Origin of the sequence: Streptomyces sp. NPDC101225 (genome assembly GCF_044767585.1) — a bacterium.
Taxonomy (GTDB): Bacteria; Actinomycetota; Actinomycetes; order Streptomycetales; family Streptomycetaceae; genus Streptomyces.
In genome coordinates this window covers 1-55,036 of the sequence record NZ_JBIWOE010000006.1, presented here as the reverse complement: position 1 = coordinate 55,036, position 55,036 = coordinate 1, and the positions used below count along the sequence as shown (strand labels likewise).

Below are 55,036 nucleotides of genomic sequence, written 5' to 3'. Positions count from 1 at the left end.
GGTGTAGCGGACCGAGTCCTTCCAGGTCCAGTCGCCCTCCTTGAGGCGGTAGACGAAACCGTCGATGTTGCAGGAGTACGTCCGCCTCCAGTAGCCGGAGACGACCGTGATGGCGGTGCCGGCGGTCGGATGCGTGTTCTGCACGGTGAGCGGGCTGATGCCGTAGGAGCTCTTGATCGCCGCGTAGGTGGTGGTCAGGCGGTAGATCGTGACGTCGGTGTCGGTCATGGTCGAGTAGACGACCTGGTTGGCCCGGAGCGTGCCGATCCTGCTGCCGGAAGAACTGAGCAGTCCGAAGGTACGGCGGGAGGACTGTCCGGTGATGACCTCACCCGGCTCCGGGAACCCGGTCTCCAGGCAGTGGCCGTTGGTCATGACGAGCGCCGGGTCGCTGTCCGCGGAGTCGGGGAAGCGGACGACGGAGCCGGAGCAGTTGCTGAGCGAGACGGTGCCGGCGAAGGTGACGGCCCGGACGGCGGGCGGGGCGGCGGCTTCGGTGGGCGCCGGTGCCGCGACCGCCGGTGCTGCGCCGGCCCCGGCCATCACCAGGGCGAACAGCGCGGCGCCGAGAGGCTTCTTCATGTGGGGGTCCTCTCCTGCGACTTGGGCGACCGGAGATCTTCCGGTCGCCCACAAATTGACATGTGCATTGTGAGGGGAAGGGCAGGACGGGGCAAGGAGTCGTTTCGGACCCTCAGGAGCACGGGGAGACACGGACCGCGCGCACCGGGCCGGGCTCCGGGCCGGAGAGGACGGGCCGGAGAGGACGGGCCGGAGAGGACGGGCCGGAGAGGACGGGCCCGGGACCGGACGGGTCGCCCGGGCGTCAGGGCTTCTTGCCGCCCCCGTGCCCGCGGCCGGACCCGCCGGAGTTGCCACGGCCCGGGGCGGTGCTCGTCGCGCTGGGGCTCGGCGCCGGCGCGGCGCTCGCGGAGGACGTGGGGCGGGAGGACGGCGTGCCGGTCGCGTCCGTCGCCGCCGGACCGGCCGCCGACGCGCTCGCCGCCGCCGAACCGGATGCCGCCCCGGAGGGGTCGCCGGCGCCCGCGGACGCCCCGGTGCCCGCGGCCGCCCCGCCGGACGACTTCGCACCCGTCGGCGCGGCGGCCGGGGCCGTGGTCCCCGCGCCCGTGCCGTCGGACCCGCCGGACGACGACCCCGTGAAGGCGAACCCCGCGATCACGGCCACCAGGGCCACCGCCCCCACCGCCGCGGCGAGGACCGCCGCCCGCGGCGAGCGCCGGGCGGCGCGTCCGTGCCGGGAGCGCCGGCGCCGGTCGCCGGGCGGCGCCTCGTCGGGCCGCGCCTCGCCCGCCACCTGCGGCAGCTGGGCCGTCTCGTCGAAGGCGTTGCCCTGCCAGCCGTGCGCCGTCGCCGGATCCGTGAAGCCGTCGTAGCCGGGAGACGGTTCGGGCCGCGGATGGAACACGTTCGGCGGACCCTGGGGGTCACCCTCCGGGAGGTACTCGGCCTGGGCTCCGTACGTCCCCTTCTCGCGCTGGTCCGGTCCTGACATGGGAGGGAATTGTAGAGACGCGCGGGATTCCTGGGACAGCTACCGGCGATAACAGCCCAAACACGGCGTCTCACGTGGCGGATAACACGGCCCAGGATGCGTAACCGGACCGTAAGCTCCCAGACATGCAGGTGATCCAGTCGACCAAGCTCGCCAACGTCTGTTACGAGATCCGGGGCCCGGTGCTCGAGGAGGCGATGCGGCTGGAGGCTGCCGGTCACCGCATCCTCAAGCTGAACACCGGCAATCCGGCGGCGTTCGGCTTCGAGTGCCCGCCCGAGATCCTGGAGGACATCCTCCGCAACGTGTCGTCGGCGCACGGCTACGGCGACGCCAAGGGCCTGCTGGCGGCGCGCCGCGCGGTCGTCATGCACAACCAGACCCTGGGCATCGAGACGGACGTCGAGCACGTCTTCGTCGGCAACGGCGTCTCCGAGCTGATCGTGATGGCCATGCAGGGTCTGCTCGACGACGGCGACGAGGTCCTCGTACCGTCGCCCGACTACCCGCTGTGGACCGCCGCCGTCTCGCTCTCCGGCGGCACGGCCGTGCACTACCGCTGCGACGAGCAGTCCGACTGGATGCCCGACCTCGCGGACGTCGAGCGCAAGGTCACCGACCGCACCAAGGCCATCGTCGTCATCAACCCCAACAACCCGACGGGGGCCGTCTACGACGAGGCGATGCTCAAGGGGCTCACCGACATCGCCCGCCGCCACAACCTGCTGGTCTGCTCGGACGAGATCTACGACAAGATCCTCTACGACGACGCCACCCACACGCCGACCGCGAAGGTGGCCCCGGACCTGCTGACCCTCACCTTCAACGGCATGTCGAAGGCGTACCGGGTGGCGGGCTACCGGGTCGGGTGGATGTCGATCTCCGGACCGCGCGCGCACGCGGACTCCTACATCGAGGGCCTGACGATCCTCGCCAACATGCGCCTGTGCGCCAACATGCCGGGCCAGCACGGTGTGGTCGCCGCGCTCAGCGGCCGCCAGACGATCAACGACCTGGTGCTGCCGGGCGGGCGGCTGAAGGAGCAGCGGGACGTCGCCTACGAACTGCTCACCCAGATCCCGGGCGTGAGCTGCGTGAAGCCGAAGGGCGCGCTGTATCTCTTCCCGCGCCTGGACCCGAAGGTGTTCAAGATCAGAGACGACCGGCAGATGGTGCTGGACCTGCTGCGGCGCGAGAAGATCATGGTCGTGCAGGGCACCGGGTTCAACTGGAGCGAGCCCGACCACTTCCGGGTCGTGACCCTGCCGACGGTCGGGGACCTGCGCGACGCGATCACCCGGATCGGGACCTTCCTGGACGGCTACGGCCAGCCCTGAGGCGCACGCCGTGTGTACAGAGCGGCCTCCTTTGTGAACACCTCAACTTTAGACGGAATCTAAGCTAGGATGGTTTCCTGACAGCACAGGAGGCCATCCATGTACGAGCCGATCCGCACCAAGTCGGTCCACAGCACGATGGCCGGCACCACCTCCGACTTCCCCCACCGCTCCCGCGAGGAGGAGCTGGACATCCAGCTCGCGGGCCATCTCGCGGCACTGCTCGCCGTCACGGACGAGCTGCGCGGTGCCGTCCCGTCCGCGCAGCTGGACGGCGCGGCGGACCGGCTGGCCGCCCAGGTGGCCCGGCTGCGGGGAGGACATCCGCCGGTCCGCGCGGTCTCCGGCCAGGTCCCCGAGGCCGAGCTCGCCCCCCTGCACCGCCGGGCGCACGCGCTCGCCGGGCGGGCGCTGGTCGTCGCGGCGTCCCGCGCCGACACCGCGGCGGCGATCCTCGCCGCCGAGCAGATGGACGTGCACGCGGCGGCCCTGGAGCCCCGCGAACTCGCGTCCCACTGAGCCCCACCGGGCTCCCCGATGCGGCCCCGGTCCGCGCGCACCCGCAGAGACGCGCGGACCGGGCGCCATGGACCTGGCTCGTTCCGTCCGCACGCGCGGGGGCGGGCCGCCGCCGGCCGGCGAGCGATGTGTACGTTGGCCGAAGATCCGCGTCACGCCCCGTGGCGCCGGCCACGGCTGAGGGACACACATGGCACGCGTCGCCGTCATCACCGCGCCCAACATCGGGTACCGCAACACCGGAATGCTGACCGTCGACCTGGCCCTCGAGTCCCTGCTGCGGCGGACGGACCCCGGGATCGACCCCACCTGGTACACCCTGCACGTGCCGGAGACCGTGCCGCTGCGCGCGTCCGCCGAGGGCACCGACTTCCCCTTCCGCTTCCGCTCCCTGCCCGAACACCTGGGCGAGCTCCGCGACCACGACGCGGTCGTCTTCTGGGGCGACTTCCTGCACACGCGGCACTACCTGGCGCAGGACGCCACGAACCGCCTGCTGGACTTCGGCGTCGCCGGCGACCGCGACGCCGCCCGCGCCCTGCTGCAGCGGACCCTGCTGCTGGCGGACCAGCCGGACGAGGTCCTGGCCCGCACCCTCAGCTACGGGGGCACGATCCTGCACAACTCCCAGTCCGACTACGAGGACAAGGAGTTCGGCCCGCTCTTCTCCCGCCTGATGACCCGCAGCCACCGGGTCTGGATGCGCGATCCGCTGTCGGCGGCCAAGATCGCGCTCCTGCGCGGGGACCGTACGAACGAGTACTTCGCCTCGGACGCGGCCCTGCTCTCCCGCCCCGGCGACCTGGACCGGCTCCCGGCGACGCCGTGGTCCGCACAGGTCCCGGACGGCGGCGCGATCGGGGTGTTCCTCGGCGCCCGTACGAAGATCCCCGACTGGCTGCCCGCCTTCTGCGAGAGCCTCGCCGAACGCTTCGGCGCCCCGCTCGAATGGCTGCCGTGGTTCGACCGGGACATCCCCTCGCAGGTCGCGCACCTCGCACCCCGCCCGGGCGGCCACACCGTCGGCGACCTGCTGCGGGTCCTGCCCCGCTACCGGCTGGTCATCACCGACACCTACCACCTGTGCGTCAACGCGTGGGGCGCCGGCACCCCGGTGGTGTGCGTGGGCGCGCCCGAACCCGTGCCGCGGACCCACGACGACTACTGGACGCTGAGCGACGTGAAGAAGCACGTGTTCCATCTCGCCTACGACGCCGAGGACTTCTACCTCTCCACGCTGCCGGACACCGCGCGGGCCCACGAGCGCCGCGCCGACCGGATCGTCCGGCTCGTGGAGGGCGGCGGCGCCGAGACCGTCGCCGGCCGGCTGCGCACGCACGCCGACCACTCGGCCGCCTCCTTCACCGAGACGCTCTCCGCACTGGTCGGCCGCCAGGGCGTGTGAAAGGGCGAAGGCCCGCCGTCGTCCTCCCGTCGGGGCGGACGGGAGAACGACAGCGGGCCCTGGGCCCCGCACGCCGTTGTGCGGGACCTCGCCGGCTGTCACCGCGGCCGGCCGTGACGATCGCTGGTCAGGGCACCCCCACCGTGCCGGCCGCGGAGCTTTCCGTGCGGAGCGGGCTCAGCCCAGGCGCTGCACCAGCGCGCGGTACTGGTCCCACAGCTCCTTCGGGGTGTGGTCGCCGAAGGTGTTGAGGTGCTCGGGGACCAGGGCGGCCTCCTCGCGCCAGACCTCCTTGTCGACCGTGAGCAGGAAGTCCAGGTCGGAGTCGGACAGTTCGAGACCGTTCGTGTCGAGGGCCTCCCGCGTCGGCAGGATGCCGATCGGGCTCTCGACACCCTCCGCCTTGCCGTCGAGGCGGTCGACGATCCACTTCAGCACCCGGCTGTTCTCACCGAAGCCGGGCCAGACGAACGCGCCTTCGTCGTTCTTGCGGAACCAGTTGACGTAGTAGATCTTCGGGAGCTTCGCCTGGTCCCTGCCCTTGGCGACGTCGACCCAGTGACCCATGTAGTCGCCCATGTTGTAGCCGCAGAACGGCAGCATGGCGAAGGGGTCGCGGCGCAGCTCGCCGACCTTGCCCTCGGCGGCGGCGGTCTTCTCGGAGGCGACGTTGGCACCGAGGAAGACGCCGTGGTTCCAGTCGAAGGACTCCGTCACCAGCGGGACGGCGGTGGCGCGGCGGCCGCCGAAGAGGATCGCCGAGATCGGCACGCCCTTCGGGTCCTCCCACTCGGGCGCGATGATCGGGCACTGCGCGGCGGGAGTGGTGAAGCGGGCGTTGGGGTGCGCGGCCGGGGTCTCGGAGGCCGGCGTCCAGTCGTTGCCCTTCCAGTCCGTCAGGTGGGCCGGGGTCTCCTCCGTCATGCCCTCCCACCACACGTCGTTGTCGTCGGTGAGCGCGACGTTGGTGAAGACCGAGTTGCCCCACAGCGTCTTCATCGCGTTGGCGTTGGTGTGCTCACCGGTGCCGGGCGCGACGCCGAAGAAGCCGGCCTCGGGGTTGATGGCGTAGAGGCGGCCGTCCTCGCCGAAGCGCATCCAGGCGATGTCGTCGCCGATCGTCTCGACCGTCCAGCCGGAGACCGTGGGCTCCAGCATGGCGAGGTTGGTCTTGCCGCACGCGGACGGGAAGGCCGCGGCCACGTACTTCGACGCACCCTGCGGCGGGGTGAGTTTGAGGATCAGCATGTGCTCGGCCAGCCAGCCCTCGTCACGGGCCATCACCGAGGCGATGCGCAGGGCGTAGCACTTCTTGCCCAGCAGGGCGTTGCCGCCGTAGCCGGAGCCGTAGGACCAGATCTCGCGGTCCTCGGGGAAGTGCGAGATGTACTTGGTGGAGTTGCACGGCCACGGGACGTCCCGCTCGCCCTCCGCCAGCGGGGCGCCGAGGGTGTGGACGGCCTTGACGAAGAAGCCGTCGGAGCCCAGCTCGTCGAGGACCGGCCGGCCCATGCGCGTCATCGTGCGCATGGACACCGCGACGTAGGCGGAGTCGGTGATCTCGACGCCGATCGCCGAGAGGTCGGAGCCCAGCGGGCCCATGCAGAAGGGGACGACGTACATCGTCCGGCCCTTCATCGAGCCGCGGAAGACGCCCTTCTCCCCCTGGAAGATCTCCCGCATCTCGGCGGGGGCCTTCCAGTGGTTGGTCGGGCCCGCGTCCTCCTCCTTCCCGGAGCAGATGAAGGTCCGGTCCTCGACGCGCGCGACGTCGGTCGGGTCGGAGGCGGCGTAGTAGGAGTTGGGGCGCTTGATCGGGTCGAGCTTCCTGAAGGTGCCCTTCGCGACGAGCTCGTCGCACAGCCGCTCGTACTCGGCCTCGGATCCGTCACACCAGACCACGCTGTCCGGCTGGGTCAGTTCGGCGATCTCGTTGACCCACGAGATCAGTTCCTTGTGGTGGGTGGGAACGACGGAGGGAGCCGCGTTGTCGCGCGCCACGATTGCTCCTAAATGAGGGATTTTTTGATGTGGAGGCCCCGTGGGGGCTGCGGCCCGGATGCTTCGTGGCCGAATCTTCAGCGCTCATCCGGTACCGACCGCACTCATTTGATGATCCGAGGCGAGTGCCCATATGTCCAGAGGAGCTCACAGGTGAGCGGAGTGGGGATCGTCACGTGCCGTTCGTGCACAGCGCGTTTATTTGCGTGCACCTAGGGTTCAGGTGACTGTTTCTTTGCGCGTTACCGGGAGGGCCAACTCCCGTGAGACGATGGCCACTCTTGGCCGGTTCATGGACCGCACTCATCTGCAACTTACGGTTCCGTAGGTACGATGCCGGGCATGACAGCGCCCGTCCCCGACGCGCCCTCGGACTCGCCGGCCGCCGGCCGCGGTTCCGCCGGGCCCTCACTGCCGCACCAGATCAAGCACCACGCCCAGCAGTTCGCCGAGCCGATCAAACCGAAGCTGCGCGGCTGGCTGCACCTCGGCATGTTTCCGGCCGTCCTGGTCGCGGGCCTGGTGCTCACCGCCCTCGCCGACTCCCCCCGCGGGCGCATAGCCTGCGGGATCTACGTCCTGACGGCCTGCCTGCTGTTCGGCGTGAGCGCGCTGTACCACCGGGGCAACTGGAGCCCGCGCATGGACGGCATCCTGCGCCGCCTCGACCACGCCAACATCTTCCTGATCATCGCGGGCACCTACACCCCGCTGACCATGCTGCTCCTGCCGGGCGCGAAGGGGCAGTGGCTGCTGTGGGGCATCTGGGGCGCGGCACTCGCGGGGATCGTCTTCCGGGTCTTCTGGGTCGGCGCCCCGCGCTGGCTCTACACCCCCTGCTACATCGCGATGGGCTGGGCGGCCGTCTTCTTCCTGCCCGACTTCATGCGCAGCGGCGGCATCGCGGTGCTGGTCCTGGTGATCGTCGGCGGCCTCCTCTACAGCGCGGGCGGCGTGATCTACGGCATCAAGCGCCCCAACCCCTCCCCGCGCTGGTTCGGCTTCCACGAGGTCTTCCACTCGTTCACGCTCGCCGCGTTCGTCGTCCACTACGTGGGGATCTCCCTGGTGGCGTACCAGCACGGGTAGCACCCACCGCGCAGCACCCCGAAGGGCCACGGCTTGCGAGCCGTGGCCCTTCTTCGATTCTGCACACCGAACCCGATTGACAGTAACCACATTTTGATAGTTACTCTCACATCATGGCTACTGTCACTCCCCCGGACGAGACGCGGCGGGACCCCCGCCGCTGGTGGGCCCTCGGCGCCCTGGTCGCGAGCATGCTCACGCTCGGCTTCGACATGACGATCCTGAACGTGGCGCTGCCGACGATGGCCGCCGAGCTCGGCGCCACGACCGGCCAGCTGCAGTGGACGGCCGACGCCTACGTCGTCGTCTTCGCCGCGCTGATGCTCCCGGCGGGCCTGCTCGGCGACCGGTTCGGACGCCGGCGGATGCTGATCGCGGGGCTCGGGATCTTCCTGGCCGGCTCGCTCGTCGGCGCCCTGGCCGCGGACGTGGAGTGGGTGGTGGCGGCCCGCGCGGTCATGGGCGTCGGCGGCGCCCTGGTCACCCCGCTCGCCCTGTCCGTGCTGCCCTCGCTGTTCGGCGCCGACGAGCGCACCAAGGCCGTCGGCGTCATCTCCGCCGCCTCCGCGCTCGGACTGCCGCTCGGCCCGATCATCGGCGGCTGGCTGCTGAACCACTTCTGGTGGGGCTCGGTCTTCCTGGTCAACGTCCCGATGGCCGCGATCGGCATCGCCGCCTGCGTCTTCCTGCTCCCCGAGACCCGCGACCCCGCCTCCCCGAAGGTCGACGCCCTGTCGACGGCGCTCACCACGGCCGGCCTCGGCGCCCTCGTCTACGCGATCATCGAGGCGCCCGACCGCGGCTGGGGCGACGGCCTGGTGCTGGCCATGTTCGCCGCGGCCGCGCTGCTGCTCACCACGCTGGTGGTGCGCGAGCGGCGGATGGCGCGCCCCATGCTCGACATGACGCTGCTGGGCCACCGCGGCTTCCTGTTCAACACGCTCGCCGCGACCCTGGTGATGTTCGTGCTGTCGGGCCTGATGTTCGTGCTGCCCCCGTACCTCCAGGCCGTCCTCGGCCACGACGCCCTCGGCACCGGTGTGCGCCTGCTGCCGATGATGGGCGGCCTGCTGATCGCCGCACGGGGCGCTCAGCCGGTCGTCGCCCGGTTCGGCGCGCGTGCCGTGGTGAGCGCCGGGCTGGTGGTGCTGGCCTTCGCGGCCCTGCTCGGCAGCCGCACGACGGCCGCGTCCGGCTACGGCTTCGTCGCGCTGTGGCTGTCGATCACCGGCATCGGCTTCGGCTTCTCCGTCGTGCCCGCGATGGACGGCGCCCTCGGCACCCTGCCCCGCGACCGGGCCGGCAGCGGCTCCGGCCTGCTCATGACGCTGCGCCAGGTCGGCGCCGCGATCGGCATCGCGCTGCTCGGCAGCCTGCTCGCCGGGATCTTCCGCGACCGGCTCGACGTCACCGGACTGCCCGCGCGGGCCGCCGACACCGCCGGCGACTCCGTGGTCGCCGCGCACCTGGTCGCCGGCGGGGCACGCCCCGGCGTCGCCGCGCACCTCGTCGCCTCCGCGGACCGCGCGTACGTCCACGGCATGGGCGTCGTCCTGCTGGTGTGCGGCGTCGCCGCCCTGGTCGCCGCGCTGCTGGCGGCGGCCTTCCTGCCGAGGACGGCCCCCGCGCGGACCCCGCGGGACACCGGACCCGACCTGGTGGCGCCGGCGGCGGATGCCCGACAATGAACCCCATGACGGCCGCACGTTCCCCCCTCTCCCCCGCCGACCGCCCCCGGCTGGGCCTGCGCGAACGCAAGAAGATCAAGACCCGCGAGTCGATCCGTACGGCGACGTACGCACTGATCAAGGAGCAGGGATACGACGCCACGACGATCGAGCAGATCGCCGAGCGGGCGGAGGTGTCGCCGTCGACCGTCTTCCGGTACTTCCCGGCGAAGGAGGACATCGTCCTCACGGACGAGTACGACCAGCTGATGGCCGAGGAGTTGCGGGCCCGGCCGGCCGGCGAGTCGTGGATGGACTCGGTGCGCCACGTGATGCACCTGGCCATCGAGGCGAACGACCGCGAGGACCCCGAAGTGGTCCGCATGCGGGCCCGCCTCGCGGTCGAGGTCCCCGCCGTCCGCTCCCGGATGGTCGAGAGCATGTCGGCGACCGGGCGCCTGCTGCGCGACGCCATCGCCGAGCGCCACGGCCTGGACCCGGACAGCCTCGAGGTCCGCGTCTCCGCGATGTCCTTCATCGGCGGCCTCATGGAGGTCTCCATGTACTGGGCGGAGAACGGCTTCGAGAGCGACCTGAACGACCTCGTGGATCGCGCCCTGGACGTCCTGGACCACGGCCTGCCCACCGAAAACCACTGAGCCCGCCGCCCCCGCCCGTGACATCCTGACCGGGTGAACGGTCCCGAGATCAACGTCGAGTTCGCCCCCGGCCTGGCCCTGTTCGTCCCGAGCGGGCGCCGTGGCGGCGCCCGTCCCGTCCGCACCGACGGCGTCTCGTCCCTCGGCCACGTGGTCGAGTCGGCCGGCGTCCCGCTGACCGAGGTCGGCGCCCTGCGCGTCAACGGCGACGAGGTGCCCACCTCGTACGTGCCCCGGGCCGGCGACGTCGTCGAGGTCCGGCCCGTCGAGCGGCCCCAGCGGGTTCCGGGCGCCCCGCTGCGCTTCCTCCTCGACGTGCATCTCGGCACCCTCGCCCGCCGGCTGCGCCTGCTCGGCGTGGACACGGCGTACGAGTCGACGGACATCGGCGACCCGGCGCTCGCCACCCGCTCCGCCACCGAGCGGCGCGTCATGCTCAGCCGGGACCGGGGCCTGCTGCACCGCCGCGAACTGTGGTCGGGCGCCTACGTCTACAGCACCCGGCCCGAGGACCAGCTCCGCGACATCCTCGACCGCTTCCGGCCCGAACTGCGGCCCTGGACGCGGTGCACCGCCTGCAACGGCCTGCTGAGGTCGGCCACCAAGGACGAGGTGGCGGACCAGTTGCACGGCGGGACGCACCGCTCCTACGACGTCTTCGCGCAGTGCCGCGACTGCGGCCGCGCCTACTGGAAGGGCGCCCACCACGAACAGCTGGAGGCCATCGTGGAACGGGCCCTGGAGGAGTTCGCGAGCTAGGGGGTGTGGGGGCAGGCTCTCCTTGTCCTTCGGCCGGTTCAGCGGCCCAACGCCGCGCGCAGCCGGTCCGGGTCGGTGGTCGGGGCGTCGCAGGTGAAGTCGCGGCAGACGTACGCGGCGGGCGCCCCGTCGACCAGGGGGCGGTCGGCGAGCAGCGGGAACTCGTCGCTGCCCACGGCCCCCGCGGCGACCACCGCACCGGGCGCCGTGCCCAGAAGTGCCGTGCGGTGCAGGGCCTTCGTCGCCTCGTCGCCCTGGGACGGGCCGACGATCGCCACCTCCTTCGGGCCGTCGAGCAGCGCCTCGGCGACCGCGAGGCCCCAGCCGACGAAGCGCGGCACGCGCGGGCCGAGTGCCTTGACGACGCCCAGCGCCCGCTCGGCGGCGGAGCGATGGGCGGCGGAGCCCGTGTGCGCGGCATGGCCGAGCAGGGCGCCGGCGGCGGCGGACCAGCCGGACGGCGTGGCGTTGTCGGTGGGGTCCTGCGGGCGGCGGATCAGCTTCTCGGCGTCGGCGGCGGTGTCGTAGAGGCTGCCGTTGTCCTGGTCGACGAAGCGGGCCAGCACGTGGTCGAGCAGGAACCCCGCGAACTCCAGCCAGACGCCCTCGCCGGTGACGGACGCGAGCGCGTGGAAGCCCTCGGCGACATCGGCGTAGTCCTCCAGCACGCCCGCGTTGGCGCCCGCCTGGCCGTCCTTGCTGGTGCGGGCGAGCCGTGCCTGCTCGTCCAGGTGCAGCCGTACGAGCAGATCGGCGGCGCCGACCGCGGCCTCGACCAGGTCGGGGCGGTCGAAGTAGGCGCCGGTCTCCGCGAGGGCGGCGATCGCGAGGCCGTTCCAGGCGGCCACCACCTTGTCGTCGCGGCCGGGGGCGGGGCGCTCACCGCGGGCCCGGAGCAGGCGGACCTTGATCTCCTCGACCTTCTCCGCGTCGAACACGCCCTCGTGCTGCGGGAGCTGCAGCACGGAGGAGCCGTTCTCGAAGGTGCCGTCCTCGGTGACCTCGAAGTAGTGGGCGGCGAGTTCGGCGTCCTGGCCGCCGAGGACCTCGGCCAGCTGCTGCGGGGTCCACACGTAGTACGCGCCCTCGACGTGCCGGCCCGTGCCGTCGTCGCTGTCGGCGTCGAGCGCGGAGGCGAACCCGCCCTCGTCCGTGCGCAGTTCGCGGACCATGAAGTCGGCGGTCTCCAGCGCGACGCGGCGGGCGAGCTCGGAGCCCGTGGCACGCCACAGGTGCGCGTAGACGCGGCAGAGCAGGGCGTTGTCGTAGAGCATCTTCTCGAAGTGCGGCACGACCCAGTCGCGGTCGACGGAGTAGCGGGCGAAGCCGCCGCCGAGCTGGTCGTAGATACCGCCACGGGCCATGCGTTCGCAGGTGTCGGCGGCCATCTGCAGGGCGCCCTCGGCGCCGGTCCTGGCGTGGTGGCGCAGCAGGAACTCGACCACCATGGACGGCGGGAACTTGGGCGCACCGCCGAACCCGCCGCGCTGCGGGTCGTATTCGCGGGTGAGGCCGAGCAGCGCCTGCGCGAGCTCCTCCTCGCCCGGGACCTGCGCGTCGCCGTAGGAGATCTCCCGCCCGGCGAGGTCCTTGACGATCTTCTCGGCGACCTCGGTGACCTCGCCCCGCCGGTCGGACCACGCGGAGCGCACGCCCTGAAGCACCTGCTGGAAGGACGGCATGCCGTGGCGGGGGGCGGGCGGGAAGTAGGTGCCGAAGTAGAACGGTTCGGCGTCCGGGGTGAGGAAGACGGTCATGGGCCAGCCGCCGTGCCCGGTGGCCGCCTGGACGGCCTCCATGTAGACGGCGTCGACGTCGGGGCGCTCCTCGCGGTCGACCTTGATGCTGACGAAGTGTTCGTTGAGGAAGTCGGCGGTGGCCCGGTCCTCGAACGACTCGTGCGCCATGACGTGGCACCAGTGGCAGCTCGCGTAGCCGACGCTCAGCAGGACCGGCTTGTTCGCCGCGCGGGCCTCGTCGAAGGCCGCGGCCGACCAGGGCCACCAGTCGACGGGGTTGTCGGCGTGCTGGAGGAGGTACGGGGACGTCTCATGGGCCAGTCGGTTCACCGTTCCACTCTCCCACGGGCCCGGGCACCGCGTGGAAACGCATGACGACCGGGCGCGCCTCACGGACCCGGGCGCCGTTGATCGTCGCCCTCTCGCGCTCGGACGCGACTCGAAGGACACTCGTAGCCGAAGGAGTTGCCGCCGGAGGGGGACGTGACATGCGGGACAGCCATCGGGCGGATGCCGAACGGCTGTTGGCCCGGGCCGTGGAGGAAGAAGTACGACGCTCCGGCGGACGAACCGACGGGACGGTGCTGCTGTCCCGCTCGCGCGGCGCGCTCGACGCGATGGCGCAGACGGCGGCCGAGGAGTACGAGGCCTACACACGCGCACTCGACGAGACGGAGGCCGGCCGGCTCACCTTCGCCCAGAGATACGCCCAGGAGGGGGCCGGAAACCCCCTGCTGGTGGCGGCCGTTGCCGCCGTCGCGGCCGCGGTGGCCGACCTGGCGCTCGGCACCGGCACGGGCACGGCGCTCGGTGCCGGCGTCACCGTGGGCGTGGTGGGCGCCGCCACGACCGTGGTCAAGGTGGCCGGCTCGCATCTGCCCGCCGCGCACCACCGGGCCGGTGCCGCGAGCCAGCCGGGCGGGCCGGAGCAGCTTCGGCTGCAGTGGCTGACGGCTCTGGAGGTGCGCGGCATCCGCCCGTTCCTCGACCAGCAGCGTGTGCTCGCCGCCTCCACCGGCCCGAAGAAGACGGGGCCCAAGCTGCGCGGCACGGACAAGAGCGCGGCGGCCCGCGGGCGCAGCGTGCTGGCGCAGTCGTTCGGTCAACTCCCCGAGCCGGCGGGCGCGTTCGCGGGCCGGCGGCAGGAGATGGCACGGATCAGGCAGTGGGTGCAGGCGGCCCGTGCGAGCACGGAGACCCGCCCGACGGTGGTGGTGCTGCACGGACCGCCCGGCAGCGGCCGTACGACCCTGGCGGTGCGCGCCACGCACGACCTGAAGGACCACTTCCGCGGCGCCTGCGTAGTGGACCTGCGCGGCGGCAACCCGGAGGAGCCGCCGCTGTCCACCCGCGACGCCCTGCTGCACCTGCTCAACCGGCTCGGCGCGCCGCGCGAACAGCTGCTGTTCCGTGAGCGCTCCTCGCCCGACCAGCAGGTCAAGCGGCTGAGCGAGCTCTACCACCAGCATCTGACGGGCCTGGCGGTGACGGTCGTCCTGGACGACGCCTCCGACCCCGAACAGGTCCGTACGCTCGTCCCCGAGCGGTCCGACAGCCTGGTCCTGGTCACCGCGCGCGAGCCCCTGGAACTGCCCTCCGACCTCCAGGCCCACCTCCACGACCTCCCGGTCGAGGCGCTGGACCCGGCGGGTGCGGAGGAGCTGCTGGAGGCGGCGGCGCAGGACAGCACCGGTCCCTACGACGGCGACTCGGCCGACCGGATCCGGGAGCTGTGCGGCGGGCTGCCGCTGGCGCTGTCCGTCGCCGGCTCGTCGCTCGGCCCGCGCTCACCGCTCCGGCTCGCCACCGACCTCGGGGTGTACGGCCCGGTGGAGCCGGTCGAGCGCGCGCTGTGGCTGCGCTACACCGACCAGTCGCAGACGGCCCGCCGGCTGCTGCGCCGGCTGGCCCTCGCCGGCCGCGCCTCCCTCGGCGCCGCGGCGGCCGCCTCCCTGCTGGCGACGGACGAGGCGGAGGCGACCCGCCATCTGACGGCCCTTTCCCGGGCGGGCCTGATCGACCACGTGCGCGGCAACCGCTACCGCCTGCACGACCTGGTCCGCGCCTTCGCGCACGCCCGCCTCCTGGACGAGGAGGAGCCCGCCGAGCGCACGGCCGCGCAGGAGCGCCTGATCGTGAACTACGCCGACCTGGCCGACTCGGTGCTGCGTCTGGTCGACGGCAACATGTCGACCCGCTCGGACCGCTTCAGCCCGCACGGCTTCACCTCGCTGGACGAGGCGCTGCGCTGGCTGGACGACGAGTCGAGCTTCATCACCTCCACGCTGCGGCACGCGGAGGGCGTGGACCAGGCGGCGGTGCTGAACCTGCTCGGCGCTCTGTGCGACTACTGCCTGCTGCGCGGCGACCTCTACCGCCTGGGGGAGATCAGCGAGCTGGCGCAGGCCGTCGACCAGGGCCTGCTGGTCCGCTCGGTGCAGTGGCGCACGGGCATCGCGGCCCGCCAGCTGGGCGAGCTCGACAAGGCGCGGACGACGCTGGCCTCGGTGGTCGATCTCTACCGGGAGGCCCACCACGACGCGGGCGCGGCCCGCGCCCTGTGCTCCCTGGGCATCACCCTGCACCACCAGGGCAATCTCACCGAGGCGGCGAGCAGGCTCCGCGAGGCGCTGGACCTGCAGGCCGCCCCCGAGCTGGCGACGGACCGCGCCTGGACGATGCACGCCCTGGCCGCGGTGGAGCGCGATCGCGGCCATGTCTCCGAGGCGCTGCGTCTGCTCACCGAGTCCCTGGTGCTGCACCACGACGGCGAGTCCGTGCACGGCGAGGCCTGGGCCCACTACCAGCTCGGCCAGCTCGCCCTGCGGATGGGCGACATCCCGCGCGCGGAGTCGGAGCTGAGCGCCGCCCTCGACCGCTACGGCCGCACCCGCGACGCCCGCGGCGAGGCCTGGGCCCTGACCCAGCTGGCCCGCGCCCGGCTCGTCGCCGGTGACGCCTCCCCGGCGGTCGACGGCCTGCGCCAGGCGGCGTCCAGGCACCGCGACAACGAGGACGCGCGCGGCGAGGCCTGGACGGTCTACTACCTCGGCCAGGCGCTGGAGGAGACGGGCGACCTCGACCGCGCGGTGCGCGAGCTGGAGCGCTCGCGCACGATGTTCTCCCGGATGCGCGACGTGTACGGCCTGGCCTGCGCCCGGCACCACTCGGCCCGGGTCACCCGCGACCAGCGGGCGGCCCAGACGGGCTCGCTCAGGAACTCCGGCTTCGCCCGCCAGCTCCTGGTCGACGCCCGGGCGGACTTCCAGCGCATCGGCGTGGCCCACGGCGAGGCCTGGACCTGTCTGGAACTGGCGGTGGTGGACGGGGGCAACGCCCGCACGCAGCAGGCTCTGGCCCTGTGCGACGAGGCCGTGGCGCTGTTCCTGGCCTACGGCGACCGGCGCGGCGAGGACTGGGCCCGCTTCCTGCGCTGCACCCTGCTGCCCTACGCGGCCCCGGGCGGCGTGGAGATCGGCACGGCGGTCGCCCAGGAGGAGCTGGCCCAGCTCTCCCGCACGGACCACCCGCTGCGGGACGAGAAGCTCCACGACTACGTGGAGGCGTACCAGCTGCTGCTGGAGCGCGGCGTCAGCCTCGACGACGGCTGGCAGGGCTGGCGCCTGGGCCTGGTGCCCAGCCGGCACGCGCGGGAGGTGATGGGGGTGGCGGTACCGGCGCGTCACTGACCGGGGGCCACCCCCGCCTGCCCCGGCGTCAGCCCCGGCGGGGCCGGGAGTCGGCGGAGGAGTCAGCCGACTCGCCGTCCCGGTCGGCCGGGTCCTTGAAGTCGACCCTGCCCATGTGCCGGTTCATGGACTTCATCAGGGCCCACACCGCCAGGGCCATCGCGGCGAACACGATGAAGCCGAGGACGCCGGGGGTGACCTTGTTCTCGTCCACCTCCTTGGCGAGGGGGACGAGGTGCGTCATTGCCAGGCTCACGCTTGCGCTCATGTCAGGCATTGTCGCGGATGCCCGCGAAGAGGTCGTCCTCGGGGAGGGAGCTGTCCACGAGGGACTTCGCGAGCTCGTACTCCTCCGTCGGCCAGACCTCCTTCTGGATCTCCATCGGCACCTTGAACCAGCCGCCGTCGGGGTCGATCTGCGTGGCGTGCGCGATCAGCGCCTTGTCACGGATCTCGAAGAAGTCGGCACACGGAACGTGCGTGGTCAGCGTGCGCTCGGCGCGCTCGAACTCCTTCCAGCGCTTGAGCCAGTCCCCGTAGGGCGACTCCAGGCCCCGGTCGAGCAGCGCGTGGTGCAGGGCCTCGGTGCGCGGGCGGTTGAAGCCCTGGTTGTAGTAGAGCTTCAGCGGCTGGTAGGCCGGGCCGTACTCGGCCTCCGGGTACTTCTCGGCGTCCGCCGCGCCCTCGAACGCCACCATCGAGATCTTGTGGGTCATGATGTGGTCGGGGTGCGGGTAGCCGCCGTTCTCGTCATAGGTGGTGATCACCTGCGGACGGAACGAACGGATCTGCTTCACCAGCTCACCGGCCGCCTTGTCGACGTCCTCCAGGGCGAAGCAGCCCCCGGGCAGCGGCGGCAGCGGGTCGCCCTCGGGCAGGCCCGAGTCGACGAAGCCGAGCCACTCCTGCCGGACGCCCAGAATCTCCCGGGCCTCGTCCATCTCCTTCTTGCGCACCTCGTGGATGTGCTCCTCGACGTACTTGTCGCCCTGCAGCTTCGGATTGAGGATGGAACCGCGCTCCCCACCGGTGCAGGTCACGACCAGCACGTCCACCCCCTCGGACACGTACTTCGCCATGGTCGCCGCGCCCTTGCTCGACTCGTCGTCTGGGTGGGCGTGGACGGCCATCAGTCGCAGCTGGTCAGTCAAGACTCAATCCTCGTGGGTCGGCGCCCCGGTGTCTTCGGGTGCGGTTCAACAGGTGTCGTCCTGAAGGGACGTCCTTGAGGGGCGGTGGTCGGGTGGCGGGCGGGAGGCTTCTATAGTGACCGAACCGGGGGACGAAAAATTCCGGGACCCGGTTTCCGAGGGGACGATCATGAGCACGGCGAGCACACGGCTGCCCGAGGGCCGCTACGGCCGCTCCTCGGACGAGCGCGCCGACCGCAGGCTCAAGGTCGCCGGTGCCGTCCTCGCGGCCGTGCTCCTCGCCCTGGTCGGCTATTTCGCCTATCACTACGTCGCCCAGAACAAGATCAGCGCCGAGGTGATCACCTTCGACGCGCAGAAGAACGCGGTGAACGTGCATCTGGAGGTCCGCAAGGACGCCGGCGCCAGCGGCTACTGCACCCTGCGCTCGCAGGCCGCGGACGGCTCCGAGGTGGGCCGGGCCGACTTCCGGTTCGGCGGCCACGCCACACGCATCGACAAGGTCGTCACGCTCCGTACGACGGCACAGGGCACCACGGCGGAGCTCCTCGGCTGCCACGCCCGCTGACGCCGGCCTTGCGTGGCCGGAATGCGTACTCGCTGACCTGCGTCGACGTAATTCTGATGGCTTATGTCCTCCCCCTTCGGCCACGGAATTGTTAGGCTCGTGGTTTCGCCCTTCCGTGAAGGAACATTCTTCTGGGTAGGGCGATGCTTTGTATTCCCAGTACCTACGAGGAGCACCTGTGACCCAGACCAGCGAGAACGTCACCTGGCTGACCCAGGAGGCGTACAACCAGCTCAAGGCCGAGCTGGAGCACCTGTCTGGTCCTGCGCGCACGGAGATCGCCGCAAAGATCGCGGCCGCGCGCGAGGAGGGCGACCTGCGGGAGAACGGCGGGTACCACGCGGCCAAGGAAGAGCAGGGCAAGCAGGAGCTCCGTGTGCGCCAGCTGACCCAGCTCCTGGAGAACGCGAAGGTCGGCGAGGCTCCGGCGTCAGCGGACGGCGCGGTCGCGCCCGGCATGGTCGTCACGATCGCCTTCGACGGCGACCAGGACGACACCATGACCTTCCTGCTGGCCTCGCGCGAGTACGCGAGCTCCGACATCGAGACGTACTCGCCGCAGTCGCCGCTGGGATCCGGCGTGATCGGCCACAAGGTCGGCGAGGACGCGGAGTACGAACTGCCCAACGGCAAGACGGCTTCCGTGACGATCCTCAAGGCCGAGCCCTACAACGGCTGATCCCGGCCGCCCGGCCGGACCGGCACCGCCTGTGGTGAGGCCCCCGGTGTCCCGCTGACACCGGGGGCCTCGCCATGTCCCGGGTCAGGCGGTCGCCGAGCGGTACTTGCGGACCGCCAGCGTCCTGAACACGACGATGATCAGGGCCGAGTAGATCAGCGAGGCCCACACCGGGTGCACCATGGGCCAGGCGTCCGACGGCGACTGGCCCGGATTCGCGAACAGCACCCGGCAGGCCTGGACCGTGGCGCTGAAGGGGTTCCACTCGGCGATGTGGCGCAGCCACGGCGTCATGTGGCTGGTGTCCACGAAGGCGTTCGAGATGAACGTCACCGGGAACAGCCAGATCAGCCCGCTGGAGGTGGCCGCCTCGGGCGTGCGGACCGCCATGCCGATCAGTGCGCCGATCCAGGTGAAGGCGTAACCGAGCAGGAGCAGCAGCCCGAAGGCGGCGAGCACCTTCCCGGCGTTCGTCTCGCCGTTCGTCCCCACGCGCCAGCCGACCAGCAGGGCCACCAGGGCGAGGACGACCAGGGTCAGCGCCGTCTGCACCGAGTCGGCGAGCGTGCGGCCGGTGAGGACCGCGCCGCGCGCCATGGGCAGGGAGCGGAAGCGGTCGATGAGGCCCTTGTGCATGTCGTCGGCGATACCCGCGCCGGAGCTGGCGGTGGCGAAGGTGACGGTCTGCGCGAAGATGCCCGCCATCAGGAAGTTCTTGTAGTCGGTGGCGCTGGTGCTGCCGCCGATCTGCATGGAACCGCCGAAGACGTAGGTGAAGAGCACCACGAACATGATCGGCTGGATCAGGCCGTAGATGATCATCTCCGGGAAGACTGTGCGTGGGTGTGGTTCTGGTTGCGCTCCGCCCCGTCACGCTCGACGGTCTCCAGCTCCAGGACCGTGAATCGCGGATCAATGCTGCCCCAGACCTCCATAGGCGGCAGGACCATCAGAGGCGGCACGGGCACACCGCCAGAGCCCTTCAGAGCCTCCATAGCCGTCTCCCACGCTCCGGAGGTGCGCCACACTTCCGCACGCCGTCTCACGGCGCTCCATGAGTTTCCGGAGACCTTCACGTCGGTCCATCGGGCAGCGGTGCGGAGCTTCCAGGTGATCGCGTCGAACACTTCGCGCTTGGGCGTCCATTTCTGGCGACAGTCGGGAAGGAGGCCAGCCACAACTTCCCACTCCTCATCGCTGACCTTGAGAGGTACGAGTGTGCCCGTCTCCCTGTGCCACTCCGTGAGAGGCTCAGCGATCCCCTTGCGGTGTCGTTGTCCTTTACCGGTCACCTGTACGCGGACATCGAGCAGGTCAAGCAGGTCTCGACGCTGCACAGCCGTGAAGGAGTCCATCTCGGTGGCCTGATCTTCCACCAGGGAAATGACCTCGTCCGCGCGCTGCTGCTGTTCCTCGGCCTCCCTGAGCCAGCGAGCCACGCGGTCACGTTCAGCGATCAGTTCCTCTTCCTTGGTTTGGAGGGCTTGCTTCACTTCCCGGATCGTGTCCTCATCAATGCCGTCTCCGGCCCCGTCGCCCAACTCGTCCTCGAAGAGCTGCGTGAGCTTGGCCAGGAGCTGCCCCTTGCGGCTGGCCCGCTTCTTCTCGATCTGCGCGTCCAGCTCGGCGAGACGCTTCCGATACGTCTCAGCACGTGCCGGGATCGCACCCAGCCACTTGCCGGCGAGTACTCTGAACTTGTCCACATCCGAGAGCAGAGCCGCGACCTCAGCCCAGATTGCCTTTTCGACGTCAGGGGCGGGGAGCTCCGCACACTCACACTTCAGCCCCATCCGCTTGCCCATGCACCGGTAGTAGCCGACGGGGGAATTGGTGTTCTTCCCTCCTGTGTAGTAGCCGCCGCACAGCGCGTGCAGGCGACCGGTGAACAGGTAGTGGGTGAGGTTCTTCTTCTTGAACGACCGCCTGTTGAGGGCCTTGCGAAGAGCTTCCACCCGCTTCGGATCGCTGATCGGACGAGGAACCTCGATGCGGAAGACCTCGAAGGTCTCCTCTTCGTCATCTTCGGTGGTGCGCTCAATGCGGAACTCCACGTATCCATCAAGGGCTGTGGAGTCGAGACGCTTGGCGAGGTTCGCACCGGTCCATGGAAGATCCTTACGGGTACGGAGGCCGAGGTGGTTCAGATGCTCGGCAGCCTCATCCCGTGAGTAGCCGAGGTCCACGATCAGATTCGTGGCGACCTCGATCACCCAAACCTCGTCCTCGCAGAGGACCGGAACGGCCTTGCTTCCCTTGCCGTTGAGGATCACGCCGTACGGAGGCTGCCCGAGAGGCCAACCGCCGGCGGCCAGCTTCTGGTCTCGGCCGCCCATGATCCGCTCAAGGATCAGGGTGTGTTCCAGCTCCGCCATGTACGACAGCAGGCTCAGCATGATGCCGAACAGTTCGTCGTCACTGTCCAGACGACCATCAGCCGTTGCAACCCTGATCTTGTGGTGCTTGGTGGCGTTGAACACCCACAGATGGATGTCCTCCATTGTCCGCCCGATGCGGTCCAACTTGCCGAAGACAACGAGGTCGATCAGCCCCTTTTCGATCACCTCAGTCATCTCGTCGAGGTCGGGGCGCGAGTCCTTCTTCCCGGACTCGCCACCATCGACATAGACCTTGTGAATCTTGTACTTGCCAGGTCCGAGCTTGAAATCCAACCAGGCCCTGCATTGATTCTCTTGAGTGTCGAGGCCATATCCCTCGACTTGCTTCGCGGTCGATACGCGAAGGTAGATGGCTATCCGAATCACGCCCCGAGCAGTTCGGCGCCCGCACATGACGGTACCCTTCCCCATGTCAGTCCCTCCGTGACTGGCGGGCCAGTCCTCGACTGGCCTGGTCCCAGGGGGCGGCAACCCCCTGGGACCTCCATGTGGTGATGTCCCATCAGGATAACCGCCTTATCTGCTACTCGGCATGCTGAATCCGACAACTGCCGCTCTTTTTGCCGCTGTTGGGCAGGCGACCGAACAAGAGATCAGCCAGACGCTGTTCTTCGCGATCTCCCCACTCGACCGCTCACCAACGAGAAACGACTTCGCCAGGCTGCGGCGACTTCTTCTTGGAACAGCTCAATCGCCCCACCTCCGTCCGCTCATTTCTCCGCGGACGAACTCACGGTTTTGGGCGAGATCTTCGGCAATTCCAGCGGCGATAAGGGCAGCACCGGGGGTGTATCCGGAACCCGCATAACGCCAAATGGCTTCCGTGACTGTCCCCTCTTCCGGTTCCGCACCGCTACTCAGGTTGAACTCGTAGACCCCGTGAGGGCGTGACGGTTCTTGATCCCTGCGGTATGGCGGGTTCATGCGGTACGCGCAGAGGGGCGGGTACACGCCTGCCGAGCAGGAACGACGTGAGCAACTGCGGCTGAAGGCCGCCGAGTTGTTTGAGCAAGGGGAGAGTGCCGGTGCGGTCGCGGCCGAGTTACGGGTCACCTCGCGCACGGTGCGGCAGTGGCGTCGGCGGTGGCGCGAGGGCGGGGTGCAAGCCCTGCGTTCCAAGGGGCCGGTGTCGCCGGAGCGCCTGTCGGCGCGGCAGTTCGCGCGCCTGGAAGCGGAGCTGCGGCGCGGCCCGCTGGCGCACGGGTTCGCCGACGACCAGCGGTGGACGCTGAAGCGGATCAAGGTATTGATCGGGCGGCTGTTCCACGTGGGCTACACAGTGCAGGGCGTATGGAAGCTGATGCGGCGTCACGGCTGGTCGTGCCAGGTTCCCCTGCGCCGGGCCGTCGAGCGGGACGAGGAGGCCATCGCGGTGTGGAAGCAGGAGGTGTGGCCGCAGGTAAAACCACCGCGGCCCACCTGGGCGCCTACATCTGTTTCGAGGACGAGGCGGGGCAGGGCCTGAGGTCGCCGAAGGGCCGCACGTGGGCCCCGCGCGGGGCGCGGCCCGTGGTCCGGGTGAGCGGCAGAGGCGACGGCCGGGTCAACGTGGCCGGCGCGGTCTGCTTCCGTTCCGGCGAGCGCCCGCACTTCCTCTACCGGCTGCACGTCTGGCACGGGCGCAAGGGCGAGCCCAAGACCTTCGCCTGGCACGAGTATCGCGACCTGATCCTCGCAGCCCACCAGCAGCTGCACGCCCCGCTCGTGTGGTGCTGGGACAACCTGAACGTGCACCTGAGTCCGCAGATGAAGGAATTCGCCGACGAACACAAGGAGTGGCTGCGCGTGTTCCAGATGCCCACGTACGCCGCCGAGTTGAACCCCGCCGAGGGCATCTGGTCGCTTATGAAACGCTCCATCGCCAACTTCGTCGCCGCCGATCTGGGCGGCCTCGTCCGCATCGTCAAGCGCAGGCTCAAGAAGATCCAGTTCCGTCCGGACCTGATCAACGGCTGCCTCGCGGAGACCGGCCTGGTGATCGAGCCGCTGTGATCCACCAGCCGGTGTCTACGAGTTCAACCTGAGTAGTCTCTATCGGAATGAAGAGCTTACGCGCCAGCTTCATCGGACGTACGCAGGGATCGAATCAGCTAGGAGTTCGGCTGTTGAGGCGCTTGACCAAGAACTGCATAGCATAAGAGCCGAGGAGGAGGAAATTGTCTCTCAAAGACTGCGCCCTCTTCAGCAGCCCTGGATAGAAGGAAGACTGCCGTCCTACTTGCTCTCTAGCGGTCATCTGTCCGGGATAACGTCGAAGCACATCTCATCGCTTGCGGCCGTCAATATTCATACTGCGGCCGACATTAGTGGGGTCAAACGTATCAAGGGAGGGTCAGATGCGTTACTCCTGACGCGCGACGGAAAAGCTGTGAAGGTCTCTGGAATTGGCCCTGCAAGGGCAGATTCTCTGTACTCCTGGCGCCAGCAGTGTGAAACAAAGGAGCGAGCTTCTTGCCCTGTCCGTCTACCTGCGTACGATGAAGCAGAGATTGAGAGCATGTTCAAACCGCGATTGGAATCAATTCAGGCTCGAAAGTTGGCCGCTGATCAGAAGGCGGACCAGAAGCGAAGCGAAGCTCGGCGCGAGCTCGCCGTTACTCGCACACACCTCGCGGATCTACACCAAGAGAATTTGCAAGCCCTCCGCGAACGAAGGAAAGAGCTGGATGATCAGATCGCCAATATTCGAGCAAGTGCGACCGAGTTACCCTATCTCACCCAATCGAGAAGCCTGTTGGCGATGGGAACGCGAAAGGTTTCTTACTGGCGATATATTCGGTTCATTTATCTCAGACGGTAGAGTGCCGGAGAGTCTGTGAATCAATCACTCAGGTCTAATCGGCAGCTGCTTCCATTCTGTGGTCACCCGCCGATACGAGCAACCACAGAACCGTTCATCGAACTCCCGAATCTTGTCTGTGCGGCCACCTCCCCTAATCGATAGTGCGCTATGTGGTCAGGGAAAATGGAGTCTCAGCCGCCCGCCCGGCGATACTTCCGGACTGCCAGCGTACGGAAGATCGTGATGATCACGACCGACCAGATCAGCGAGGCCCATACCGGGTGCTGCATGGGCCAAGCCTCGGATGCTTTGAAGCCCGGCGGCAGGTTGCCGAACAGCTCGCGGCACGCCTGCACTGTGGCGCTGAACGGGTTCCACTCCGCGATGTGGCGCAGGAAGGGCGGCATCATATTCGCGTCCACGAAGGCATTCGAGATGAACGTCAGCGGGAACAGCCAGATGAGACCGCCCGAGGTTGCCGCTTCAGGTGTACGCACGGACAGGCCGATGAGTGCGCCGATCCACGAGAACGCGTAGCCGAGCAGCAGGAGTAGGCCGAAGCCCGCGAGCACCTTGCCGAAGTTCTCGTGCGTGCGCCAGCCGACGATGACAGCGACGATCGCCAGGACGACGAGCGTGAGTGCAGTCTGGGCCAGGTCAGCAATGGTTCGGCCGGTCAGTACCGCGCCGCGCGTCATAGGCAAGGAGCGGAAGCGGTCGATGAGGCCCTTGTGCATGTCGTCGGCGATGCCTGCGCCGGCGCCCGCGGTGGCGAACGTGACCGTCTGGGCGAAGATGCCCGCCATCAGGAACTCGCGGTAGGCCTGCGTTGAGGTGGACGAGCCGACCTGGATCGAGCCGCCAAAGACATAGGTGAACAGCACCACGAACATAATTGGCTGGACCAGGCCAAAGATCACCATCTCAGGAATCCGACTCATGCGAATCAGGTTCCTGCGGGTGATCACCAGGGAATCGCTCACGGCGCTCACTTCACCAGCTCCTTCCGGGAGTTGGGCCGCTGGTCTGCTATGCGCGGCGAGATGGATCCTGGCCAACACGGGCGAACAGGATCCGGGATGCGGGACATACGGATCAGGTTCCGCTTCGCGACGACCATCGAATCGCGGAACGACTGGCTGACGGGGTTCCCGGTCAGTGCGACCCGCACGGCGTCCGTGACGGCGCTCACTTGGCTGCCTCCTTCTTCTGCCGGCGGTCCTTGGCCGCCGCCTTCCCGGATGCGCCGTTCTCCTCGTCGGCCTCGGCCAGATGTCCGGTCAGGGACAGGAACACGTCGTCGAGGGTCGGGCGGCGCAGCCCGATGTCGTCTATCTCGATGCCGCGGGCGTCCAGCTCCCGGATGACCTCGGCCAGCAGCTTGGCGCCGCCGGTGACGGGCACGGTGAGCTTGCGGGTGTGCTCCTCGACGGTGAGCTCCCCCTTGCCGAAGCCGGTCAGGACCTCGCCGGCGGTGGTGATGTGCTCGCGCTCGTGCACCACGACCTCGACGCGCTCGCCGCCGGTGCGGGCCTTGAGCTGGTCGGAGGTGCCGCGGGCGATGACATGGCCGTGGTCGACGACCACGATGTCGTGCGCGAGATGGTCGGCCTCCTCCAGATACTGCGTGGTCAGCAGCAGGGTCGTACCGCCGGAGACGAGCCGCTTGATGACGTCCCACAGCAACTGGCGGTTGCGCGGGTCGAGGCCGGTCGTCGGCTCGTCCATGAACATCACCGGCGGCGAGACCACCAGCGCGGCGGCCAGGTCGAGCCGGCGGCGCATGCCTCCGGAGTAGGTCTTCGCGGGACGGTCGGCGGCGTCCGCGAGGTCGAACTGCTCCAGCAGCTCCGCGGCCCGGGCCTTCGCGGCCCTGGACCGCATCTGGTAGAGCTGGCCGACCATCTGAAGGTTCTCCCGGCCGGTGAGGTATTCGTCGACCGCGGCGAACTGGCCGGACAGGCCGATGGATCGCCGCACCTCGTTGGGCTGCTTGAGCACGTCGAGGCCGGCCACGACCGCCTTGCCGCTGTCGGGCCGCAGCAGCGTGGTCAGGCAGCGGACCGCCGTCGTCTTGCCCGCGCCGTTCGGCCCGAGCAGGCCCAGGACGGTGCCCTCGGGGACATCGAGGTCGACGCCGTCCAGAGCCCTTACGTCACCGAAGGTCTTGACCAGGCCTTCGGCATAGATGGCGCCTGGCATGTGAGTCTCCACGTCGTCGGGGATGCTTCGAAAAGCATGGATCTGTACGTTTCGCCCCGCCTGGTGGCAGGCGGGACGGGCGGGTGCGAGACACACCGTAACGCGATGTATCGCGTCTCTCAACGGATTTTCCCGATCGAGTGACAAAGAGCCCTGAGCTGGGGATTCCGCTTGAGCGCCCGCCGATCGCCGGGCGCCCGGCACCTCATTCGACGACCGTGTACCCCGCCTCGCGCAGGGCGCGGCCGACGTCGAGGCAGTGCTCCGGCCCCTTCGTCTCCAGGTGCAGCTCGACCTCCGCCTCCGTGAGCCCGAGCCGTGGATCGGTCCGTACGTGACTCACATCGAGGACGTTAGCGTCCACCACTGACAACACCCCGAGAAGCGTGGCGAGCGCCCCCGGTCGGTCCGTCAGGCGCAGCCGTACGGCCAGGTAGCGGCCCTGCGCCGCCATGCCGTGCCGCAGGACGCGCTGCATCAGCAGCGGGTCGACGTTGCCGCCGGACAGCACCGCGACCACCGGGCCCTCGAAGGCGCCCGGCTCGCTCTGCAGCGCCGCCACCGGGCTCGCCCCGGCCGGCTCGACGACCAGCTTGGCCCGCTCCAGGCACAGCAGCAGCGCGGCGGACAGCGCGTCCTCGGAGACCGTACGGACCTCGTCCATCAGCTCGCGGACGATGGCGAACGGCACGTCGCCCGGCCGCGCCACCTTGATGCCGTCGGCCATGGTCGCCGGGTTCTCGATCGACACCGGGTGCCCGGCCGCGAGCGAGGGCGGGTACGCCGCCGAGCCCTCCGCCTGCACGCCCACGATGCGCACGTCCGGCCTGAGCGCCTTCACCGCGACCGCGACACCGGCCACGAGGCCTCCCCCGCCGACGCCGACCACGACCGTGCGCACCTCGGGGCACTGCTCCAGGATCTCCAGCCCCACCGTGCCCTGGCCCGCGATGATGTCGGGGTGGTCGAAGGGGTGGATGAACACCGCGCCCGTCTCGGCGGCGTACGCCTGCGCGGCGGCCAGCGTCTCGTCGACCACCTGCCCGTGCAGGCGCACCTCGGCGCCGTACTCCCGCGTGGCGCTGATCTTCGGCAGCGGCGCGCCCATCGGCATGAACACCGTCGCCCGCACGCCGAGCAGCGAGGACGCGAGCGCGACACCCTGCGCGTGGTTGCCGGCACTCGCCGCCACGACTCCGGCGGCCCGCTCCTCGGGCAGCAGCCCGGCGATCCGCACATACGCGCCGCGCAGCTTGAACGATCCCGTCCGCTGCAGGTTCTCGCACTTCAGGTGCACCGGCGCGCCCACCAGCCGGGACAGGTACCTGCTGCCCTCCATGGCCGTCGTCCGCGCCACGCCGGAGAGCATCTTCTGCGCGCCGCGCACGTCGTCGAGGGTCACGGGCCGCAAGGAGTCGGCCGTGCTGTAGCTCATGACTCAAGCATCGCAGTTCACGGGCGCACGGGGCGGGTGTGACCAACCTCCGAGACTGGTTTGCGCAGCGCCGGTACGGCCTGCCTCCGGGCCGCGTACTCTGTCCCCCATTCCAGCAGCCCCTTCATGAAGCGAGCCTCCGGCCATGCCCACAACACCAGAAATGTCGATGGACATGACGACCGTCGGTGACACCGGTCTTCTCGACACGCTGCAGCACGAGGTGGCGGTCTTCGCCCGCCGTGCCGAACAGACCCGGCTCGGGGGGGTCGGGCAGGTGCGCAACTCCATGGACCGCGCCGCATACCTGCTGCTCAACCGCCTCGACAAAGAGGGACCCATGGGCGTCAAGGCGCTCGCGGCGAGCATGGGCATCGACTCCTCGACGGTCACCCGTCAGGTGGCACCGCTCGTGGACACCGGTCTCGTCAAGCGCACCTCGCACCCCGAGGACGGGCGCGCCGTGGTCCTCCAGCTGTCCCCGCGCGGACTGTCCCGTCTGGAGGAGGTGCGCTCGTCCAGGCGCCAGCTCATGGCCGAGCTGACGCAGGAGTGGGAGCCGGAGGAGCGCGAGGCGTTCTGCGCGCTCCTGACGCGCTTCAACGTCGCGCTCTCCTCCCGGATGTCGCCCCAGGGCGTGCCGGGGACGGACGCACCGGACGCCTCCTAGGTCTTCCGTGCGCGCCCGCGCCGCGCCTGCTCTCGCGCGCGCGTGCCGCCCGGCTCTTGACCGACGGGGCACCCCTGGCCTCATATGAGATCGGGCCCTCCTCGTACGCGGTTCGCCATCCCGTGCGCGGCGGAGGCTCCGTTTCGTTCGCCGTGAGGGCGGGAGGCGCGGTGCGGCAACGGCAGGCGTCCCAGTCAGCCCGCCGGGCCCGGGAGTTCGAGGCATTCGTCGCGGGCGCGGCAGGGCGGCTCCTGCATGCCGCCACGCTGCTCACCGCGGAGGCACCGGACGACAACCCGCGCGCGCGGCGCCTGCTGACGCGGGCCCTCGCGCACACGTACAGCACCTGGGACCGGCTGCGCGGCGAGGACCCCTACAACCGCACCCGCCAGTACCTGGCCACCCGCTTCGCGCGCGCGGCATGGCACCAGTACGGCGGTTTCGGCCGGTCCCGGCCCCACCCGGACAGCCCGCTGGCCGGGCTCGTCCCGCAGGAGCGCCTGATCCTGGTCCTCAGGCTCTACGAGGGCGTCGCCGAGGAGCAGACGGCGGCGCTGCTCGGCCTGCCGACCGAACGCGTCCGCACCATCTGCGACCGGGCCACGGCGACCCTGCTGCATCCGCCGCGCGGGCCCGCGCGCACGGTCGCGGGCCCGAAGGTGGCCCCGTCATGAGGCGCGCGGACGCGGGGAGGGGCGCATGAACCGGGCCGAGCGCGAGGCGGCGGCACGACGCATCATGGAGCGGGTCCCGCCGCGGGTGCCGCCCGAGCTGTACGGCGACGTCGTACGCCGCGGCGCCCGCAGCCTGCGCCGCAGGAGGGCGGCACGGCGGCTGCTGTGGCTGCTGCTGTGCGCCGCGTGCCTGGCCTTTTTCGTGTGGGCCATGACGGCCCGCCCGTGGGTGGAGCCGCCCTCGCAGACGACTCCCCCGTACACGGGCTGGTGAGGAGGCGGCCCCGGTCAGCCGAGCGCCTGCTGCAGGTCCTCCAGGAGGTCCTCGACGTTCTCGATGCCCACGGAGAGCCGTACGAGATCGGCGGGCACCTCGAGGGCGGAACCGGCCGTGGAGGCGTGCGTCATGCGCCCGGGGTGCTCGATCAGCGACTCGACACCGCCCAGGGACTCGCCGAGCGTGAACACCTTGGCGCGGTTGCAGACCTCGACGGCCGCCTCCTCGCCGCCCTGGACCCGGAACGACACCATGCCGCCGAAGGCCCGCATCTGCTTGGCGGCGACCTCGTGGCCGGGGTGCTCGGGCAGCCCCGGGTACAGGACGCCCGTCACGCGCGCGTGCCGGGTGAGCATGTCCGCGACCTTGGTGGCGTTCGCGCTGTGGCGGTCCATGCGCACGGACAGCGTCTTCGTGCCGCGCAGCACCAGCCACGAGTCGAAGGGGCCGGCGACGGCGCCCATGGCGTTCTGGTGGAACGCCAGCTCCTCGCCGAGCGCCTCGTCGGCGACGATCAGCGCACCGCCGACGACGTCGGAGTGGCCGCCCATGTACTTGGTCAGCGAGTGCACGACGACGTCCGCGCCGAGCGCCAGCGGCTGCTGGAGGTAGGGGGTGGCGAAGGTGTTGTCGACGACGAGCTTGGCGCCCGCGTCCCGCGCGACCTGGGCGAGCGCGGCGATGTCGGTGATGCCCAGCAGCGGGTTGGAGGGGGTCTCCACCCACACCGCCTTGGTCCTCGGGGTGATGGCGGCCCGTACGGCGGAGGGATCGCTGGTGTCGGCGACCGACCACTCCACCCCCCACCGGGCGACGACCTTCGCGAACAGACGGAACGTGCCGCCGTAGGCGTCGTTCGGGATGACCACGTGGTCGCCGGGGCTGAGCAGCGTACGCAGCAGGCAGTCCTCGGCCGCCAGTCCGGACGCGAACGCGAGACCGCGGCGGCCGCCCTCGAGGGCCGCGAGGTTCTCCTCGAGGGCGGTCCTGGTCGGGTTGGCGCTCCGGCTGTACTCGTAGCCGCCGCGCAGACCGCCGACGCCGTCCTGCTTGTAGGTCGAGACCTGGTAGATCGGCGGGACGACCGCGCCGGTGAGGGGATCGGCGGTGTTGCCCGCGTGGATCGCGAGGGTCTCGAAGTGCTGACTGATGTGCCTGTCGCTCATGGGCCCGAGCGTAATGCGCCGCGGGGGCGGGCGTCGGTCCCAGAGGCATGCGCGCCCGCGGGTTTTCCACAGGCCGCCGACCGGGTTGGCCATGTGGCGGTGGTGTCTGGAACGCTTGAGCCATGGAATTTCTCTGGGTCCTGATCGCGCTGGTCATGCTCGGCTTCGTGCTGCTGCCGTTCCTGCGGCGCCGTCGGGGCATGATCGAGCAGGTCCCGGCCGGCCACCCGGACGCCGCCGACCCCGCGAACTACGGATTCGTGCGCGAGGAGGAGCTGGACGTCCGCATGCCCGGCCCCGACCAGGACCTGCTGGACGTCCTGGACCTGGTGCAGCGCACACAGGACTACCGCGCGGCCTCGCAGCTGCTGGCGGGCACGGAGGCCGAGGACGAGCTGCGCTGGCAGCGCGTGCAGGCCTTCGCCGGTGCCGCCTCGCTGGAGCTGCGGCAGCGGCCCGGCGGGGTCGGTGAGATCCCGGGCGGGCAGTGGCTGCGGGTGTGGCGGGCGGAGCAGCCCAAGGACGCGGGCGGCGCGGCCGTGCACGCGGAGTTCCTGGTGCAGCAGGCCTGGCGGACGTCGACGCCGGGCACGGACGAGTTCCGGATCATCATGGAGGAGGCGCGGTCGGCGTGCGGCGACGCGGCGCTGCTCGCTCCCGGCGACCCCGTCCCGTACATCGTGGAGCTGTCGGTGGCCCGCGGACTGGCGTACCCGCGGCCGGAGTTCGAGCAGCTCTGGCTGAAGATCCTGGACCGCGCCCCGACGCACATGGGCGCGCACCTGGCGGCGCTGCACTACTGGTGCGAGAAGTGGCACGGATCGCGGGAGCTGGCGACCTCCTTCGCGGAGGCGGCGGCCGCGCGGGCTCCGCACGGCTCGCTGCTCGCCGCGATGCCGCTCTTCTCGGTCTTCGAGCACCTGCCCGAGGTGAACCTGGTCAGCGGCTTCTACCAGAGCGAGGTCGTGACCAAGGCGGTGCACGGAGCGCTGCACGCGGTCCACTCGGCCCGGCCGGACGACCCGATGTCGGCGCACGTGCGCCATCTCCTGGTCTTCTTCCTGGTGCGCGCCGAGCGCTGGGGCGAGGCCATGAACCAGCTCATACACATCGACGGCCATGTCGGCGCCCTGCCCTGGACCCTGTCGCCCGACCCCGCGGCGGAGTTCGCGGTGTACCGCGCACTGGCGGTCGCGGGCTACGAGGCGAACGGCGGCAGCCCGGCGACGCTGCCGCACTGACGCACCGGGCCCGCGAACCCCCGTCGCCGCGGCAGCCCGCCGGTCCGCCCGGCGCGGCGGGCCGGCCGGGCGCGAACGGTGGCCGGTCCCGGGGCCGGCCGGTCGCGTGCGAGGGGGTGGCTCCGGGCGGGACGCCGGCGGTCAGCCCTCGGTGCGGGCGGGCAGGCGCCAGCCCGGGCGGGGGAAGTGGCAGGTGTAGCCGTCGGGGTAGCGCTCCAGGTAGTCCTGGTGCTCGGGCTCGGCCTCCCAGAAGGGGCCGACCGGCTCCACCTCGGTGACGACCTTGCCCGGCCACAGGCCGGAGGCGTCCACGTCCGCGATGGTGTCCTCGGCGATGCGCTTCTGCTCGTCGTCCACGTAGTAGATCGCCGAGCGGTAGCTGAGGCCGATGTCGTTGCCCTGGCGGTTCTTGGTGCTGGGGTCGTGGATCTGGAAGAAGAACTCCAGGAGCGCGCGGTAGTCGGTCTCCGCGGGGTCGAAGAGGATCTCGATGGCCTCCGCGTGCGTACCGTGGTTGCGGTACGTCGCGTTCGGCACGTCGCCCCCGGTGTATCCGACCCGGGTCGCCGTCACGCCCGGGAGCCGGCGGATCAGATCCTGCATCCCCCAGAAACACCCGCCCGCGAGCACGGCCCTCTGCGTCTGCGCAGCCATGACGACCCTCCATACTTCTCGGTTTGCTGACTCGGGCTACCCGGCTCGCACGAACGGCGTCCTTCGCCCACCCTCCTCAACGCCTCAGGGTTCCCGGCGATTCCGGGCCCGCTCCGTCCCGTCACGTCACCAGGCCGTGCCGGTAGGCGTACACCACCGCCTGGACGCGGTCGCGCAGGTCCAGTTTGGTGAGGATGCGGGAGACGAAGGTCTTGACGGTCTCCTGGCTGATGACGAGGGTGCCGGCGATCTCGCTGTTGGAGAGGCCGTCCGCGATGAGGCGCAGCACCTCCAGCTCGCGGGGGGTCAGCGGGACGTCGTGCGGGGTGCCCTCGGCGGGGCGGATCCGGGCGGCGTACCGGCCGACGAGCCGCCGCGTCACCTCGGGGGCCAGCAGTGCAGCGCCGGTGGCGACCGTGCGGATGCCGTGCAGGAGCTGGGCCGGGGGCGCGTCCTTGAGGAGGAAGCCGCTGGCGCCCGCGCGCAGCGCCTCGTAGACGTACTCGTCCAGGTTGAAGGTCGTCACCACGAGGACCTTCACCGGGTTCGGCACGGTGGCGCCGGCCAGCAGGCGGGTGGCCTCGATCCCGTCGAGCACGGGCATGCGCACGTCCATCACCACGACGTCCGGGAGGAGCCGGCCGGCGAGGTCGACGGCGCTCCGCCCGTCCCCGCACTCACCCGCCACCTCCAGGTCCGGCTGGGCGTCGATGATCGTCACCAGTCCGGTGCGGACCAGTATCTGGTCGTCGCAGACCAGGACCCGGATCGGCGCGGTCCCGCCCCGCTCCCGCATGGAGGTCACGACCGGCTCCGCGCGGGCATCGCCGGGGCCGTCACCGCGGGCTCCGCCCCGCGGGTCCCGCCCGGCGCCCCGGGCCGCCTCACGAGGGACCCCCCGCGGGAATCCGCGCCCGCACGAGGAAGCCCCCGTCCTCCCCCGGGGAGGCGCTGAAGTCGCCGCCCAGGACGTGGACCCGCTCGCGCAGCCCCGCGAGGCCGCGGCCGCTGCCGCCGGGGGACGTGGTGCGCGAGCCCGCGCCGTCCGTGGTGACCTCCACGGTGATCTCCTTCGTGCCGTGGCCGACCTGGACCGAGGTGCGGCTGCCGTGGGCGTGCTTGAGGGCGTTCGTCAGCGCCTCCTGGACGACGCGGTAGGCGACGAGATCGGCGCTGCCGGTGGATGCCGCCGGGGTGCCCTCCTCGGTGAACTCCACCGGCTGGCCGGCCCGGCGGGTCTGCTCGACGAGCGTGAGCAGGCGGCCGACGGCCGGCGTCCGCGCCTCGCCGCCGTGGCCGGGGTCGAGCAGGTCGAGCAGGTGCCGCAGGTCGGTGATGGCCCGGCGGCCGGTGTCCGTGACGGCGGTCAGGGCCTGGTCCAGCCGGTCGGGCGCGGCGGTCAGATAGCGCGCCGCCTCCGCCTGTACCACCATCGCCGTGACATGGTGGGTCACCACGTCGTGCAACTCGCGGGCGATACGGTCGCGTTCGACGGCGCGGGTGTCCTCGGCGACACGGCGGCGGCGTTCCGCCTCCGCGGCCCGGCCGGCGCGCAGCCACGCCCCGGCGCCCCAGCCGAGCGTCGCCAGCAGGTAGAACGTCACGAACTCGGTCGCCGGCTCGCCCGAGCCGAGCCGGGAGAGCGCGACCGCCAGCACCACGTACGCCGCGGAGAACAGCAGCGCGCCGGCGCGCCGGCGCCGCCGCAGATGAAGTCCCGTACTCACCAGGGCGATCAGCAGCGCGGTGCCCGCGACGAGGTGGTAGCCGCGCAACTGGTCGGCGGCGAAGCCGAGCGAGACCAGCGTGAGACAGAGCGCCGGCCACCGCCGGCGCACGGCGAGCGGCAGGCACTCCAGGGCGAGGACCGCGGCGGCCCACGCGTCGAAGGGGCGGTCCGCGACGCCGCCGAGCCGGGTCCCGTGCCGCTGGAACACCGGCAGCAGGGAGGCGGCGAGGAGCAGCACCCCGAGCGGGAGGTCCCGGACCGTGACGCCGAGCCGGCGCCATCGGTCCGGGAACCGCCGAAGAGCGATCACCGGGAAACTGTAGCGGCCGCGTCAACCCCGTTGGCCTTACGGCGACTTGGCACCAGGTGGCCGCGGCGGCGGGCCAGCCGCAGGAACACGGTCGCCGCCAGCGCTCCGAACAGCACCGCGTACAGGCTGCCCTCCGGGCCGAAGTCGCCGCCGGTGAGCAGCGGGGAACCCGACACCGAGGCGTCCAGCAGTCCCTGCTTGGTGCCGTTGCCGGAGACCTCGGTGCTGAAGATGCCCGACTCGGCGAAGTTCCAGCCGAGGTGCAGGCCGATCGGCAGCCACAGGCTGCGGGTGGCCACGTACGCCGCCCCGAGCATGCCGCCCGCCTCGATCGCGACGGCGACGGCGCCCCACAGGGTCGCGTCGGGGTTGAACAGGTGCATCAGTCCGAACAGCGCGCCGGTCAGGGTCAGCGCGATCCAGGTGCCGAGGCGTTCCTGGGCGATCCGCAGCAGGACGCCGCGGAAGAGCAGTTCCTCGGTCACGGCGGCCGCGGCCATGAGGCCGGCCGCACCCACCGTGCCGCTCACCGAGCCCAGGCCGTGGACGTCGTAGTCCCCGAGCAGTGCGAGGTTCAGGATGACGGCGCCGAACAGCGCCACGCCGAGCAACGCGCCGCGGCCGACGGCGGCCCTGGCGCCCTCCCGCGCGAGTTCCGTGACCGGGCGGTGCTCGGTCCGCCGTACCACCCACCGGTAGACGAGCACCGCCAGCACGGCGGTCGACGCGCCCAGGACCAGGGTGAGGAACGCGTTGTCCTGCACCGCCGCGACGCTCTGCCCGCCGAGGAACGCGACGGCCGCCACGGCCGCCAGCTGCCAGATCAGCCTCATGAACATCCCCTCCGCACCATCCGCGGCCGGAGCGCCGCGGCTGCCCCGAACGCTAGGGATCCGGCGGCCCGGGATCGTCACCGTGCGGTGGACACCTGCGGGTAGCTCGCACGGGGGACGGACCCGGCCGCGCCGTCCTCCCGCGGCGGGTCCGGCCACGCGGACGGGGTGCCCGCCGCGTCACGTCGCGCGGCGCTGCTCCTGGACGGCCTGCATGAGGTCCTCCATGGCGGACCGGGCCTCGTGGTCGCGCCGTTCGTCGATCGCGGCGAGGGCGGCGGCCGCGGCCTCCCGGATCCGGTGGGGCAGCCCGTCGGCGGCCGTGAGCCGGTAGGCGGCCTTGCGGCGCGCGACGCGTTCGGCGGCGTCCACCGCGTCGGGGCCGGACAGCGGGAAGACGGCGGCGCGGTAGGCCGAGATCCCGAGCACCATCATGTCCGCGATGCCGTCGGCGTATCCGAGCGCGGCGGCCCTGCCCTGGCCCTGCCGAATGGTCGCGATGATCCGGCGCCGGGACAGGACGGTGCCCACCGCCCCGCCGCCGCCCAGGGAGAGGGCGCAGGTCACGGCGAGGAACGGACCGTCCCAGGCATAGCCGGTGAAGCCTCCGAGGATCGCCAGCGCGACGGTCCACGCGGCCGCTGTCCGGGCACTTATCTGCTCGGCTGTGGTGTCCATGGCGGCAGTCTTCCAGCCGGTGGCCGCCGCACCGGCGCGGGGTGGACCGCGGGCGGCGGGGCCGTCAGCCGGCGCCGGCCGGAAGCACCTGCACCGTGTCCCCGACGGGCCGTTCGCCCGCCGCGTCCGAGGGGTGGTCGGCGAGGACGCCGCGCACGGCCATCGTGGTGGAGCCGCCGCCGTCCAGGTTCAGGGCCTGCACGGCGCCGAGGGAGCGCATGAACCGGGCTTCCTCGTGGAGCGTGAAGCCCTCGCTGCCGTCGGTCCGGCGGCCGTCGACCGTGGCCAGGATCAGCCGGCCCCTGCCGTCGACGCCCGCCATGGTGCGCGGCTGGCGGGTGTCGGCCCGGGCGTAGCCGAAGGAGAGGTCCCGCGGGTCCACCACGCCCTCGGCCGCGGCGTCGATGTCGATACGGCCGTTCCTCACCAGGGTGGGCGCCGCGCTCACGACGGAGTCGCCGCCGTCGCGTTCGACGCGGCGGCCGGCCGTGTCGCGGACGTCCTCACGCACGAGGACGCGCCGTCCGGGGACGGCGTGCTCGGTCAGCCAGGTCGCGGCGGTGGCGATGCCCTGCAGCACGCTCCCGCCCGCCGGCACGCGTCCGCCCCGCGCGCCCGCCGAGACCACCCGGCCGGCCTTGTCCAGCACGGCCTGCACGCCGGAGCCGGTGGGCAGGTCCGCGCCGAAGGCGGGGGTGAAGCGGACCGGATCGTCGGTGAGCCGGCAGGTCACGTCCTGCCGGGGGTGCCCGCTCGGGGTGGCGCCGGGGCGGCCGCGGTCGCGTACCAGCGACGGGACGCGGTCGCGCACGATCGCTCCTCGGGCCGCCCCGGACACCGTGGCACGCCGAGGGCCCCGGCAGCTCGTGCCGGGGCCCTGGGTTCACCCGCGCCGATCGGTCGTGCCGGTCAGATCGTCGCGGTGTCGATCACGAACCGGAAGCGGACGTCGCTGGCGAGCACGCGCTCGTAGGCCTCGTTGATCTGGTCGGCGCGGATCAGCTCGATCTCGGCGCCGAAGCCGTGCTCGGCGCAGAAGTCCAGCATCTCCTGGGTCTCCCGGATGCCGCCGATGCCGGAGCCGGCGAGGGTCTTGCGGCCGCCGATCACCGAGAAGAGGTTGAGCCTGACGGGCTCCTCCGGGGCGCCGACGTTCACGAAGGCGCCGTCCGTCTTCAGCAGGGCCAGGTACGCGTCCAGGTCCAGCGGGGCCGAGACGGTGGAGAGGATCAGGTCGAAGCTGCCCTTGAGGTCCTGGAAGGTCTGCTCGTCGCTGGTCGCGTAGTAGTGGTCGGCGCCCAGCTTCAGGCCCTCGTCCTTCTTGCGCAGGGACTGCGAGAGCACCGTGACCTCGGCGCCCAGCGCGTGCGCGATCTTGACGCCCATGTGGCCGAGGCCGCCCATGCCGAGGACGGCGACCTTCTTGCCGGGGCCGGCGTTCCAGTGGCGCAGCGGGGAGTAGGTGGTGATGCCGGCGCACAGCAGGGGCGCGGCGACGTCGAGGGAGAGGCCGTCGGGGACGCGGACGACGAAGTTCTCGTCGACGACGACCTTCTGCGAGTAGCCGCCGTAGGTGGGCTCGCCGTCCTTGCCGACGGCGTTGTACGTGCCGACGTTGCCGCCCAGGCAGTACTGCTCCAGGCCGGCCAGGCAGTTCTCGCAGGTGCGGCAGGAGTCGACCATGCAGCCGACGCCCACGCGGTCGCCGACGGCGAACTTGGTCACACCGGGGCCGACCTCGGAGACGATGCCGGCGATCTCGTGGCCCGGGACCATCGGGAAGATCGCCTCGCCCCAGCCCTCGCGGGCCTGGTGGATGTCCGAGTGGCAGATGCCGGCGAACTTGATGTCGATCAGGACGTCGAACTCGCCGACCGGCCGCCGCTCGATGGTGGTGCGCTCCAGGGGAGCCTTCGCGGCGGGTGCGGCGTACGCAGCAACAGTGGTCATGCCGAGGGGTCTCCTAGCAGTGGTTACCGCCCGGCTGCCTTCCGACCGGGCATGTCCCCGAGCCTGCTGGATCGCGCGCCGTCCACCCAGCCCACGGCTTTGCGTACGTCTGCCGTGCCTACCACCGACGGGGTCAGGATGGTGGGCGTACGACGGTGAATACTTGACGTATGGACGAACAGCCCGAACCCGTGCGGGAGCCCTCCGCGGCTCTGGACCGGCGTGCCGAGCTCAGCGAGTTCCTGCGCACCCGGCGGGCCCGGCTGAAGCCGGAGGACGTGGGGCTGCCGGACTTCGGACGGCACCGCCGGGTGCCGGGCCTGCGGCGCGAGGAACTGGCGCAGCTGGCGGGCGTCTCGGTGGCGTACTACACGCGCCTGGAGCAGGGCAACGGGCGCAACGTGTCGGCGGAGGTGCTCGACTCCATCGCGCGGGCGCTCCGGCTGACCGGCGCCGAGCACGCCCACCTCACCCACCTCGCGAAGCCGAAGCAGCACAAGAAGAAGCCGCCACCGCGCACCCAGCAGGTGCGGGGGGCGCTGCGGCAGCTGCTGGACACGATGGACGGCTCGGTGCCGGCGTACGTCTCCGGACGGCGCTCGGACATCCTTGCCTGGAACGGCATGGCGGCGGCCGTCTTCGGCGACTGGTCGCAGCTGCCCGCGCAGGAGCGGAACTGGGCCCGGCTGGTGTTCCTGAAGCCCGAGTACCGCGATCTCTACGTGGAGTGGGAGCAGAAGGCGCACGACATGGTCAGCTTCCTGCGGATGGAGGCGGGCTGCTACCCGGACGATCCGCGGCTGTCCGCGCTGGTCGGCGAACTCTCCGTGAAGAGCGAGGAGTTCAGGCGGCTGTGGGCCACGCACGACGTCAAGGAGAAGAGCTACGGCGTCAAGCGGCTGCGCCATCCGCTGGTGGGCGAGCTGACCCTGAGCTTCGAGTCGTTCCGGGCGGCCGACGACGACGGACTGGCGCTGACCACGTACCACGCCGAACCGGGGACACCGTCGGCCGAGGCGCTCAGACTGCTGGCGAGCTGGGGAGCCGACGCGACCCGGGCGGGCCGGTCGGCGTAGGACCGCGGCCCGCCGGCGTTCGCGGCAGCACGGACCGCCCGCCGGAGGCTGCGCCTGCGGCGGGCGGTTCGCTGTCGGCCCACCCGGCCTGGGGGATCAGGCACGTCAGGGGCGGGCGGCAGGAGCTACGCTCCCGCGTTCTCCTTGACGGTGATCCTGCCCTTGCGGATCGTCGCCAGGCGCGGGGCCTTCTTCGCGATGGCGGAGTCGTGGGTGACCATGACGAAGGTCAGCCCGAGCTCCTTCCACATGCGCTCCAGCACCTCCATGATCTCGTCGCGCATCGACTCGTCGAGATTGCCGGTGGGTTCGTCGGCGAGCAGCACCTTCGGCTCCTTCACCAGCGCCCGGGCGATGGCGACGCGCTGCTGCTGGCCTCCGGACATCTCGCCGGGCAGATGCCCGAGGCGTTCGCCGAGGCCGACCGACCGCAGGGCCTCGGCCGCCCGTTCGCGGCGGTCCCTCGTCTTCACCCCCAGGGGTACGAGGGCGGTCTCCACGTTCTCCTGGGCGGTGAGGGTGGGGATGAGGTTGAAGCTCTGGAAGACGAAGCCGATGTTCTCGCTGCGGACCCTCGTGAGGCGGGCCTCGGACAGCTTCGCCACGTCGGTCCCGTCCAGGACGACCTCACCGGCGGTGGGTCGGTCCAGGCCGCCGAGCATCTGGAGCAGGGTGGACTTGCCGCCGCCGGTGGGGCCCTGGATGACGAGGCGGTCCCCGTCCGCGATGGCGAGGTCCACGGAGTCCAGGGCGGTGACGGTGTCCTTGCCCCGGGTGTAGCGCTTGGTGACGCCTCTGAGTTCGTACATGGGTGGCTCCTGGTGGGTTCGTGGGTGGGATGCCGGGCGGGGCGCTACTCGACGCGCCGCAGCGCGTCCGCGGGGCGCAGCCGTGAGGCCCGCCAGCCGCCGAAGGCACCCGCGATCAGACCGCCCGCCACCGCGAGCGCGACCGCCAGGGCGATGGTCGTGAGGCTCACCGGCGCGGTCAGCGCGACCTCCAGGGTCTTCGCCGCCCGCCGGCCGCCGCCGAAGCCGCCGCCGGGACCGCCGTTGCCGCCGCCGGCCGCGCCGCCCAGGCTGGCCTGGAGCGTGGGGCTGATGGCGGTGACGACATAGGCGCCAGCGAGGCCCAGCGCGATACCGAGGACGCCGCCGACCAGGCCGTTGACGACGGCCTCGCCGACGACCTGCCGGGTCACCCGGCCCGACTTCCAGCCCAGCGCCTTGAGCGTGCCGAACTCGCGCACCCGGCGGGAGACGGCCGAGGAGGTGAGCAGTCCGGCGACCAGGAAGGCGGCCACCAGCACGGCGATGGACAGCCACTTGCCGACGTTGGTGGCGAGGGAGGACGCCGTCGACAGGGAGCCGGAGACGGTGTCCGCGAGGTCGGCGGAGGTGGTGACGGTCGTGCCCGAGACGTTCTTCTGGATGGTCGCCTTGACCGCCGAGATCTGCTGGGAGTCGGTCGCCTTGACGTAGATCGTGGTGACCTTGTTCTTCTGGCCGGCCAGCGTCTGGGCCTGCTTCAGGGGCATGTACAGGTTGGCCGCCGAGTCACCGCTGTCGGCCGTCGCGATGCCGATGACCTGGTACTTGACCTTGTTGATGGTGACGCTCGAACCGACCTTGTACTTCTTCTCCTTGGCGTACGCCGAGTCGGCCACCAGCACCTTGGCGTCGGTCTCGGTCGTCTTGAAGGTACGGCCGCTGGTGATCTTCGAGGAGGTCAGCGGGCCGAGTCCGGCCTGGCTGACGTCGGTGCCGTAGACCGAGAAGGAGTTGACGTCGAAGTCGGCGCCGCCGCCCTTCACCTCGCCCTGCGGCCGGCCACCGCCGCGCGCCCCGCCGCTGCCGGGCTTCTGCTGGAACTGGCCGCGGGTGAACTGGCCGTTGATCTTGACGACGTTGAGGCTCAGCCCGCCGACGGCGGACGAGACGCCCTTCTGGTCACCGACCTTGGAGACGGTCGTGGACGAGAGCGTGGTGAAGCCCTGCACCATGACCCGGTCGCTGCTCTGCTTCGAGTCGTCGTCGTTGCCGCGCGCGTCGAACTGGAAGCGCGGGCGCTGCGAGCTGGAGGCGGACGGTGTCGCGGCCTTGGTGACCGTCATGTCCGTGCCCAGTCCGTAGAGCGACTGGAGGACCTTGTCCTGCGCCTTCCCCATGCCGTTGGACACGGAGTTGACCACGATGACCAGCGCGATGCCCAGCGCGAGCCCGGAGGCGACGACGAGGGCCGCCTTTCTGCGGCGGCGCAGTTCGCGCCTCAGGTAGGTGAAGAACATGGCCGCAAGGTAGGGACGGCGCGTGATGCTTGGATAAGGCCGACATAAGAGATGCATGAGAAGCCTGTGGCTGCCCCCTGCACAGGCCCGGAAACACCGATGCCGCCCCTGAGGGCGGCATCGGAAAGCTGTGCGCCGGCGGTGGGTCAGGCGGCCGAACCGGCCTTCCAGGCCGACCAGCTGAGGTTCCAGCCGTTGAGGCCGTTGTCCGGCTGGACCGTCTTGTCACCGGTGTTGGAGACGACCACGACGTCACCGACGATCGAGTTGCTGTAGAACCAGTACGCCGGGGTGCCCTTGTCGTTGGCGCCCTTGGTGTCCGACAGGCCCACGCAGCCGTGGCTGGTGTTCACGCTGCCGAAGACCGACTTCGCGCCCCAGTAGTTGCCGTGGATGAAGGTGCCGGAGCTGGTGAGGCGGATGGCGTGCGGCACGTCCTTGATGTCGTACTCGCCCTTGCCGTCGTCGTCGGTGAAGCCCACGGTCGCGCCGTTCATGCGCGTCTCCTTGAACTTCTCGGACATGACCATGGTGCCGTTGTAGGTCTTGTGCTCCGGCGAACCGGCCGAGATCGGGATGGTCTTGATCGTCTTGCCGTCCTGCGTGACCTTCATCTGCTTGGTCTTGGCGTCGACGTAGGAGACCTGGTTGCGGCCGATGTGGAAGGTGACCGTCTTCTGCTGCACGCCGTAGACACCGGAGGCGCCCTCGACACCGTCGAGCGCGAGCTTCAGCGTGACGGTGGAGTTCTCCTTCCAGTAGTTCTCGGGGCGGAAGTCGAGGCGGTTGGCGCCGAACCAGTGGCCGACGACCTCCTGGCCGCTGCTGGAGGAGACCGTGATGCCCTTCTGGACCGCGGCCTTGTCGGTGATGGCCTTGTCGAAGTTGATCGACACCGGCATGCCCACGCCGACGGTCGAGCCCTGCTCCGGCGTGAAGTTGCCTATGAAGCTGTTGGCCGGCGAGACCGTGGTGAACGAGGCGTTCTCGTGCGCGACGCGGCCGTCGGCGTCCTTGGCCTCGGCGGCGACCTTGTAGGTGGTCGAGCGCTCCAGCTGGGCGCTGGGCTTCCAGCTGAGCTTGTCCGCGGACAGCTGGCCGGCCACCGCGGTGCCGTCGGCGGTCTTCATCGTCACACCGGTGAGCGTGCCCTTGGCGACGGTGACGGCGGCCGAGTTGTTGATGGAGGCGTTGTTCGAGCCGTCCTTCGGCGTGATCTTGATTTCGGCCTCGGAGGACTTCTTGGCCGCCGCCTCGTCGGCCTTGGCCTGCGAGGTGTCCTTGCCCTTGGTGCCCGAGGCGTCACCGCCGCCGCCACCGGAACACGCCGTAAGGGCCAGAACCCCGCCGAGCAGTGCGGACGCGACCGTCAGGCCGTTGCGCCGCTTACTGTTCGTCATCACACGCTTCTCCATCGTTGCCGATTCCCCGGAAAACACGACCAGTCCCCGTTGAAGAACTTCAACGCTACGACCGGTTCGTCCCGTTCCACAGAGCCCGGATGTGTGGGGCACGCCACGTCGGACGGGGCGGGTGGTGCGGGAAACGGTCAGCGCGTCGCTTGAGACGACGAAAACCCGGGCGGTGGTTGCCGCCCGGGGCCACGCAAGTCCCGAGCCGCCGGAGGCCGATGCCGGCCCCGCCGCCCTCGTCGTCGTACGCATCATCCTCGCCCTGGTCCCCGTCCGGCGAATCGGGGTCGTGCCGGCGGCCCCGCAGGCCACGCGGCCCGTGCGAGCCCCGCCCCCGGCACGGTGTTGACCAGGCCGAACGGATCCACCACGAACGCCGGGGCCTCCGCGGTGTCTTACGTCACAGCCTCCTCGGCGTGCGCGCCCGCTCGCCGTCCGCGCCGGGGTCGCCGATCCCGACGGACGGTTCCACCCCCCGGAGGCGGACAAAACGTGATGTCTCCTGCGTGTTCAGGCCCGGAGCCCAAGGCCCGTCGCTCCCGTGACTTTCCTGTGACCCACGCCTTTCACTAACATCGCCCCACACGGCCAATTCGCCAGCGCCACAAGGGGATCGATATTCCGTGTCATCCGCTCGCCGTCCGTTGCTGACCGCCACCGCCGCAGGGACCCTCCTGTGCGCCCTGTGGTTCGTTCCCTCCGCCAACGCGAGCGGGGAGCAGCCGGCGGGATCAGCACCCGCGACGACCCCGGCCTCCGAGGTCACCACCCAGGCACGGGTGGCGTCGACGACCGCGGACACCTCCGCCGAGGACACCCAACTCGCCGACACCGGAAGCTTCGACACCACTCCCTACGTCATCGGCGGCACCCTCTTCCTCGGGGTCGGCGCCGGCTTCGTGGTGTATTCGGTACGCCGGGAACGCCTCGGCTTCTGAGCGCGTACGACGCGAGGGGCCCTGCCGGGTGCGGCAGGGCCCCTCGCGTCCGCTACGGCTACCGCAGCGGGCCGGTGACGCCCTCCACCGCCGCGACCAGGCGCCCGTCCCGCACGAAGGCGTCCGCGGCGGCGAGGTCGGGGGCGAGGAACCGGTCCGGGCCGGGCCCCCGGACGCCCGCCGCCCGGGCGGCCGCGATGGCCGCCTGCGAGGCGGGGGCCGGGGCCAGGCCCTCGCGCAGCTCGATGGCGCGGGTGGCCGCGTACAGCTCGACGGCGACCACACGCGTGAGGTTGTCGACGGCGGTGCGCAGCTTGCGGGCGGCCGACCAGCCCATGGAGACGTGGTCCTCCTGCATGGCGGAGGAGGGGATCGAGTCGGCGGACGCCGGCACGGCCAGCCGCTTCAGCTCGCTCACCAGCGCGGCCTGCGTGTACTGGGCGATCATCAGCCCCGAGTCGACGCCCGCGTCGTCGGCCAGGAACGGCGGCAGTCCGTGGCTGCGGTTCTTGTCGAGCAGCCGGTCGGTGCGGCGCTCGGCGATGGAGGCCAGGTCGGCGGCGGCGATGGCGAGGAAGTCGAGGACGTAGGCCACCGGGGCGCCGTGGAAGTTGCCGTTGGACTCGACCCGCCCCTCCGGCAGCACGACGGGGTTGTCCACCGCGGAGGCCAGTTCGCGCTCGGCGACCGTGCGGGCGTGCGCCATGGTGTCCCGGCCGGCCCCGGCGACCTGCGGGGCGCAGCGCACCGAGTAGGCGTCCTGGACGCGCGGAGCGTCGTCCTGGTGGTGCCCGGTGAGCTCCGAACCCTTCAGCACGGCGAGCATGTTGGCGGCCGAGGCGCCCTGCCCGGGGTGCGGGCGGATGGCGTGCAGCTCGGGGGCGAGGACCTTGTCGGTGCCGAGCAGCGCCTCCAGGCTGAGGGCGGCGGTGATGTCGGCCGACTTGTAGAGCCGGTCCAGGTCGGCGAGGGCCATGATCAGCATGCCGAGCATGCCGTCGGTGCCGTTGAGCAGCGCGAGGCCCTCCTTCTCGCGGAGCTCGACGGGGGCGATGCCGTGCTCGGCGAGCAGCTCGCCGGCGGGGCGGACCGTGCCGTCCGGGCCCTCCGCCTCCCCCTCTCCCATGAGCGTCAGGGCACAGTGCGACAGGGGCGCGAGGTCACCGGAGCAGCCGAGGGAGCCGTACTCGTGGACGACCGGAGTGATCCCGGCGTTGAGGACGTCGGCCATGGTCTGCGCGACCTGGGGCCGGACGCCGGTGTGCCCCGAGCAGAGGGTCTTGAGCCGCAGGAACATCAGGGCCCGCACGACCTCCCGCTCCACGCGCGGCCCGAGGCCCGCCGCGTGCGAGCGGACGATGTTGCGCTGCAGCTGGGCACGCAGCTCCTGGCCGATGTGCCGGGTCGCCAGCGCCCCGAAGCCGGTGCTGACGCCGTAGACCGGCTCGGGCTTGGCCGCCAGCGCGTCCACGATCTCGCGGGCCGCGGCGAGCGCCGCGACCGCCTCCCCCGACAGCTCGATCCGGGCTCCGCCGCGCGCCACGGCGAGCACGTCGGACGCGGTCACCCCGGACGTCCCCACCACCACAGTGTGCATATCCATATTCAGGAGCGTACGCAGTGAAGACGAAGATGTCACTACTGGGTCGGCGTTACGCCCCTTACCGGATCGGGCGCGCCGGCCGGGTCAGCTCCGCCCCCGGAACTGCCGCCGCTCCGCGGGATCCTGGACCGAAGGGGTGTCGACCAGCCGCATCACCGGATCGTCGGGACCCTCCCGGCCCGCCACCACCGGCCGGTCCGCGCGGAGCGCCTTCGCGCGGTACTGGGCGGCGTCCGCAAGCCGGAACAGCCGGCGGGCGGACCGCACCGGCCCGATCGGGTCCCCCGTGGAGGCCACCCCGCAGGCGACCCCCTCCCCGAGCTCCAGCTCCGCCGCGCGGCGGCACAGCTCGTCGGCCGCCTTGACGGCCTCGTCGGCGGACGGGCCGACCGCCAGCAGGCAGAACTCGTCGCCGCCGAGCCGCGCGGCCAGCGCCCCCGGCAGCATCGCCCCGCACAGCGAGAGGACCGAGCCGAAGCGTTCGAGGAGGCGGTCGCCGACGGCGTGACCGCGGGTGTCGTTGACCTGCTTGAGGCCGTTGAGGTCGCAGACGACGAGGCTGACGACCGTGCCGTCCGCGCGGTGCGCCTCGACGGCCTCGTCCAGCTTCCCGTCGACCGCCCGGCGGTTGGCGAGCCCGGTGAGCGCGTCGGTGTAGGCGAGCCGCCGCACCTCCTCCAGCCGCTCGGCCTGGGCGATCCCGGCGGCCACGACGGCGGCCAGGACGGTGGCGAAGTCGGCGTCGGCCCGCTCGAAGACGGGAGCCCCGGCCGGCCGGGCGACGTAGAGCTCGCCCCACGCCCGCCCGTGCAGCACGATCGGCGCGACGACACAGCTGCCGCGACCGCGCCGACGCAGCGCGGCGACGCGCTGGTGGACGTAGCCGGGACGGCCGCCCGCGGCGGGCCCCCGCGCCGTCTCCACCCAGGCGTCGGGCTCACCGCCCCCGGCCCACCGCTCGTGCAGGAACTCGGTGATCTCGGGGAACTGGTGCACGGGGTAGGACTCGTCCTCGGGGAACTCGTCCTCCCCCTCGGCCCGCTCCCCCACGTTCACGAGGACCCGCAGCCGGCCGAGCTCCCGCTCCCACACCGACAGCGCGGCGAAGCTCCCGCCCAGCGCGCGGCAGGCGCCGGCCGCCGCCGCGCGCCATGCCTCGTGCGACCCGTGCGCGGCCGCCATCCCCTGCGCCAGCGCGACCACGGCCGCGAGCCGCTTGTCCTCACCCATCACTCCAGGTTAGGGATGTTTGGGGCGTTTCGGGTCATTGGTACGGCGGTGGGGTGAGCGACACCGGGTCCCGGCCCGGCACCGCTACTCCCCGGGCCAGTGCGGCTTCCGCTTCTCGTTGAACGCCGCCACGCCCTCCGCCCGGTCCCCCGAGAACGCCACCGACCGCCACGCGGCGTCCTCGACCTCCAGGCCGGCCCGCAGATCGAGCCCGTGCCCCAGCCGCAGGGCACGCTTGGCGGCCCGCAGCCCGACCGGCGAGTGCGCACCGATCCGCGCGGCCAGCGCCAGCGCCTCCTCCCGGTCCCGCCCCTCCTCCACCAGCTCGTCGACGAGCCCGAGCTCCCGCGCCTCGGCGGCCTCCAGGCGCCGCGCCGAGAAGATGAGCTCGGCCGCCCGCGCCGCTCCCACCCGCCGCGGCAGCAGCTGCGTACCGCCGCCGCCCGGGATGACGCCCACCGACACCTCGGGCAGCCCCACCACGGCCGTGCGGTCGGCCACGATCAGGTCGCACGACAGCGCCAGCTCGAAGCCGCCGCCCAGGGCGAAGCCGTGCACGGCGGCGATCGTCGGCACGGGCAGGTCGAGGACCCCGGTGTAGGCCGCCCGCGCGAGGGGCCGCTGCCGGACCAGATCGAGGTCGGTGAAGGAGTTCCGCTCCTTCAGGTCGGCGCCGACGCAGAACGCCCGCTCGTGCGTGGAGGTCAGCACGACGACACGTACGTCGCGGTCCGCGGCCAGCGCCGCGCACGCGTCGGCGATCGAACGGGCCATCCCGGTCGAGACGGCGTTCATGGCCTTGGGCCGGTCCAGGACGAGCTCGGCGACGTGCCCGGCACCCTCGCCCTCGTCCCGCCGCACCACCACGAACTCCCCGAACCGCTCCTCACCCATGACGCCCTCCGGTTAACGCGGGTTAACAAGTCTCGGCCCGATCATCGCAGGGTTTCCGTCCGCTGTCCCCGTTCGGGTGACATCACCGCGACTCCCGCCCCGGCGCCCACGGCAGCGCGTAGCGTGCCTGCGCCACGGCGCGCAGGGGGCGCAAGCGCACACGAGCCCGACGGGGAGGGGTCATGATGACGGAGGCACCGGCGGGACGCGGCAGGCATCGCAGGCCCCGCCCCCGCAAGGTCCTGTTCGCCGTCGGCGGGCTGGCGCTGGCCGCCGGCGCGCTGAGCCTGGTGCGGATGGCGCCGGAATCGGGGGGCGGCGGGATCGGCACCGCGGAGGCCGATCCGCGTCAGGACCCGGGCCCGGGAACCGCCCGGTCGGGCAACACGACCGCCACCGTCGAGGCCGTACCGAGAGCGAGCGGGTCCGCGGCGTCCGTGCTCGGCGGGGTCAGCACCACACCGACGGCGGGCGCGAGCGTCCTGCCCCTGCCGGCCACCACGACGGCGCCGGAGGACCCGCCGGCCGCCCCCGGCGCCTACCCCACGACCGTCCCCGAGGCGCCGAACACCCCGACGGCCCCGGCCACCGTCCAGGCGCCGGGCACGACGGCCCCGGCGCCCCGACCGACCCCGACCCCGACGCAGGGCGGGACCACACCTCCGCCCGCACCGGAGCCCGGCCCCGGCGTGGGCCTGTGCGTACCGCTCGTCGGCCTGTGCGTGGGCGCGCTCACCGACGCGGACGGCTGAACGCGGCCGCGCACACGCACCACCGGACAGCCAGGACCTTCGCAACGGCTCCTAGCGGACCTCGCTCCGCCGTGTCAGCAGCCACGGCTCCACCACGCCCAGGCCACGCACCGGCCGCTGCCACATCGGCTGGAGCGCGAAGCGGTACGTCGGCGGCTCCTCGCCCTCCTTCTCCGCGGCGGCCGCGGCCTCGGCCGCCGCGGCCTCGGAGGCGGGGGCCTCCCCGGTGCGGATGAGCTCCTGGGCGAAGTCGCTGTCGACGAGGACGGCGTCGCGCGGAGCTATCGACGTCAGCCGGGAGGCGAGGTTCACCGTCGTACCGAACACATCGCCCATACGAGTGGTCACCGTGCCGAAGGCGATGCCGACGCGCAGCTCGGGCATCGTCTCGTCGTTCGCCATCGTCTCTATCAGGCGCAGCGCGATCTCGGCGGCGACCCCGGAGTCGTCCGCCGCGTACAGCACCTCGTCGCCCAGCGTCTTGACCAGCCGGCCGCCGTGCGCGGCGACCAGGTCGGCGGCGGTGGTCTCGAAGGCCTCGACGAGCTCGCCGAGTTCCTCCTCCTCCATCCGGCGGGTGAGGCGGGTGAAGCCGACGAGGTCCGCGAAGCCGACGGCCAGGCGGCGGTCGACCATCTCCTCGTCGTCGGCGGCCTGCACCACCCGGCCGGCCGAGGCGGCGAGCTGGCGCCGCCAGACGTAGACGAGGAACTCCTCCAGCTCGGGCAGGAGCAGCTCGACGATCGGGTACGTCACCTCGGTGCGGGTCATCCCCGGCTCGGGCGGCTCGGTCAGGCCCTCCAGGAAGGAGTCGATCTGCCACTCGGCCAGCCGGGCCGTGGTCTGCCCGGTGGAGCGGGCCACCTGCACCGCCATGGCCTCGCTCAGCAGTCCCGCCTCCACCAGACCGGACAGCCGGCGCAGCGCGAGCACGTCGGCCTCGGTGAGCGCCTTGGCCTGCCCGATGTCGGCGAAGCCCATCGCGCGCCAGAAGCGGGTGGCCAGCTCCACGGAGACGCCGGCGCTGCGCGCCGCCTGAAAGGGGGTGTAGCGTCGCTCGGCGCCCAGGATCAGATGCTCCAGACGCAGAGCGAGCGGGTCGTCGCCGGGGTCGGCGGCATGGGGGTCCACCCGGCCGTCCGGGTCCGAACCGGATCCCGTGTCGTCGACGGTCACGCCTGCTGCCCTTCCGATCTGCCACGGTCAGGTATCGACCGGCCTCAACTGTACGGCAGGTGTGCGGTAGCTCACTCCCGCCCGTCACGCGCAGCCGCAGGCAGCCGTACCCCCCACCCTGTGCTAGGCGGGCCTCAGGTGCACGATGTCGCCCGCCCCGACGGGCTCCTGTACCCCGTTCTCGGTCGCGATCACCAGCCGGCCGTCGCCGTCGATCGCCACCGCCTCACCGGTGATCGCCCGTTCGCCCGGCAGCTCCGCCCGTACCACCCGTCCCAGCGTCGCGCAGCCGGCCGCGTACGTCTCCTGCAGTCCGCAGGCCGCCGGGTCGCCGCCGGCCTCGCGCCAGCGCCCGTACCACTCGGCCAGGGCGCGCAGCACCGCCCTGAGCAGCGGATCGCGGTCGGTGCTGACCGCCCCGGCCAGCGCCAGCGAACCCGCCTGCGGGACGGGCAGTTCCGTCTCCCGCAGGGTGACGTTGATGCCGACCCCGACGACCACGCCGCCGTCCCCGGCCCGCTCGGCGAGGATGCCGCCCGCCTTGCGCTCCTCGCCGCCGATGGAGACGAGCAGGTCGTTGGGCCACTTGAGTGCCGTGTCCACGCCCGCGGAGCGGGACAGTCCCGTCGCCACGGCGACCCCGGTGAGCAGCGGGAGCCAGCCCCAGCGGGCGACCGGCACCTCGCCCGGCTGCAGAAGGACGGAGAAGAACAGTCCCGAGCGGGCCGGCGCCGTCCACTCCCGGTCCAGGCGGCCCCGCCCCGAGGTCTGCTCCTCGGCGATCAGGACCGAGCCCTCGGCCGCCTTGCCCGCCTCGGCCAGGGCGACCAGGTCGGAGTTGGTGGAGCCGGTGCTGGGCACCACCTCCACGTCACGCCACAGCCCGCCCTCGTGCACCAGGCCGCGGCGCAGCGCGTTGGCGTTGAGGGGAGGCCGGTCCAGATCGGACCAGCGGCTGTCGTCTGAAGCATCTCGCGGCGTCATGCAAGCCACCCTAGGTGTGTGAAACGCCGCACTGCTGTTTCGTAGGCCCCCTACTACTCTACGGATGAGTAACCGTCCCCCCTTTTGAGCAGGCAGGGAGCCGCATCCCGATGTCCGAGCCGGAAGAGCGTCAAGAGATCCCAGGGATCGACATCCACACCACCGCGGGCAAACTCGCGGATCTCCAGCGCCGTATCGAGGAAGCGACGCACGCCGGCTCCGCACGCGCCGTCGAGAAGCAGCACGCCAAGGGCAAGTTGACGGCCCGTGAGCGGATCGAGCTGCTGCTCGACGAGGACTCGTTCGTGGAACTCGACGAGTTCGCCCGGCACCGCTCGACCAACTTCGGCCTGGAGAACAACCGCCCCTACGGCGACGGCGTCGTGACCGGCTACGGCACGGTCGACGGCCGCCCCGTCGCCGTGTTCTCCCAGGACTTCACCGTCTTCGGCGGCGCGCTGGGCGAGGTCTACGGCCAGAAGATCGTCAAGGTCATGGACTTCGCGCTGAAGACCGGCTGCCCGGTCATCGGCATCAACGACTCCGGCGGCGCCCGCATCCAGGAGGGCGTGGCCTCGCTCGGCGCGTACGGCGAGATCTTCCGCCGCAACACCCACGCCTCCGGCGTGATCCCGCAGATCAGCCTGGTCGTCGGTCCGTGCGCGGGCGGCGCGGTCTACTCCCCGGCGATCACCGACTTCACGGTGATGGTCGACCAGACCTCGCACATGTTCATCACCGGCCCGGACGTCATCAAGACCGTCACCGGCGAGGACGTCGGCTTCGAGGAGCTGGGCGGCGCCCGCACCCACAACTCCGCCTCCGGCGTGGCCCACCACATGGCCGGCGACGAGAAGGACGCCATCGAGTACGTCAAGCAGCTGCTGTCGTACCTGCCGTCCAACAACCTCTCCGAGGCCCCGGCCTACCCCGAGGAGGCCGACCTCGCCGTCACCGGCGAGGACCTGGAGCTGGACGCCCTCGTGCCGGACAGCGCGAACCAGCCCTACGACATGCACACCGTCATCGAGCACATCCTCGACGACGCCGAGTTCTTCGAGACGCAGCCGCTGTTCGCGCCGAACATCCTCACCGGCTTCGGCCGCGTCGAGGGCCACCCGGTGGGCATCGTCGCCAACCAGCCCATGCAGTTCGCCGGCTGCCTGGACATCAAGGCGAGCGAGAAGGGCGCGCGCTTCGTGCGCACCTGCGACGCCTTCAACATCCCCGTCATCACCTTCGTCGACGTCCCCGGCTTCCTGCCGGGCGTCGACCAGGAGCACGACGGCATCATCCGCCGCGGCGCCAAGCTGATCTACGCCTACGCCGAGGCGACGGTCCCGCTGATCACCGTCATCACCCGCAAGGCCTTCGGCGGCGCCTACGACGTCATGGGCTCCAAGCACCTGGGCGCCGACCTCAACCTCGCCTGGCCGACCGCCCAGATCGCCGTCATGGGCGCCCAGGGCGCCGTCAACATCCTGCACCGCCGCACCATCGCCGAGGCCGACGCCGCCGGCGGCCTGGAGGCCACCCGGGCCCGGCTGATCCAGGAGTACGAGGACGCCCTCCTCAACCCCTACATCGCGGCCGAGCGCGGCTACGTCGACGCGGTGATCATGCCGTCCGACACCCGCGCCCAGGTCGTCCGCGGCCTGCGCCAGCTGCGCACCAAGCGCGAGTCGCTGCCGCCCAAGAAGCACGGCAACATCCCCCTCTAGCCCGGCAGGGAGCCGTCATGAACATCAAGGTCGTACGGGGCAACCCCACCCCGGAGGAGCTCGCCGCCGCCCTGGCGGTGGTCCGCGCCCGCGCCGCGGCGCAGGCCTCCGTCCCGCCCGGCGCGACACGGGACCGCGACACCTGGTCCGACCCGTCCCGCATCGCCTCGCACCGCCTGCCCCAGCCGGGCCCGACCTCCTGGGCCCGCACCTACTGGCCCGGGTAGGGCAATGCCGGGCGCCAACTTGAGTACCCGTACTCAGGCGCCCGGCCCGCGCCCGCAGCACGCTGGAGGCATGCTGTGGTCGGACCCCGAGAACGAGCCGCCGAAAGAACTGCGCGACACGCAGGACATGCTGCGGCGGCTCGGTCTCCTCATGGCTCTGGCCATGGTCCTGGCGATGATCGTCGTCGGGCTGAGGTAGCCCCCGGCCCGGCTCGCGGAGCGACCCCGCGCGACTACCCTGACCGCATGACAGACGCGTCCCGCCGCCGCCTCATCCTCGCCTCCCAGTCCCCCGCCCGGCTGAATCTGCTGCGCCAGGCCGGCCTCGAACCGGAGGTCGTCGTCAGCGGTGTCGACGAGGACGCCGTGACCGCCCCCTCCCCCGCCGAACTCGCCCTCGCCCTCGCCGAGGCCAAGGCGTCCGTCGTGGCGGCCCGGCCGGACGTGCACGGCGCCCTGGTCATCGGCTGCGACTCCGTGCTCGACCTGGACGGCGCGGCGCTCGGCAAGCCGGCCGACGCCGAGGAGGCGACGGCCCGGTGGAAGGCGATGCGCGGGCGTGCGGGCACACTCCAGACCGGCCACTGCGTCTACGACACGGCCACCGGCCGGTACGCGTCCGCCACCGCCTCCACCGTCGTCCGCTTCGGCGAGCCCACCGACGAGGAGATCGCCGCCTACGTCGCCTCGGGCGAACCCCTCTACGTGGCGGGGGCGTTCACCCTCGACGGCCGCAGCGCGCCGTTCATCGAGGGCATCGACGGCGACCACGGCAACGTCATCGGCATCAGCCTGCCCCTGGTCCGCCGGCTGCTCGCCCGGCTGGGCGTGGGCATCACGGAGTTGTGGGCGCCGGCGGAGAAGTGACGGGCGAGCTCCCGCCGTCCTTGCCGCCGTCCTGGCCGCCGTTGTCGCCGTCGTCGTTCTCCGGGGGCGCCGCGGGCGCGGCCGCGTCCGTCGGCTCCGCCGGGCTGTCGTAGGTCATCAGCAGCAGCACGAGGAGCCCCAGCACGACCACCATGAACAGGAACGCGCCCCAGCCCACCAGCCCCCAGGCGAACGCCCCGAGCAGCGCGTGCACCACGGCCGCGCTGATCAGCAGGATGCGCCCGAAGCCGGCCGGCGGGCGGTTGCGCAGGGCCACGAGCAGCGCCACCAGGCCGCACAGGGCGAAGTAGAGCCCGAAGACGATCCCGCCGATCTTCGAGGAGTTCGCCATCATGTCGGAGTCGAGTCCGGCCAGGGACATGTCCTGACGGTCGACCACGATCCCCAGGAACCAGTTGAGCGCGGCGACTCCGAACGCCTCCACGAAGAGCACGATCGCCACGACCCATGCCACCGGTCTGCGTACCACCGGTTTCCCACCCACCTTCGACCGCCGCACCCGAACGGGCCGGGCGCGGCTGCTGTTACCCCAAGTACGTCCCGGACATCGTGAACGCTACTAACGGGTAAACCCCGGGACAAGGGTTCTGCGGAGGGCAAAGATTCGTTGGGCCATTCGTAGGGACTCCACAAAGAAACCGAGTGGCCCGCAGCACGCTCTCACAGAGACCTTGACCACATGGGAGAGCTAGGGTTTCCCGGAGGAGTCCTGCGTGCCACGGCGCGACAAGGGCTTTCGCGGGTCGAGCGAGCCTCGTATCACGCTCCGTGTGGGCAAGCTCACCATTGGGGACGGGTCGTAGTGCCGTGTAGCCAGTCCCTAAACTCGGCTTGTTTCAAGGAGGGAGCCTCAATCGTGCGCAAGGTGCTCATCGCCAACCGTGGCGAAATCGCTGTCCGCGTGGCCCGGGCCTGCCGGGATGCCGGGATCGCGAGCGTGGCCGTCTACGCGGACCCGGACCGCGACGCTCTGCACGTCCGTGCCGCGGACGAGGCGTTCGCCCTGGGCGGTGACACCCCGGCCGGCAGCTACCTGGACATCGGCAAGGTCCTGGCCGCCGCCCGCGAGTCGGGCGCGGACGCCGTCCATCCCGGCTACGGCTTCCTGTCGGAGAACGCCGAGTTCGCCCAGGCCGTCCTGGACGCCGGCCTGACCTGGATCGGCCCGCCCCCGCAGGCCATCCGCGACCTCGGCGACAAGGTCGCCGCCCGGCACATCGCCCAGCGCGCCGGCGCCCCCCTGGTGGCCGGCACCCCCGACCCCGTCTCCGGGGCCGGGGAGGTCGTCGCCTTCGCCCGCGAGCACGGCCTGCCCATCGCCATCAAGGCCGCCTTCGGCGGCGGCGGCCGCGGCCTGAAGGTCGCCCGCACCCTGGAGGAGGTCCCCGAGCTGTACGACTCCGCCGTACGCGAGGCGGTCGCCGCCTTCGGCCGCGGCGAATGCTTCGTCGAGCGCTACCTCGACCAGCCCCGCCACGTGGAGACCCAGTGCCTGGCCGACACCCACGGCAACGTGGTCGTCGTCTCCACCCGCGACTGCTCCCTGCAGCGCCGCCACCAGAAACTGGTCGAGGAGGCCCCCGCCCCCTTCCTGTCCCAGGACCAGCTGGCCGAGCTGTACGCCTCCTCCAAGGCCATCCTCAAGGAGGCCGGCTACGTCGGCGCCGGCACCGTGGAGTTCCTCGTCGGCGCGGACGGCACCATCTCCTTCCTCGAGGTCAACACCCGCCTGCAGGTCGAGCACCCGGTCACCGAGGAGGTCGCCGGCCTCGACCTGGTCCGCGAGATGTTCCGCATCGCCGACGGCGAGCCACTCGGCTACGACGACCCCGAGCTGCGCGGCCACTCCTTCGAGTTCCGCATCAACGGCGAGGACCCCGGCCGCGGCTTCCTGCCCGCCCCCGGCACCGTCACCCGCTTCGCCCCGCCCACCGGGCCCGGCGTACGCCTGGACGCCGGCGTCGAGTCCGGCAGCGTCATCGGCCCCGCCTGGGACTCCCTGCTCGCCAAACTGATCGTCACCGGCGCCACCCGCGAACAAGCCCTCCAGCGCGCCGCCCGCGCCCTGGA

The 55,036-nt window shown here is 71.3% G+C and carries 52 protein-coding genes (1 of these 52 cut by a window edge); 24 read left to right on the top strand and 28 right to left on the bottom strand.

Annotation, left to right across the window (positions count from 1 at the left end; all coding sequences use genetic code 11):
• Positions 1 to 582, bottom strand: the 5' portion of a protein-coding gene (locus tag ACIRPX_RS10825) for a serine protease (protein ID WP_404191375.1). The gene continues 264 nt to the left of window position 1, outside the view; the window shows 582 of its 846 coding nt (coding positions 1-582); the start codon lies at positions 580 to 582; its stop codon lies beyond the left edge, outside the window.
• Between the two features lie 244 nt (positions 583 to 826).
• Positions 827 to 1,516 (bottom strand): hypothetical protein, encoded by a 690-nt coding sequence (locus ACIRPX_RS10820; protein ID WP_404191372.1) that lies wholly within the window; start codon positions 1,514 to 1,516, stop codon positions 827 to 829.
• Positions 1,517 to 1,641: 125 nt separating this feature from the next.
• On the opposite strand from ACIRPX_RS10820, the gene ACIRPX_RS10815 reads away from it, so the two are divergent.
• From ACIRPX_RS10815 to ACIRPX_RS10805, 3 genes are all read left to right on the top strand, one after another.
• Complete coding sequence (locus tag ACIRPX_RS10815) at positions 1,642 to 2,853, top strand: pyridoxal phosphate-dependent aminotransferase (RefSeq protein WP_404191369.1); 1,212 nt, start codon at positions 1,642 to 1,644, stop codon at positions 2,851 to 2,853.
• A 99-nt stretch (positions 2,854 to 2,952) separates the two neighbouring features.
• Positions 2,953 to 3,372, top strand: a complete 420-nt coding sequence (locus ACIRPX_RS10810; protein WP_404191366.1) for a hypothetical protein — start codon at positions 2,953 to 2,955, stop codon at positions 3,370 to 3,372.
• A 190-nt stretch (positions 3,373 to 3,562) separates the two neighbouring features.
• The gene (locus tag ACIRPX_RS10805; protein WP_404191364.1) at positions 3,563 to 4,777 is read left to right on the top strand and encodes a polysaccharide pyruvyl transferase family protein; all 1,215 of its coding nucleotides are present in this window, start codon (positions 3,563 to 3,565) and stop codon (positions 4,775 to 4,777) included.
• Positions 4,778 to 4,954: 177 nt separating this feature from the next.
• On the opposite strand, the gene ACIRPX_RS10800 is transcribed toward ACIRPX_RS10805, so the two are convergent.
• Entirely contained in the window at positions 4,955 to 6,778 is a 1,824-nt protein-coding gene (locus tag ACIRPX_RS10800) for a phosphoenolpyruvate carboxykinase (GTP) (RefSeq protein WP_404191361.1), read from the bottom strand.
• 342 nt (positions 6,779 to 7,120) lie between these two features.
• Here ACIRPX_RS10800 and ACIRPX_RS10795 point away from each other — a divergent pair, with 342 nt between their 5' ends.
• From ACIRPX_RS10795 to ACIRPX_RS10780, 4 genes are all read left to right on the top strand, one after another.
• Positions 7,121 to 7,867, top strand: a complete 747-nt coding sequence (locus ACIRPX_RS10795; RefSeq protein ID WP_404191359.1) for a hemolysin III family protein — start codon at positions 7,121 to 7,123, stop codon at positions 7,865 to 7,867.
• A 113-nt stretch (positions 7,868 to 7,980) separates the two neighbouring features.
• Positions 7,981 to 9,555: an MFS transporter gene (locus ACIRPX_RS10790; protein WP_404191356.1), complete on the top strand. Its 1,575-nt coding sequence runs from the start codon at positions 7,981 to 7,983 to the stop codon at positions 9,553 to 9,555.
• Positions 9,552 to 10,193, top strand: a complete 642-nt coding sequence (locus tag ACIRPX_RS10785) for a TetR/AcrR family transcriptional regulator (protein WP_404191354.1) — start codon at positions 9,552 to 9,554, stop codon at positions 10,191 to 10,193. The genes ACIRPX_RS10790 and ACIRPX_RS10785 overlap by 4 nt, the downstream gene beginning before the upstream one ends.
• 33 nt (positions 10,194 to 10,226) lie before the next feature.
• Positions 10,227 to 10,952, top strand: a complete 726-nt coding sequence (locus tag ACIRPX_RS10780; RefSeq protein ID WP_404191351.1) for a Mut7-C RNAse domain-containing protein — start codon at positions 10,227 to 10,229, stop codon at positions 10,950 to 10,952.
• A gap of 38 nt (positions 10,953 to 10,990) precedes the next feature.
• On the opposite strand, the gene ACIRPX_RS10775 is transcribed toward ACIRPX_RS10780, so the two are convergent.
• Positions 10,991 to 13,021, bottom strand: coding sequence for a thioredoxin domain-containing protein (locus ACIRPX_RS10775; RefSeq protein ID WP_404191349.1), 2,031 nt, complete (start codon positions 13,019 to 13,021; stop codon positions 10,991 to 10,993).
• A 158-nt stretch (positions 13,022 to 13,179) separates the two neighbouring features.
• On the opposite strand from ACIRPX_RS10775, the gene ACIRPX_RS10770 reads away from it, so the two are divergent.
• Positions 13,180 to 16,380 (top strand): tetratricopeptide repeat protein, encoded by a 3,201-nt coding sequence (locus ACIRPX_RS10770; RefSeq protein ID WP_404191347.1) that lies wholly within the window; start codon positions 13,180 to 13,182, stop codon positions 16,378 to 16,380.
• A gap of 28 nt (positions 16,381 to 16,408) precedes the next feature.
• On the opposite strand, the gene ACIRPX_RS10765 is transcribed toward ACIRPX_RS10770, so the two are convergent.
• Entirely contained in the window at positions 16,409 to 16,657 is a 249-nt protein-coding gene (locus ACIRPX_RS10765) for a hypothetical protein (RefSeq protein ID WP_404191345.1), read from the bottom strand.
• A complete protein-coding gene (gene mca, locus ACIRPX_RS10760) occupies positions 16,650 to 17,531 on the bottom strand; it encodes a mycothiol conjugate amidase Mca (RefSeq protein WP_404191342.1) in 882 nt (293 codons plus the stop codon). The genes ACIRPX_RS10765 and mca overlap by 8 nt, the downstream gene beginning before the upstream one ends.
• A gap of 169 nt (positions 17,532 to 17,700) precedes the next feature.
• On the opposite strand from mca, the gene ACIRPX_RS10755 reads away from it, so the two are divergent.
• A complete protein-coding gene (locus tag ACIRPX_RS10755) occupies positions 17,701 to 18,099 on the top strand; it encodes a DUF4307 domain-containing protein (RefSeq protein ID WP_404191340.1) in 399 nt (132 codons plus the stop codon).
• A 178-nt stretch (positions 18,100 to 18,277) separates the two neighbouring features.
• Entirely contained in the window at positions 18,278 to 18,778 is a 501-nt protein-coding gene (greA, locus tag ACIRPX_RS10750) for a transcription elongation factor GreA (protein ID WP_404191338.1), read from the top strand.
• Positions 18,779 to 18,862: 84 nt separating this feature from the next.
• On the opposite strand, the gene ACIRPX_RS10745 is transcribed toward greA, so the two are convergent.
• Together ACIRPX_RS10745 and ACIRPX_RS10740 are read right to left on the bottom strand one after the other, a co-directional pair.
• Positions 18,863 to 19,600 carry an ABC transporter permease gene (locus ACIRPX_RS10745; RefSeq protein ID WP_404191335.1) on the bottom strand — a complete coding sequence of 246 codons (738 nt, stop codon included), beginning with the start codon at positions 19,598 to 19,600 and terminating at the stop codon, positions 18,863 to 18,865.
• Positions 19,597 to 21,570: a recombinase family protein gene (locus tag ACIRPX_RS10740; RefSeq protein ID WP_404192129.1), complete on the bottom strand. Its 1,974-nt coding sequence runs from the start codon at positions 21,568 to 21,570 to the stop codon at positions 19,597 to 19,599. Before ACIRPX_RS10740 ends, ACIRPX_RS10745 begins: the two co-directional genes overlap by 4 nt.
• A 529-nt stretch (positions 21,571 to 22,099) precedes the next feature.
• Between ACIRPX_RS10740 and ACIRPX_RS10735 the strand changes: the two genes are divergently transcribed.
• Positions 22,100 to 22,642: a winged helix-turn-helix domain-containing protein gene (locus ACIRPX_RS10735; RefSeq protein WP_404191333.1), complete on the top strand. Its 543-nt coding sequence runs from the start codon at positions 22,100 to 22,102 to the stop codon at positions 22,640 to 22,642.
• Positions 22,567 to 23,169 carry a transposase gene (locus ACIRPX_RS10730; RefSeq protein ID WP_404191330.1) on the top strand — a complete coding sequence of 201 codons (603 nt, stop codon included), beginning with the start codon at positions 22,567 to 22,569 and terminating at the stop codon, positions 23,167 to 23,169. The genes ACIRPX_RS10735 and ACIRPX_RS10730 overlap by 76 nt, the downstream gene beginning before the upstream one ends.
• 981 nt (positions 23,170 to 24,150) lie before the next feature.
• Here the strand turns inward: ACIRPX_RS10730 and ACIRPX_RS10725 are convergent.
• The 3 genes from ACIRPX_RS10725 to ilvA all read right to left on the bottom strand — a co-directional run bounded on the left by ACIRPX_RS10725 (position 24,151) and on the right by ilvA (position 27,596).
• Positions 24,151 to 24,951 (bottom strand): ABC transporter permease, encoded by an 801-nt coding sequence (locus tag ACIRPX_RS10725; RefSeq protein WP_404191328.1) that lies wholly within the window; start codon positions 24,949 to 24,951, stop codon positions 24,151 to 24,153.
• 196 nt (positions 24,952 to 25,147) lie between these two features.
• Positions 25,148 to 26,161 (bottom strand): ATP-binding cassette domain-containing protein, encoded by a 1,014-nt coding sequence (locus ACIRPX_RS10720; RefSeq protein WP_404191326.1) that lies wholly within the window; start codon positions 26,159 to 26,161, stop codon positions 25,148 to 25,150.
• A gap of 205 nt (positions 26,162 to 26,366) precedes the next feature.
• Positions 26,367 to 27,596 (bottom strand): threonine ammonia-lyase, encoded by a 1,230-nt coding sequence (gene ilvA, locus ACIRPX_RS10715; RefSeq protein WP_404191323.1) that lies wholly within the window; start codon positions 27,594 to 27,596, stop codon positions 26,367 to 26,369.
• Positions 27,597 to 27,759: 163 nt separating this feature from the next.
• On the opposite strand from ilvA, the gene ACIRPX_RS10710 reads away from it, so the two are divergent.
• The 3 genes from ACIRPX_RS10710 to ACIRPX_RS10700 all read left to right on the top strand — a co-directional run bounded on the left by ACIRPX_RS10710 (position 27,760) and on the right by ACIRPX_RS10700 (position 29,214).
• Positions 27,760 to 28,266 carry a MarR family winged helix-turn-helix transcriptional regulator gene (locus tag ACIRPX_RS10710; RefSeq protein ID WP_404192126.1) on the top strand — a complete coding sequence of 169 codons (507 nt, stop codon included), beginning with the start codon at positions 27,760 to 27,762 and terminating at the stop codon, positions 28,264 to 28,266.
• Between the two features lie 170 nt (positions 28,267 to 28,436).
• A complete protein-coding gene (locus ACIRPX_RS10705; RefSeq protein ID WP_404191321.1) occupies positions 28,437 to 28,940 on the top strand; it encodes a sigma factor-like helix-turn-helix DNA-binding protein in 504 nt (167 codons plus the stop codon).
• A 25-nt stretch (positions 28,941 to 28,965) separates the two neighbouring features.
• A complete protein-coding gene (locus ACIRPX_RS10700) occupies positions 28,966 to 29,214 on the top strand; it encodes a hypothetical protein (protein WP_404191318.1) in 249 nt (82 codons plus the stop codon).
• Between the two features lie 14 nt (positions 29,215 to 29,228).
• Here ACIRPX_RS10700 and ACIRPX_RS10695 read toward each other — a convergent pair whose 3' ends face one another.
• The gene (locus ACIRPX_RS10695; protein ID WP_404191316.1) at positions 29,229 to 30,383 is read right to left on the bottom strand and encodes a cystathionine gamma-synthase; all 1,155 of its coding nucleotides are present in this window, start codon (positions 30,381 to 30,383) and stop codon (positions 29,229 to 29,231) included.
• A 122-nt stretch (positions 30,384 to 30,505) separates the two neighbouring features.
• On the opposite strand from ACIRPX_RS10695, the gene ACIRPX_RS10690 reads away from it, so the two are divergent.
• Entirely contained in the window at positions 30,506 to 31,624 is a 1,119-nt protein-coding gene (locus tag ACIRPX_RS10690; protein ID WP_404191313.1) for a hypothetical protein, read from the top strand.
• Positions 31,625 to 31,765: 141 nt separating this feature from the next.
• Here the strand turns inward: ACIRPX_RS10690 and msrA are convergent, their stop codons facing one another.
• The 7 genes from msrA to ACIRPX_RS10655 all read right to left on the bottom strand — a co-directional run bounded on the left by msrA (position 31,766) and on the right by ACIRPX_RS10655 (position 37,778).
• The gene (msrA, locus tag ACIRPX_RS10685) at positions 31,766 to 32,278 is read right to left on the bottom strand and encodes a peptide-methionine (S)-S-oxide reductase MsrA (protein WP_404191310.1); all 513 of its coding nucleotides are present in this window, start codon (positions 32,276 to 32,278) and stop codon (positions 31,766 to 31,768) included.
• A gap of 121 nt (positions 32,279 to 32,399) precedes the next feature.
• A complete protein-coding gene (locus tag ACIRPX_RS10680; protein ID WP_404192123.1) occupies positions 32,400 to 33,074 on the bottom strand; it encodes a response regulator in 675 nt (224 codons plus the stop codon).
• Between the two features lie 88 nt (positions 33,075 to 33,162).
• On the bottom strand, positions 33,163 to 34,317 hold the full coding sequence (locus ACIRPX_RS10675; protein ID WP_404191308.1) for a sensor histidine kinase: 1,155 nt from the start codon (positions 34,315 to 34,317) through the stop codon (positions 33,163 to 33,165).
• Entirely contained in the window at positions 34,314 to 35,150 is an 837-nt protein-coding gene (locus ACIRPX_RS10670; protein ID WP_404191305.1) for a lysostaphin resistance A-like protein, read from the bottom strand. The genes ACIRPX_RS10675 and ACIRPX_RS10670 overlap by 4 nt, the downstream gene beginning before the upstream one ends.
• Positions 35,151 to 35,330: 180 nt before the next feature.
• Positions 35,331 to 35,828, bottom strand: a complete 498-nt coding sequence (locus ACIRPX_RS10665; RefSeq protein WP_404191302.1) for a hypothetical protein — start codon at positions 35,826 to 35,828, stop codon at positions 35,331 to 35,333.
• A gap of 64 nt (positions 35,829 to 35,892) precedes the next feature.
• Positions 35,893 to 36,639 carry a phosphodiester glycosidase family protein gene (locus ACIRPX_RS10660; protein ID WP_404191299.1) on the bottom strand — a complete coding sequence of 249 codons (747 nt, stop codon included), beginning with the start codon at positions 36,637 to 36,639 and terminating at the stop codon, positions 35,893 to 35,895.
• Positions 36,640 to 36,737: 98 nt separating this feature from the next.
• A complete protein-coding gene (locus ACIRPX_RS10655; protein ID WP_404191297.1) occupies positions 36,738 to 37,778 on the bottom strand; it encodes an NAD(P)-dependent alcohol dehydrogenase in 1,041 nt (346 codons plus the stop codon).
• A 170-nt stretch (positions 37,779 to 37,948) separates the two neighbouring features.
• Here ACIRPX_RS10655 and ACIRPX_RS10650 point away from each other — a divergent pair, with 170 nt between their 5' ends.
• Positions 37,949 to 38,854, top strand: coding sequence for a helix-turn-helix domain-containing protein (locus ACIRPX_RS10650; protein WP_404191295.1), 906 nt, complete (start codon positions 37,949 to 37,951; stop codon positions 38,852 to 38,854).
• Between the two features lie 125 nt (positions 38,855 to 38,979).
• On the opposite strand, the gene ACIRPX_RS10645 is transcribed toward ACIRPX_RS10650, so the two are convergent.
• From ACIRPX_RS10645 to ACIRPX_RS10635, 3 genes are all read right to left on the bottom strand, one after another.
• A complete protein-coding gene (locus tag ACIRPX_RS10645; RefSeq protein ID WP_404191292.1) occupies positions 38,980 to 39,663 on the bottom strand; it encodes an ABC transporter ATP-binding protein in 684 nt (227 codons plus the stop codon).
• Positions 39,664 to 39,707: 44 nt separating this feature from the next.
• Positions 39,708 to 41,141 (bottom strand): ABC transporter permease, encoded by a 1,434-nt coding sequence (locus ACIRPX_RS10640; RefSeq protein WP_404191289.1) that lies wholly within the window; start codon positions 41,139 to 41,141, stop codon positions 39,708 to 39,710.
• A gap of 146 nt (positions 41,142 to 41,287) precedes the next feature.
• Positions 41,288 to 42,556 (bottom strand): Ig-like domain-containing protein, encoded by a 1,269-nt coding sequence (locus ACIRPX_RS10635; protein ID WP_404191287.1) that lies wholly within the window; start codon positions 42,554 to 42,556, stop codon positions 41,288 to 41,290.
• A gap of 620 nt (positions 42,557 to 43,176) precedes the next feature.
• Between ACIRPX_RS10635 and ACIRPX_RS10630 the strand changes: the two genes are divergently transcribed.
• A complete protein-coding gene (locus tag ACIRPX_RS10630; protein WP_404191284.1) occupies positions 43,177 to 43,491 on the top strand; it encodes an LPXTG cell wall anchor domain-containing protein in 315 nt (104 codons plus the stop codon).
• A 58-nt stretch (positions 43,492 to 43,549) separates the two neighbouring features.
• Here the strand turns inward: ACIRPX_RS10630 and hutH are convergent, their stop codons facing one another.
• The 3 genes from hutH to ACIRPX_RS10615 all read right to left on the bottom strand — a co-directional run bounded on the left by hutH (position 43,550) and on the right by ACIRPX_RS10615 (position 47,218).
• A complete protein-coding gene (hutH, locus tag ACIRPX_RS10625) occupies positions 43,550 to 45,088 on the bottom strand; it encodes a histidine ammonia-lyase (RefSeq protein WP_404192121.1) in 1,539 nt (512 codons plus the stop codon).
• 90 nt (positions 45,089 to 45,178) lie between these two features.
• Complete coding sequence (locus ACIRPX_RS10620) at positions 45,179 to 46,324, bottom strand: diguanylate cyclase domain-containing protein (protein WP_404191281.1); 1,146 nt, start codon at positions 46,322 to 46,324, stop codon at positions 45,179 to 45,181.
• Positions 46,325 to 46,408: 84 nt separating this feature from the next.
• The gene (locus tag ACIRPX_RS10615) at positions 46,409 to 47,218 is read right to left on the bottom strand and encodes an enoyl-CoA hydratase/isomerase family protein (protein ID WP_404191279.1); all 810 of its coding nucleotides are present in this window, start codon (positions 47,216 to 47,218) and stop codon (positions 46,409 to 46,411) included.
• Between the two features lie 182 nt (positions 47,219 to 47,400).
• Here ACIRPX_RS10615 and ACIRPX_RS10610 point away from each other — a divergent pair, with 182 nt between their 5' ends.
• The gene (locus ACIRPX_RS10610) at positions 47,401 to 47,970 is read left to right on the top strand and encodes a hypothetical protein (RefSeq protein ID WP_404191276.1); all 570 of its coding nucleotides are present in this window, start codon (positions 47,401 to 47,403) and stop codon (positions 47,968 to 47,970) included.
• 51 nt (positions 47,971 to 48,021) lie between these two features.
• Here the strand turns inward: ACIRPX_RS10610 and ACIRPX_RS10605 are convergent, their stop codons facing one another.
• A complete protein-coding gene (locus ACIRPX_RS10605) occupies positions 48,022 to 49,146 on the bottom strand; it encodes an adenylate/guanylate cyclase domain-containing protein (RefSeq protein ID WP_404191274.1) in 1,125 nt (374 codons plus the stop codon).
• A gap of 123 nt (positions 49,147 to 49,269) precedes the next feature.
• On the bottom strand, positions 49,270 to 50,130 hold the full coding sequence (locus ACIRPX_RS10600; protein ID WP_404191271.1) for a biotin--[acetyl-CoA-carboxylase] ligase: 861 nt from the start codon (positions 50,128 to 50,130) through the stop codon (positions 49,270 to 49,272).
• A 110-nt stretch (positions 50,131 to 50,240) separates the two neighbouring features.
• Here ACIRPX_RS10600 and ACIRPX_RS10595 point away from each other — a divergent pair, with 110 nt between their 5' ends.
• The 4 genes from ACIRPX_RS10595 to ACIRPX_RS10580 all read left to right on the top strand — a co-directional run bounded on the left by ACIRPX_RS10595 (position 50,241) and on the right by ACIRPX_RS10580 (position 52,945).
• A complete protein-coding gene (locus ACIRPX_RS10595) occupies positions 50,241 to 51,851 on the top strand; it encodes an acyl-CoA carboxylase subunit beta (protein WP_404191269.1) in 1,611 nt (536 codons plus the stop codon).
• Between the two features lie 17 nt (positions 51,852 to 51,868).
• Positions 51,869 to 52,078, top strand: a complete 210-nt coding sequence (locus ACIRPX_RS10590) for an acyl-CoA carboxylase subunit epsilon (protein ID WP_404191266.1) — start codon at positions 51,869 to 51,871, stop codon at positions 52,076 to 52,078.
• Positions 52,079 to 52,148: 70 nt separating this feature from the next.
• The gene (gene mmpB / locus ACIRPX_RS10585; RefSeq protein WP_404191263.1) at positions 52,149 to 52,277 is read left to right on the top strand and encodes a morphogenic membrane protein MmpB; all 129 of its coding nucleotides are present in this window, start codon (positions 52,149 to 52,151) and stop codon (positions 52,275 to 52,277) included.
• Between the two features lie 47 nt (positions 52,278 to 52,324).
• Positions 52,325 to 52,945 carry a Maf family protein gene (locus ACIRPX_RS10580; RefSeq protein WP_404191261.1) on the top strand — a complete coding sequence of 207 codons (621 nt, stop codon included), beginning with the start codon at positions 52,325 to 52,327 and terminating at the stop codon, positions 52,943 to 52,945.
• On the opposite strand, the gene ACIRPX_RS10575 is transcribed toward ACIRPX_RS10580, so the two are convergent.
• Positions 52,914 to 53,435 carry a hypothetical protein gene (locus ACIRPX_RS10575; RefSeq protein WP_404191259.1) on the bottom strand — a complete coding sequence of 174 codons (522 nt, stop codon included), beginning with the start codon at positions 53,433 to 53,435 and terminating at the stop codon, positions 52,914 to 52,916. The two genes, ACIRPX_RS10580 and ACIRPX_RS10575, sit on opposite strands and share 32 nt — an antisense overlap.
• Before the next feature lie 387 nt (positions 53,436 to 53,822).
• On the opposite strand from ACIRPX_RS10575, the gene ACIRPX_RS10570 reads away from it, so the two are divergent.
• Positions 53,823 to 55,036 (top strand): acetyl/propionyl/methylcrotonyl-CoA carboxylase subunit alpha (locus ACIRPX_RS10570; protein ID WP_404191255.1); only part of this gene is annotated, 1,214 nt, incomplete at its 3' end.

What these genes read in the sequence shown, in the direction of transcription:
- ACIRPX_RS10820 (WP_404191372.1), bottom strand. Translation starts at nt 1,516, where the DNA reads ATGTCAGGACCGGACCAGCGCGAGAAGGGGACGTACGGAGCCCAGGCC.
- ACIRPX_RS10815 (WP_404191369.1), top strand. Translation starts at nt 1,642, where the DNA reads ATGCAGGTGATCCAGTCGACCAAGCTCGCCAACGTCTGTTACGAGATC.
- ACIRPX_RS10810 (WP_404191366.1), top strand. Translation starts at nt 2,953, where the DNA reads ATGTACGAGCCGATCCGCACCAAGTCGGTCCACAGCACGATGGCCGGC.
- ACIRPX_RS10805 (WP_404191364.1), top strand. Translation starts at nt 3,563, where the DNA reads ATGGCACGCGTCGCCGTCATCACCGCGCCCAACATCGGGTACCGCAAC.
- ACIRPX_RS10795 (WP_404191359.1), top strand. Translation starts at nt 7,121, where the DNA reads ATGACAGCGCCCGTCCCCGACGCGCCCTCGGACTCGCCGGCCGCCGGC.
- ACIRPX_RS10790 (WP_404191356.1), top strand. Translation starts at nt 7,981, where the DNA reads ATGGCTACTGTCACTCCCCCGGACGAGACGCGGCGGGACCCCCGCCGC.
- ACIRPX_RS10785 (WP_404191354.1), top strand. Translation starts at nt 9,552, where the DNA reads ATGAACCCCATGACGGCCGCACGTTCCCCCCTCTCCCCCGCCGACCGC.
- ACIRPX_RS10770 (WP_404191347.1), top strand. Translation starts at nt 13,180, where the DNA reads ATGCGGGACAGCCATCGGGCGGATGCCGAACGGCTGTTGGCCCGGGCC.
- ACIRPX_RS10765 (WP_404191345.1), bottom strand. Translation starts at nt 16,657, where the DNA reads ATGCCTGACATGAGCGCAAGCGTGAGCCTGGCAATGACGCACCTCGTC.
- ACIRPX_RS10755 (WP_404191340.1), top strand. Translation starts at nt 17,701, where the DNA reads ATGAGCACGGCGAGCACACGGCTGCCCGAGGGCCGCTACGGCCGCTCC.
- ACIRPX_RS10745 (WP_404191335.1), bottom strand. Translation starts at nt 19,600, where the DNA reads ATGATCATCTACGGCCTGATCCAGCCGATCATGTTCGTGGTGCTCTTC.
- ACIRPX_RS10740 (WP_404192129.1), bottom strand. Translation starts at nt 21,570, where the DNA reads ATGTGCGGGCGCCGAACTGCTCGGGGCGTGATTCGGATAGCCATCTAC.
- ACIRPX_RS10735 (WP_404191333.1), top strand. Translation starts at nt 22,100, where the DNA reads ATGCGGTACGCGCAGAGGGGCGGGTACACGCCTGCCGAGCAGGAACGA.
- ACIRPX_RS10720 (WP_404191326.1), bottom strand. Translation starts at nt 26,161, where the DNA reads ATGCCAGGCGCCATCTATGCCGAAGGCCTGGTCAAGACCTTCGGTGAC.
- ilvA (WP_404191323.1), bottom strand. Translation starts at nt 27,596, where the DNA reads ATGAGCTACAGCACGGCCGACTCCTTGCGGCCCGTGACCCTCGACGAC.
- ACIRPX_RS10710 (WP_404192126.1), top strand. Translation starts at nt 27,760, where the DNA reads ATGTCGATGGACATGACGACCGTCGGTGACACCGGTCTTCTCGACACG.
- ACIRPX_RS10700 (WP_404191318.1), top strand. Translation starts at nt 28,966, where the DNA reads ATGAACCGGGCCGAGCGCGAGGCGGCGGCACGACGCATCATGGAGCGG.
- ACIRPX_RS10695 (WP_404191316.1), bottom strand. Translation starts at nt 30,383, where the DNA reads ATGAGCGACAGGCACATCAGTCAGCACTTCGAGACCCTCGCGATCCAC.
- ACIRPX_RS10690 (WP_404191313.1), top strand. Translation starts at nt 30,506, where the DNA reads ATGGAATTTCTCTGGGTCCTGATCGCGCTGGTCATGCTCGGCTTCGTG.
- msrA (WP_404191310.1), bottom strand. Translation starts at nt 32,278, where the DNA reads ATGGCTGCGCAGACGCAGAGGGCCGTGCTCGCGGGCGGGTGTTTCTGG.
- ACIRPX_RS10680 (WP_404192123.1), bottom strand. Translation starts at nt 33,074, where the DNA reads ATGCGGGAGCGGGGCGGGACCGCGCCGATCCGGGTCCTGGTCTGCGAC.
- ACIRPX_RS10670 (WP_404191305.1), bottom strand. Translation starts at nt 35,150, where the DNA reads ATGAGGCTGATCTGGCAGCTGGCGGCCGTGGCGGCCGTCGCGTTCCTC.
- ACIRPX_RS10665 (WP_404191302.1), bottom strand. Translation starts at nt 35,828, where the DNA reads ATGGACACCACAGCCGAGCAGATAAGTGCCCGGACAGCGGCCGCGTGG.
- ACIRPX_RS10655 (WP_404191297.1), bottom strand. Translation starts at nt 37,778, where the DNA reads ATGACCACTGTTGCTGCGTACGCCGCACCCGCCGCGAAGGCTCCCCTG.
- ACIRPX_RS10650 (WP_404191295.1), top strand. Translation starts at nt 37,949, where the DNA reads ATGGACGAACAGCCCGAACCCGTGCGGGAGCCCTCCGCGGCTCTGGAC.
- ACIRPX_RS10645 (WP_404191292.1), bottom strand. Translation starts at nt 39,663, where the DNA reads ATGTACGAACTCAGAGGCGTCACCAAGCGCTACACCCGGGGCAAGGAC.
- ACIRPX_RS10640 (WP_404191289.1), bottom strand. Translation starts at nt 41,141, where the DNA reads ATGTTCTTCACCTACCTGAGGCGCGAACTGCGCCGCCGCAGAAAGGCG.
- ACIRPX_RS10635 (WP_404191287.1), bottom strand. Translation starts at nt 42,556, where the DNA reads ATGGAGAAGCGTGTGATGACGAACAGTAAGCGGCGCAACGGCCTGACG.
- hutH (WP_404192121.1), bottom strand. Translation starts at nt 45,088, where the DNA reads ATGCACACTGTGGTGGTGGGGACGTCCGGGGTGACCGCGTCCGACGTG.
- ACIRPX_RS10620 (WP_404191281.1), bottom strand. Translation starts at nt 46,324, where the DNA reads ATGGGTGAGGACAAGCGGCTCGCGGCCGTGGTCGCGCTGGCGCAGGGG.
- ACIRPX_RS10615 (WP_404191279.1), bottom strand. Translation starts at nt 47,218, where the DNA reads ATGGGTGAGGAGCGGTTCGGGGAGTTCGTGGTGGTGCGGCGGGACGAG.
- ACIRPX_RS10610 (WP_404191276.1), top strand. Translation starts at nt 47,401, where the DNA reads ATGATGACGGAGGCACCGGCGGGACGCGGCAGGCATCGCAGGCCCCGC.
- ACIRPX_RS10600 (WP_404191271.1), bottom strand. Translation starts at nt 50,130, where the DNA reads ATGACGCCGCGAGATGCTTCAGACGACAGCCGCTGGTCCGATCTGGAC.
- ACIRPX_RS10595 (WP_404191269.1), top strand. Translation starts at nt 50,241, where the DNA reads ATGTCCGAGCCGGAAGAGCGTCAAGAGATCCCAGGGATCGACATCCAC.
- ACIRPX_RS10590 (WP_404191266.1), top strand. Translation starts at nt 51,869, where the DNA reads ATGAACATCAAGGTCGTACGGGGCAACCCCACCCCGGAGGAGCTCGCC.
- mmpB (WP_404191263.1), top strand. Translation starts at nt 52,149, where the DNA reads ATGCTGTGGTCGGACCCCGAGAACGAGCCGCCGAAAGAACTGCGCGAC.
- ACIRPX_RS10580 (WP_404191261.1), top strand. Translation starts at nt 52,325, where the DNA reads ATGACAGACGCGTCCCGCCGCCGCCTCATCCTCGCCTCCCAGTCCCCC.